The organism is Bradyrhizobium sp. 199, from assembly GCF_023073355.1.
GTDB lineage: Bacteria > Pseudomonadota > Alphaproteobacteria > Rhizobiales > Xanthobacteraceae > Bradyrhizobium.
This window is the reverse complement of sequence record NZ_JADPJI010000006.1, coordinates 1-57,671: the sequence shown is the minus strand read 5'-3', so window position 1 is coordinate 57,671 and position 57,671 is coordinate 1. Positions and strand designations below refer to the sequence as shown.

The following is a 57,671-nucleotide window of genomic DNA, read 5'->3' as shown; positions in this document are numbered from 1 at the left end:
CTGGATACCCTCGCCGCGATAGGTTTTCAGATATTCCTCGATCTGGCCGGAATCGCCGGCGTCCTCGTTAATCGGAATCCGGATCTTGCCGTCGGGGCTGGTCAACGCGCGTGAGAACAGACCGGAGGCGCGGCCCTCGATGTCGAAGAAGCGGATCTGGCGGAAGTTGAACAGCTTCTCGTAGAAGCCGGTCCAGACATCCATGCGGCCGCGATGAACGTTGTGGGTGAGGTGGTCGAGATAGAACAGGCCGGCGCCGACCGGCCGCGGATCGCGTGCGCCCAGCCATTCGAACTCGGCATCATAGGCCGACCCCTTGGCGCCGTAGCGATCGACCAGATAGAGCAGGCTGCCGCCGATGCCCTTGATCGCGGGCACGTCGAGCGTCTTCTGAGCGGATGATGCGTCCGCGGGCTCGGCGCCCAGCGAAATCGCCCGGTCATAGGCCGCCTTCGCATCGACGACGCGGAACGCCATCGACGGCGCGCAAGGGCCGTGCGCGGCGACGAAGTCGTAAGCATGGGTGCCCGGCTCCTCGTTGACGAGATAGTTGATGTCGCCCTGGCGGTAGACCGTGATCTTCCTGGTCTTGTGGCGTGCGACGGGCGCATAGCCCATCAGCTTGAACAGCGCGTGGAGCTCGCCCGGGTTGGGATGCGCATATTCGACGAACTCGAACCCGTCGGTGCCCATCGGATTGTCGGCGCTGATAGTGGCCGGCGGTGCATCGTACGGAAACGGTCCCATTGGCGGCTCTCCAAATTGCTGCTTGGGAGGAACTATCCTTCATGATGGCTGCAATGAGCGTGCAAACGGAACGGGATTTCACTATCATATGCACGATCCGTGCATAAATTGGGCAAAAGACGCATGATTTCGGTTGACGCCTTCGACCTCAGGATCCTCAGTGCGCTCCAGGACGATGGTCGCCTCACCAATCAGGAGCTGGCCGACCTCGCGGGCCTCTCGGCCTCGCAATGCTCGCGCCGGCGGATGCGGCTGGAGGAGGAGAAGGTGATCGCGGGCTATCACGCCGATCTCTCCAGCGAGGCACTCGGCTTCGGCGTGGTCGCCTTCATCCAGGTGACGCTTGCGACACACTCGCCGGATAATTCGAAGCGGTTTCGCGCGCTGGTCGGCCGCATCGACGAAATCCAGGAGGCCTATTCGCTCACCGGCGACGCCGATTACGTGCTGAAGGCGGTGCTGCGCGATCTCAAGGGCCTCTCCAACCTCGTCAACGACGTGCTGATGCCGCATCAGAGCGTGGCGCATGTGCGCTCCTCGATCGTGCTGGATAGGCTGAAGGAGAGTTCGCGGCTGCCGCTCAAGGAGATCAAGGCCGGCTGAAATCGAGGGAACTACGTCATTCGCGCTAGCTACGCGATCTGCGATCATCGGGACCAATCCGGAGATTCTGCCATGGCCCTCCAGCTTCGACCGAACTGCGAATATTGCGACCGCGACCTGCCGCCCGATGCAACGGATGCGCGGATCTGCTCCTACGAATGCACGTTCTGTGCGGAGTGCGTTGAAACGAAGCTGTTCAACGTCTGCCCGAATTGCGGCGGCGGGTTTGCGCCGCGCCCGATCAGGCCCGCGCAGGAATGGCGGCCGGGCGTGTGCACGACCAAGCAGGTCCCGTCAGACAAGCGGGTGCATTTGAAGTACAGCCCGGAGGAGGTCGCGGCGCATTGCGCGCGGATCAAGGATGTGGCGCCGGAGAGACGCTGAGCTGCCTCAGCACCGTCATTGCGAGCGTGGCGAAGCAATCCAGACTGCCTCCGCGAAAACACTCTGGATTGCTTCGTCGCTTCGCTTCTCGCAATGACGAGGTGGTGGCGGCAGCGCGCCCTACTCCGCCGCCAGAATCGTCCCCTCGACCTCGCCAAAGCCGACACGATAGCCCTCGCCCTGGCACCAGCCGCGCATGACCAGGCTGTCGCCGTCTTCCAGGAACGAGCGTTTAACCCCACCCGGCAGTTCGACCGGCTCGGTGCCGTTCCAGCTGATCTCGAGCAAGCTGCCGCGCTGGTTCTTTTCCGGGCCGGAGATGGTGCCGGACCCTAAGAGATCGCCGACATTCATGGCGCAGCCGGAGGAGGCGTGGTGCATGAGCTGCTGCACCGAGGACCAGTACATGTATTTGAAATTGGTGCGGCTGATGCCGGCGGGCGCGTTGGCGCCGGCGGCGCGCAGGGAGACGTCGAGCGCGATGTCATAGTTCTGCGGCTTGGTCTGCTTGAGATAATCCAGCGGCACCGGCTCTTGCTCAGGCCCCTTCAGGCGGAACGGCTCCAGCGCCTCGCGTGTCACCACCCACGGGCTGATCGAGGTCGCGAACGCTTTTGCCAGGAACGGGCCGAGCGGCACATATTCCCATTGCTGGATGTCGCGCGCGCTCCAGTCGTTGAGCAGCACGAAACCGAAGATCATCTCCTCGGCTTGTTGCTCCCCAAGCATGCCGCCCATCGGCGAGGGCTGGCCGATCACGACGCCCATCTCCAGCTCGAAATCAAGCCGCTTGCTGGGCGCAAAGCTCGGCAGCTCCACATTCGGCGGCTTCAATTGTCCGCGCGGGCGCTTGAGCTTGGTGCCGGAGACCACGACGGTGGAGGCGCGGCCGTTATAGGCGATCGGCATATGCAGCCAGTTCGGCTGCAGCGCGTTGTCCTTGCCGCGGAACATCACACCGACATTGGTGGCGTGTTCTTTCGACGAATAGAAGTCGGTGTACCCGGAGACCGCGAACGGCAGATGCAGTTTCGCATCGCGCATCGGCACCAGAGCCTGCTTGCGCAGCTCCTCGTTGTCGCGCAGCTCCGGATGATCGTGGCGCAGAAGCTCGCTGATCCGTGCCCGCGTCTTCGCCCAGACCTTTGGCCCCAGCGCCATGAACGGATTGATCGAGGGCCCGGAGAACACACCGAGCGGGCCGACATCGAGCCGGGAATCCTGCTCGAGTTCCCAGAGATCGAGCACGTAATTGCCGATCGCAACGCCGACCCGCGGCGTCGGATTGGCCGCGGTCGAGAACACGCCGTAGGGCAGGTTCTGGATCGGAAAGTCGGAGGCGGGATCGACGTCGATGAAGGAGCGGAGGCTGGGGTCGTTGGGGTGAGGCATTTGTTTCCCGTGGCGCAGCGGTGGGGGTGTCACCCTCCCCTGGAGGGGGAGGGTCGGCTCATATTGAGCGCAGCGAAATGTGAGACGGGGTGGGGTGATCTCTCAGCACGAGCACCGCCTCGATGGAAAGACCGTCACCCCACCCGCTCGCTAACGCGAGCGACCCTCCCCCTCCAGGGGAGGGTAAGAGGCTACGGCTTCGTTGGATCGAACCTCTTCTCCAATCCCTTCCAGCAATCCGCGTAATCGTCCTGCAGCGTGGACGCATTCGCCGCATGCGCTGTCACGCGCTGCGGGTAGCGGGTCTCGAACATGAAGGCCATGGTGCCGGTCAGCTTCACCGGCTTCAATTCGCCGTTGCTGGCATGCTCGAAGGCGTCGCGATCCGGGCCGTGCGGCAGCATGCAATTGTGCAGGCTCATGCCGCCTGGAACGAAGCCCTGCGGCTTGGCATCGTAGACGCCGTAGATCAGGCCCATGAACTCGCTCATGATGTTCATGTGATACCAGGGCGGGCGGAAAGTGTTTTCGGCGACCATCCAGCGCTCGGGGAAGATCACGAAGTCGATATTCGCGGTCCCCGCAGTCTCCGACGGCGACGTCAGCACCGTGAAGATCGAGGGATCGGGATGATCGAAGCCGATCGCACCGACCGGCGAGAAGGTCCGCAGATCGTATTTGTAGGGCGCGTAATTGCCGTGCCAGGCGACGACGTCGATCGGCGAATGCGGCAAATTGGTCTTGAACAGCGAGCCGCCCCACTTCACGTAGAGCTCTGTCGGCGTGTCCTTGTCTTCGTAATGGGCAACCGGCGTGAGGAAGTCGCGCGCATTGGCGAGGCAGTTGGCGCCGATCGGCCCGCGCTCCGGCAGCGTGAACGCGCCGCCGTAATTCTCGCAGAGATAGCCGCGCGCCGGCCCGTTCGGAATCTCGACCCGGAATTTGACGCCGCGCGGGATCACCACGATCTCGCCCGGCTCGGCGTCGATGCGGCCGAACTCGGTGACGAGGCGCAAGACGCCCTGCTGGAGCACGAACATCAGCTCGCCGTCCGCATTGTAGAAATGCTGGTCCACCATCGATTTGGTGATGAGATAGACGTGCGCGGCCATGCCGGCCTGCGTATTCACATCCCCCGCCGTCGTCATGGTCTGCATGCCCTGAACGAAGGTTACCTCCTCCTTCGGAAGCGGAGTCGGGTCCCAGCGCATCTGCGCGATCGGCAAATCGTATTCGTGGCACGGCGCCGACCGCCACAGGCCCGCATCGACCTTCTCGAAACGCCCCGAATGCTTCACCGAGGGACGGATGCGGTAGAGCCAGGAGCGTTCATTCGTGCCGCGCGGCGCGGTGAAGGGCGAACCGGACAATTGCTCGGCATAGAGCCCGTAGGCGCAGCGCTGTGGCGAGTTGCGCCCGATCGGCAACGCGCCCGGCAACGCCTCGGTCTCAAAACTGTTGCCGAAGCCGGACATGTAGCCCGGGGTGACCTGCGCCGTGCTTCGGATGATCTGATCAGGCGAGGTGTTGATGTTCATGACTATCCTCCTCCTTGCAGCGCAGCCCACATTTCCTGGTCGCGCTTGTCGGTCCAGATCACGGGATCGTCGATCCCGGACGCTTCGTCGAAGGCGCGCGATACGTTGAACGGCAGGCAGTGCTCGTAGATGGCGAAGCTCGAAAACTTCGGATCCATCACCTCGCGGGTTGCCGCCATCGTCTCCTTCAGCGTACGTCCCCTGGCGACCGAGATTTCGGCCGCGCCATAGAGCGAGGTGACGAAGTCGCGCGTCATCGCGATGGCCTCGCGCACCGTGCTAACGCCCTTCAGCGCGTCGCCGCGTCCCGGCGCGATCGCCTTGGGATTGAAGTTGCGGATTTCGTTCAGCGTCAGCGGCCATTCGCGCAAATGCGCATCGCCGCAATAGCAGGCCGAGTGATATTCGATGAGGTCGCCGGAGAACATGACTTCCGCATCCGGCACCCAGGCAACGATGTCGCCGGAGGTGTGACCGGCCCCGAGCTGCATCAGCCGCACCTCGCGTTTTCCCAGATAGATCGACATCTCGCCTTCGAAGGTCAGCGTCGGCCAGGTCAGGCCAGGAATGCTCTGCGCATCCTGAAACAGCCGCGGGAAGCGGCCATATTCGGAATCCCAATCCTGCTGGCCCCGTTCTTCGATCAGCCGGTAGGTCTCCTGCGAAGCGACGATGCCTTGCGCCTTGTAGGCGGAGGCGCCCAGCACGCGCACGGCATGATAGTGCGACAGCACGACGTACTTGATGGGCTTGTCGGTAACGGAGCGCACCCGCTCGATCACCTTGTTGGCCATCGCCGGCGTCGACTGCGCGTCGAACACCAGGCAGCCGTCGTCGCCGACGATGATTGCGGTGTTCGGATCGCCCTCGGCGGTGAAGGCATAGAGATCGGTGCCGATTTCGGAGAAGGTGATCTTCTTCTCGGAGAGGTCGCCGGTGGATGCGAAGTTCTTCGCCATCAATTCGTCCTTCAGGTCACGGGGTCACTGTTGCTGTTGCTGTTGCTGTTGCTGCTGCTGGCCGTCGATCATGCGCCGCTTGGCGAGGGTGATTGCTTCGCGCAGCACGTCGATGTCGCCGATATGGTTGGCGAGGATCAGCACCAGCGCCGCGTCGAAATCGGCGCTCTGCTCCTCGGTGAAGCCGCGATGCGCCTCGACGATGGCACGGAAGGCATCGTCAGGTCGCGTGAAATTGGAGCTGGTGGACAGCGGCATGAAAAACCTCAATTCAGGCCTTGTGTCAGGCCTTGCGCGCGGGACAGGGCCGCCGCGATCGCCGCCTGCGTCGGATGGCGGAAGCGCGCCGCGACGTAGCCGTCGGGCCGGAGCAGATAGGCGGCGCCCGGCTCGGCCTCATAGCGCTTTGCGACCAGGCCCGCGGGATCGGCAAGTCCGCCCGCGCCGCCGATGCGGATGTCCTTCACCCCATCGGGCGCAGCGATCGGCGCGCCGTTGCTGAACGACAGCAGCGTGAAGCCTGTTCCACCCGTCCGGAACGCATCCGTCAAATAGCTCTGCTCGCTCGCGCGGATCGCAACGGGGGCATCGAGCATGGAGCAGCCGGGTAACGGTCCGCCGCGCCAGGCATCTGCATCCGGCGACGACAATGGCGAATCGTAGCTGCACGGCACCGACAGGCGCCCGCCATTGACCATGCGCTTGCCGAACTCGGTCTCCTTGGCGAGCGACAGCACCGCCTTGCGCAGCCGCGCCTCCTGATGCGAGTTCGGCGCCATGAAGTCGGTCGAACGGGTGGATTCGCGAATATTCTCGTCGGCCGCCAGGCTGCGCTCGAGATGATAGCTCTCGAGCAGGCTCGAGGGCGAGGTGCCACGCAGCACGCGGTCGAGCTTCCAGGAGAGATTTTCGGCGTCCTCGAGCCCGGAGTTGGCGCCGCGCGCACCGAACGGCGAGACCTGATGGGCGGAGTCGCCCGCGAAAATCACGCGGCCATGGATGAAGCGGTCCATCCGCCGGCACTGGAATTTGTACAGTGAGATCCACTCGAACTCGAACTTGTCGTGACCGAGCATGCGCGCGATCCGCGGCTGCACGTTCTCCGGCTTCTTCTCGACGACGGGGTCGGCGTAACGATTGAGCTGGAGATCGATGCGCCAGACGTCGTCGGGCTGCCGGTGCAGCAGCGCCGAGCGTCCCGCATGGAACGGCGGATCAAACCAGAACCAGCGCTCGGTCGGGAATTCCGCGGTCATCTTGACGTCGGCGATCAGGAACTGGTCCTCGAACACTTGTCCTGCGAATTCGGCCCCGACCATTTGCCGCAGCGAAGACCGCGCGCCGTCGCAGGCGATCACATATTGCGCGTGCAGGCGATAGGCGCCCTCGGGCGTTTCGATCGTCAACAGGGCGGAATCGTTGCGCTGCTCGAGCGCCGTCACCTTGTTGCGCCAGCGCAGGTCGATCTCGGGCAGATCCTGGATGCGATCGACCAGATAGGCTTCGGCGTAGTATTGCTGCAGGTTGATGAAGGCCGGCCGCTTGTGGCCGTCCTCGGGCAGGAGGTTGAACTGGTAGAGTTGGGAGTCGCCGTGAAAGATCCGGCCGACGCTCCACACCACGCCCTTGGCGACCATGCGGTCGCCGACGCCGAGCCGGTCCCAATATTCCAGCGACCTCTTCGAGAAGCAGATCGCGCGGGAGCCCTCGCCAATGCGGTCGGCATCATCCAGAAGGACGACGCGCTGGCCGCGCTGGGCGAGATCGATCGCGAGCGACAGCCCGACCGGACCGGCGCCGACAACCACGACCGGATGCTCGGCCGGGCTTTGAGCGGCGCGGTCCTGATCGGGATGGCGGCGATAACCGAACTGGGCTTTGGCCTGATGCGTTTTGGCCTGATGTGTCTCGGCCTGCGCCATACACGAACCTCGGCTCTGGTCAGGGGAAGACTGATCTGCTAGATAGTCTCACGTGCAACTATTTTGGACCGGAGCCGGCCGGCCGTCAACTGGAATTCGGAGCGCGCTCCTTGGCAAGGACATCCAGCGACATCGCAGTGAAGGCACGCGAAGCCGATGAGGCCTCCGTAGCGCCAAAGGCACGACTCGACCTGTTCAGATTCGTACCGTTCCGTCTCAACCGGCTCGCCGCCGAAGTCAGTTCCGCGCTCTCGGTCGAATATCAGGAACGGCATGGTCTCGACATTCCCGCCTGGCGCGTGATCGCCACGCTCGGGTTCCGCGTCGATGCCTGCAGCGCGCAGTACATCGCGCAATGCACCCGCACGCACAAATCGACCATCAGTCGCGCGGTGACCACGCTGCTGAATGAGAATCTGATCGAGCGGGTCGAGAACGAAGCCGACCGCCGCGAATTTCGCCTCCAACTGACGAAGAAGGGCCGCGCGCTCTATGAAGAGCTATTCCCGCAATTGCTGCGGCGAGAAGACGAAATCCTCGCCTGCCTCTCCGCGCAGGAACGCAAGCAGCTTTCGGTGCTGCTCGGCAAGATCGAGCAGAGCCTCGATTTGATCCAGACCAGCGAAGAGGCCGATGCCAAGCAGGCGTACTAGGATACTGTCATTCCGGGGCGTCGCGACAGCGGCGAACCCGGAATCTCCCGCTACAACTTCTGGATTCCGGGTACGGTCCCTATTTCGCAAACGACCGCGACGGCGGCAGATGCAGCGCGAAGGCGTCGACCTTGTCACTGGCGCGCGGATAAATCTCGGTCACGATCGGATCATGGCCGGGGATGAATCGATCGGGGTGGCCGGCGAGGCGCTCGATCGTCTCCCAGCCCACCGCCATGTCGCCGACATTGTAGACGATCGGGAACGGGCTGCGCCGCTGCAGATTGGCGTAGTAATGCGCGGCATCGGATGCCAGCACCACCGGCCCGCGCGCGGTTTCGACCTTGACCACCTGCAAGCCGTCGGAATGACCGCCGACACCATGCACTGTGACGCCGGGCGCGACCTCACCATCGCCGGAATAAAACGTGACGCGCTCGCCATAGACGTGGCGCACCATCTGCGTGACGTGCTCGACCGAGAACGGATGGCGCAGCAGGCCGTTGCACATGCAGCGGCCGGTCGCGTAGGCCATCTCGCGTTCCTGGAGATGAAAGCGCGCATTCGCGAAGCGATCGAGATTGCCGGCATGGTCGTAATGCAGATGCGTGACGATGACGTCGCCAATGTCTAACGCCGCGACGCCGAAGCGCTCAAGCGCATCGACCGGATTGAGCGTCAGCTTGCGTGCCCGCGCGCTCGCCTCCTCGGCATTAAAGCCGGTGTCGACCAGAATGTCGCGGCCGCCCCCGCGGATCAGCCAGACGAAATAGTCGAGGTCCTGCGCCGCGCTGTCATGAGGGTCGGGCGCCAGGAAGTTCATGCTGGGGGTGCGCGGCGACATCGTCGCATAGCGCAGGGCGTAGATTTCGTAGGCGCTTCCCATGGTTTTTGCTTGCTTTTCTGAGTGGGGCTTCCGGGACGATCCGGCGCAGCAAGCCACTCTCCGCTGCAAAGGTCAAACGCCTCGCGGCGTGGCGGAGTGAGCCTTCCATGTGAGACCAATCACATTTTCGTCGCCATGAAGGTCCTAACCTTGCCGCCGGTAAGATTGAGCGGATCACGTCGAGCACAACCATGACAGCCCCTTTTATTCCTCTCGCGGCGCGCCCGGACGTTGCGGTCAATCGTCGCGATAACGCCGAATCTCCAAGTGGTTGACGCCCCCTCGCCACGGTTTGATAATGCAGGAAGCGTACGTTAAGGTCGCCGCGGCGCAAGCTGGGAACGGCGCCTTTTTGGCTGGACCGCGCTGATTATGAAAATTCGCTTCGTTTTTCTTCTGCCCTTGCTCATCTCACTCGTCCCGACTGCCCCATCGCTTGCGGCCGGGGACCGTTTTGCGTTGGTCATCGGCAATGCCAAATATCCGGACGCGGATGCCCCGCTGAAGGAACCGATCAACGATGCGCGCGACGTCGCGAACGAGCTCAAGCGCGACGGCTTTGCGGTCGAGATCGGCGAAAATCTGACCGGCGACGGCATGCGCCGGGCCTTCGACAAGCTCTACGGCAAGATCAAACCGGGTTCGGTGGCGCTGGTGTTCTTCAGCGGCTTCGGCATCCAGTCGGCGCGCCAGAGCTATTTGCTGCCGATCGATGCGCAGATCTGGACGGAATCCGACGTGCGTCGCGACGGTTTCAGCCTCGAGACCGTCCTCGGCGAGCTCAACACCCGCGGCGCCGGCGTGAAGATCGCGCTGGTCGACGCCTCCAGGCGGAATCCGTTCGAGCGCCGGTTCCGCAGCTTCTCGGCCGGCCTGACCCCCGTCATCGCGCCGAACGGCACCCTCGTCATGTATTCGGCGGCTCTGGCCTCGGTGGTCTCGGACGCCGGCGGCGATCACAGCCTGTTCGTTCAGGAGCTCCTCAAGGAAATCCGGGTCCCCGACCTGATGGCCGAGGAGACGCTGAACCGCACCAAGATGGGCGTCACCCGCGCCTCGCGCGGCGAGCAGGTGCCGTGGATATCCTCTTCATTGGCCGAAGATTTCTCGTTCAGCCCGGGAGCCGGCGGATCGCGTCCGGCACCTGCGACGCCGCCTGCACCACCCGCGCCGCCGCCGGTCGTCGCCAACAACCCGCCGCCTCCCGCGCCGCCGACATCGCCTCCGTCGCCGAAGCCGGCCGACACCGCCGCGGCGCCCCCGCCTGCTCCGCCGCCTGTACCTGCGCCGGCGCCCGCTCCGAAGCCGCAGGTCGAGGCCGCCCTGCCCCCGCCGCCACCGCCGGTAAAACCGGCTGATCCCGCAGCGGCGCCGAGCACGGACAGCGGGCCGACTGCCGCCGCCCTGGCCGACGATCCCACGATCAAGAGCCTGACCTCCAAGATTGCCGCCAATCCGGACGACGTGAATGCGCTGTACCGGCGCGGACAGGTCTATGCCAGCAAGGGCGCCTACAACCTCGCCATCAAGGATTTTGACGATACGCTAAGGATCAACACCAAGGACGTCGAGGCGCTGAACAACCGCTGCTGGACCCGCACGGTAGTGGGCGACCTGCAGGGCGCGCTGAAGGATTGCAACGAGGCGCTGCGGCTGCGGCCGAACTTCGTCGATGCGCTGGATAGCCGGGGGCTCGTCAACCTCAAGTCGGGCGCAGTCAAGAATGCGATTGCCGATTTCGACGCAGCCCTGAAGATCAATCCGCGCCTGACCTCCTCGCTCTATGGACGCGGCCTCGCCAAGCAGCGCAACGGCTCCGCCCAGGAAGGGGCACTCGATATCGCCAATGCCAAGGCGATGGATCCGAACATCGTTCAGGAGTTCGCAAGCTACGGAGTGCGCTAGTATTTTTTTGGCTTGAGGCAATCGAAAGCCTCGAACCTTGAACCGCCCTGGGAAGACTAATAGGCGGATGCCGCAACAGGTCTTTTCCGAGGCCGATTGCTGTCATTTGGATGCACGCGAGCTGACTGCGCAGGAGGGACTGGCTATGAGATTGGCTGCAAAGGGACTGACCGCGATCCTGTCCATCATCACCATCGGCGCCGCTCTGTCGCTGCCGACCTCGTCCGCCTTCGCCGGCGAAGAAAGCAACAGCAAGAACGTCACCGAGGACGAGATCGTCCGCGCACTGGCGCCGCCGGCCAAGAAGCCCCTGACCCGCGGCCTCTCGATCGCCCCGCAGGCCGATCCCGCACCGAACGCGGCGGAGACCAAGCTGATCCAGTCCGTTCGCGGCCGCTCGACGCGATCGCTGTCGTCGACCGAGCGCGAGGAAATCGCGTCGGTCGCCAAGGACAAGCCGAACATCGATCTCGAAATCACCTTCGACTACAACTCGGCCAATATCAGCGCCAAATCGATGTCCTCAGTGCAGGCGCTCGGCCGCGCGCTGACCAGCCCCGACCTCAAGGGCTCGACCTTCGTGGTCGCCGGCCACACCGACGCCGCCGGCGGCGAGACCTACAACCAGGACCTGTCGGAGCGCCGCGCGGACGCGATCAAGCGCTACCTCGTCGACAAGTACAGCATCTCCGCAACCGACCTCGTCACCGTCGGCTACGGCAAGAGCAAGCTGAAGGACCCGAGCCAGCCGATGGCGGAGGCCAACCGGCGCGTGCAGGTCGTCAATATGGAAAACAAGACCACCGCATCGAAGTGAGCACGACGCAATCCTTTGCGGTGACAAGTCGTCATGTGGTGTAAAGTCTCGCTTCCAAAGCGCGTCCCGCAGCCTTGTGGGGCGCCGCTTTGTTTCAGGGAAACGCTCTCGATGGGCCTCGCGCGGACGGCCGTGAGCCAGGCCAGGATGATCCGGCGATGAACCTCTCCGAATATCTCAAGCCTGCCGGGACCGTGCTGTTCGTCGTCGCGCTCGGCGTCGGCTATTATATGTTCGAGCATCGCAAGCGTCCCGAGCCGAAGGAGACGCAAAGCGAGGCGCTCGTCATCGTGACGAAATCGACCAATGCCTGCTTCTCCGACCTGGTGCGGGTGACCGGCTTCTTCGTGCCGCGCCGCGAGGCCGTGGTCATCGCCGATCAGGAAGGCTCAAGGGTCACCGATCTCCTGGTTACCGAGGGCGCCGTCGTCGCCGACAACCAGGAGCTGGCGCGCCTGACCGCGCCGCCGCAGATCCCCGGCCAGCCGCAGCGACCCGGCCCGCAAGGCCCGGTCTCGCTGAAGGCACCTGCGCCGGGCCTCGTCATCGAAGTGCGCACCATCGTCGGCGCGCCCGCATCCCCGCAGGCCGGCCCGATGTTCCGCATCGCCGTCAACAACGAGATCGAGCTCGATGCTCAGGTCCCGGCGGTGCACATGCCCAAGCTCAGTTCTGGCGCCACCGTGCGCATCAGCCGCGACGATGCGCCCGATTTGATCGGCCGGGTCCGGCTGGTTGCGCCGGAGATCGACCGCGCCACGCAGCTCGGCCGCGTCCGCATCAGCGTCACCAACAATCCCTCGCTGAAGGTCGGCGTGTTCGCGCGCGCCTCGATCGACGCCAAACGAAGCTGCGGCGTCTCGATCCCCAAGACAGCGATTGACCATCTCACCATTCAGGTCGTCGCCAAGGGCAACACGATCGAGACACGCAAGGTGCGGGTCGGACTGTCGTCAGACAGCGCGACGGAAATCCTGGAAGGCCTCAACGTCGGCGAAATCGTCGTGGCCGACGCCGGCTCTTCGCTCCACGATGGCGACCAGATCAAGACCATGTTCGCCGATGAACTCGATCGCACGCGGGTACGCTGATGGCTCTCAATATCTCGGCATGGTCGATCCGCAATCCGCTGCCGTCGGTCGTCTTCTCGATCATCCTGCTGATCCTCGGCTGGGTGTCTTTCACCAAGCTAGCGGTGACGCGGCTGCCTTCGGCCGACATTCCCGTGATCTCGGTCGTGGTCTCGCAGTTCGGCGCGGCGCCCGCCGAGCTCGAATCCCAGGTGACCAAGACGGTCGAAGACGCGGTCTCCGGCGTCGAGGGCGTGCGGCACATCACCTCACAGATCACTGACGGTGTGTCGGTCACCACCATCCAGTTCGCGCTGGAGACCAACACCGACCGCGCGCTCAACGACATCAAGGATGCCGTGACGCGCGTGCGGTCGAACCTGCCGCAGAACGTCACCGAGCCGCTGATCCAGCGCGTCGACGTCATCGGGCTGCCGATCGTCACCTATGCCGCGATATCGCCCGGCAAGACGCCGGAGCAGCTCTCCTACTTCGTCGACGACGTGGTCAAGCGCGCGCTGCAAGGTGTGCGCGGCGTGGCCCAGGTCGAGCGCATCGGCGGTGTCGAGCGCGAGATCCTGGTTTCGCTCGATCCCGACCGCCTGCAGGCCATGGGGCTGACCGCGGTCAATGTCAGCCAGAGCCTACGCGGCACCAATGTCGACGTCGCCGGCGGCCGCGCCGAGATCGGCAAGAATGACCAGGCGATCCGCACGCTCGCGGGCGCCAAGACGCTGAGCGACCTCGCCGGCACCATGATCCCGCTGTTCGGCGGCGGCGAGGTCCGGCTCGACGATCTCGGCACCGTCACCGACACCATCGCCGACCGCCGCACCTTCGCCCGCTTCAACGGCGAGCCGATCGTCGCGCTCGGCATCAAGCGCTCCAAGGGTGCCAGCGACGTGAAGGTCGCCGAGGCCGTGCAGAAGCGCATCGACGCGCTCAAGGCCACCTATCCCGACGTCGACCTGAAGGTGATCGACACCTCGGTCGAATATACCAACGGCAATTACCATGCGGCGATCTCGACCCTGTTCGAAGGCGCCATCCTCGCCGTCGTCATCGTGCTGTTGTTCCTGCGCGACCTGCGCGCCACCATCATCGCCGCGATCTCGCTGCCATTGTCGATCTTCCCGGCGTTCTGGGCGATGGACCTCCTCGGCTTCTCGCTGAACCTCGTCAGCTTCCTCGCCATCACGCTGTCGACAGGTATTCTGGTCGACGACGCCATCGTGGAGATCGAGAATATCGTCAGGCACATGAACATGGGCAAATCGCCCTATCGTGCCGCCCTGGAAGCTGCCGACGAGATCGGCCTCGCGGTGATCGCGATCTCGCTGACGATCATCGCGATCTTCGCACCCGCAAGCTTCATGTCGGGCATCGCCGGACAGTTCTTCAAGCAGTTCGGCATCACCGTCTCGGTGCAGGTGTTCTTCTCGCTGCTCGCGGCACGCTTCGTCACGCCGGTGCTCGCCGCCTACTTCCTCAAGCATGGCAATCACCAAGAGCCGCCGCCCGGCCGCGTGCTGCGGTCCTATCACAGGATCGTGGCCTGGTCGGTGAAGCACTATTTCATCACGGTGCTGGTCGGCTTCGGCGTGTTCGCCGCCTCGATCTGGAGCATCACGCTGCTGCCGCAGGGTTTTCTGCCGGCGCAGGACAGCTCGCGCTCACTGGTTGCCCTCGAGCTGCCGCCGGGCACCCAGCTCGCCTACACTGAAAAGGTCACCGAAGACATCGTCGCGCGCCTGCGCAAGCGGCCTGAGGTGAAGAGCATATTCGTCGATGGCGGGCGCGTTCCACCCGGCACCCAGGAAGTCCGGCGCGCCGCTTTGATCATCAACTACACGCCCAAGGACAGCCGCGACATCACCCAGCGCGAGCTTGAATTTTCGATCAGCCAGGAGCTGGAGAACATTCCAGACATCCGCTTCTGGTTCCTCGACGAGAACGGCCTGCGCGCCATCTCGCTGGTCGTGACCGGCGCGGACGCCAACATCGTCAACAACGTCGCCAGCGAGCTCGCGACGCAGATGAAGCGGATTCCGACCATCTCCAACGTGATCTCGGAAACCACGCTGGAGCGGCCCGAACTGCGCGTCGAACCGCGCGCCGATCTCGCCGCACGGCTCGGCGTCTCGACCGAAAGCCTGTCGCAGACCATCCGCGTCGCCACCATCGGCGATGTCGGACCGGCGCTCGCCAAATTCGACGTCGGCGACCGTCTGGTGCCGATCCGCGTGCAGCTCGAGGATGCCGCGCGCGGCAATCTGAAGACGCTCGAGCAGTTGCGCGTCCCGCTCGGCGAGCGCGGCGAGAAGGGCGGCGTGCCCCTCTCGGTCATCGCCGACGTCAAGCTCGACCAGGGTCCGACCAGCATCAACCGCTATGATCGTGAGCGGCAGGCGACCGTCGCCGCCGACCTCGTCGGTTCCGCCGCGCTCGGCGATGCCACCAAGAAGATCTACGACCTGCCGGTGATGAAGAGCCGGCCGAAGGGCGTGAAGGTCTCCCCCTCGGGCGATGCCGAAAGCCTGAACGAACTCTCCGAGGGCTTTGCCACCGCGATCACGGCGGGCCTGATGATGGTCTACGCGGTGCTGGTGCTGCTGTTTGGCACCTTCCTGCAGCCGATCACGATCCTGTTCTCGCTGCCGCTCTCGATCGGCGGCGCGATCGCGGCCCTGCTGGTCACCGGCAAGCAGCTCACCACACCGGTGTGGATCGGCATCCTGATGCTGATGGGCATCGTCACCAAGAACGCGATCATGCTGGTGGAATTCGCCATCGAGTCCATTCGCGCCGGCACACCGCGTGAAGAAGCCATGATCGATGCCGGCATGAAGCGCGCCCGCCCGATCGTGATGACCACGATTGCGATGGCGGCGGGCATGATGCCGAGCGCGCTCGCGGTCGGCGCCGGCGGCGAATTCCGCTCGCCGATGGCCCTCGCGGTGATCGGCGGCCTGATCTTCTCGACCATCCTGTCGCTGGTGTTCGTGCCCGCGATGTTCATGGTGATGGACGATTTAGGCGCCCTGATCTGGCGCTTCGCCAAGCGACTGATCGTCCACAGCGAGGATGCGGAGGACGTCGGTCATCATGGCGCTGCGCCCGCCGAAGCGATGCCCGCGCCGAAGAACATCGTGCACCCTGCGGCGGAGTAGACGTGACTCAGAGGCCGACCGAACGGAGTGATAGGACGAACGGCGTCAACGAACCTGACCCCGCTGAGGATTTCTTCGCCACGGTACAAAGTTGCGTCAGTTCTGACGAACTGGCTCGCCCCAACGGACGCGAGCCACGCATCTGAATCCCTACTCGTTCCGCGCGATCGCCGTCAGCTTGGTCATGTTCCGCAGCAATATCCGGCCGCGCTGGAGATCAAGGATCGCTTCCTTGCGCCAGGCCTGCAGCTGGCGGTTGACGCTTTCGCGGGCGGCGCCGACGAAGACGCCGAGTTGCTCCTGCGAGATGTGCACTTCGGAGCCGAAATCGGCGGCGAGTGCGCAGAGCCGCCGCGCCAGCCGTACCGGCAGCGGCTGCAGCATGGATTCTTCCATGCGCTCGCTCTGCCAGCGGATGCGCTGGCAGAGCAGTGCGATGATCTTGATCGCGACCTTCGGCTCGCGTTCGAGGAAGCTGAGGAAATCTTCGCGGCGCAGCACGAACAACTCGGTGGCTTCGCCTGCGGTCGCATCCGCGGTGCGATTCTGGCCGTCGAGCACCGCGACCTCGCCGAACAGGTCTCCCGGTCCCATGAAATTGAGCGTCAGCCGGCTGCCGTCAGGGGCACCGGTCTCGATGCGGACCTGACCGCGGCGCACGCCGAACAGCGCGTCCCCGGAATCGCCTTTCTGGAACAGCACCTCGCCATTCCCCAGGTGCTGGGTGTGACAGAGACTAGACAGCCGCTGGAGTTCGTCGGTACCGAGATCCGCGAACATCGGGTTCATCTTCAGAATGACCGCAAATTCGGCCTGCTTGCTCATTTCAATGTCCTTGTGAACGTCCCGGTCAGTTTTCTTGGCAAATCGCTTGAAACCATCAACATCAGGATCGCGTAAAACCGCGCCCGGGAAGTGTGTCACAAGTCACATAAGATTGCAGCACCTACTGACTATTTTTACGCGCTTGGAGCCGCTTCGCGTCCGGGGCTAAACTCAGGCGCGAAGGACGGGTGCAAAGGACGGATATCCGCGGGATTGAACGCCGATTGTCCGTCGCTGGAAAGTCGAGATGAGAGCAGTGAAATTCGCCGGCGCGGCTTTGGCCGCCGTCATTATCGTGATCGCACTCCTGCTGGTGGTCGGGATCCCCTCGGGCTTCCTGACCGCGACGATCGCCTCGCGCGTCGAGACTGCGACCGGCTATCGCCTGTCGATCGACGGCACCACCAGGATCAGCCTGTGGCCGAGGCTGAACGTCGCCCTGAACGACCTCACGCTTGCCGACCCCCGGGATCGCAGCGGCATCTCGCGCCTGACCATCGACAGCGTGCAGGCCGAGATGTCGCTCTCCAGCGTTTGGTCGGGCCGTCCTCAGATCAGCGAGCTTGTCGTCACCCGTCCCGTGCTCTACCAGCCGCTGCTGCGTGAGCGCCTGCCGAATGCGGGCTCCTCGTCGAAGCCGCTCGCTCTCGATGCCGGCGGCGCCTCCATCGACCGCGTCAGGGTCACCGACGGCGAAGTCGCATTCTCGCGCACGCGCGATCGTGTCGAGAGCCGCATCAGCGCCATCAACGCCGACGCGACCGTCGGCCGCGACCGCAAGGTCAATGTCACCGGCACCGCGCGGGTCGGCGACCATCCGACCAAGTTCGACATCAAGGCGGCCGCGCCGGTGCCGCCGGCCGACCGGCCGACGATTCCGGTGGATTTCGCCATCGACATGCCCGATGTGCTGAAGTCTCAACTCACAGGCCATGCCGAGATGCGGCTGAGCGGCGATGTCGTGATGATCAACGGCGTGAATGGCAGGCTCGGCGACGGCGCATTCAACGGCTGGGCTTCAGTCGACATTGCGAGCAAGCCCCTGGTCAAGGTCGACCTCGACTTCCAGCAACTGGCGATTCCGCTGGCAAAATCGCCGGATGGTGCAGCCGGGCAACCCTGGAGCAATGCGCCGATCGACGTGTCCGGACTCAACTATATCGATGCGCAGGTGAGGATCTCCGCGAACGAGGCCGTGATCGGCAATGCGCGCATCGCGCCGCTGGCGCTCGATGCCAAGCTTGCCGGCGGCGTGCTGAAGGCCGGCACCGCCAATCTCGGCGCCTATGGCGGCCAGGTCTCGGGCGAGGTGATCCTGGACGCGACCACCGGCGCGCCGAGCTTTGCCATGCATTCCGACCTCGTCGGGGTGCGCGCGCTGCCGCTGCTCCAGGGCCTCGCCGAATTCGACCGCATCGACGGCAAGCTGCAGGCCAAGCTCGCCTTGCGCAGTGCCGGCACCAGCCAGCGCGCGCTGATGGCGAACATGCAGGGCACGGCCTTCGTCAATTTCCAGGACGGCGCCATCCGCGGCATCAACATCGCACAGATGATCCGCTCGCTGACATCGGGCACGCTGTCCGGCTGGCAGGACAACCAGGACCAAGGCCGCGAACAGAGCACGGATCTGTCGCAGCTCTCGGCCTCCTTCCGCATCGACAAGGGCCAGGCGGTGACGACCGATCTCAATCTGATCGGGCCGCTGGTGCGCGTGACCGGCGCCGGCACCATCGCGCTCGACACCAAGATGATGGGCTTTCGCGTCGAGCCGAAGCTGGTGATGACGAGCGAAGGTCAGGGCCGCGCCAACGAGCCGGTCGGCTTCGGCATTCCCGTGATGATCCAGGGCAGCTGGTCGCAGCCGCGAATCTACCCTGACATGGCCGGCATGCTGGACAATCCGGATGCCGCCTATGCCAGGCTGCGCGAGATGGGCAAGGGCCTGTTCGGCCCTGACGGGGCCGGGCTCGGCAACATTCTGGGCAATCTGGGCAGCCTGGGCCTCGGCGGCACCACCGCGCCGGGCAGCGGCAATGCGCCCGGCAATGCCAATCCGCAAGCCCAGCAGCCGGGCCAGAACAATCTGCTCGGCGGCCCGCTGGGGGAGGCGATCGGCAATCTGATCCAGCAGGGGCTTTCCAATGGCGCGGGAAGCAGTACTGGCACCGCGCCGGGCACAGGCCGCAGCCGCAGCCTGCCGGCAACGCCCTCCACGCCGGCACCACAGGCCTTGCCCGCGGCGCCGGCCCTCGAGGACCCGCCGGTCGCGCAGCAGGACAGTCAGCCAATGAACGACGTGCTGCGGCAACTCTTTAACCGGTAATGGGTGGACTAGCGGGCAGAATTCCACGGCAATCCCCTTACATCAGCCGCCCGCCCCCCGGCTGCCTCCGAACGGATGAGGCTGCGGCAATTCACCCTCTCCACCCGCCCACAGGGAGTAACCACGCCGGCCGGTCTCCCGCCGCGCGGCGGTCCTTTGGCCCAAATTGTGATAGAACGGCCCCGAAGGGCCGACGGCCCGTAGCGCCGGCGTCGATGGCGGCGCAAGAGGATTGGGATGGCAGGAGCGAACGACAAGAGACGGTTTCTGCGCGAGGGCCTGTTCGCCAAGTACGTCGTCTCCCTCGTCGGCCTCGTCGTGTTCGTCCTCGCCGTCAACGGCGCGATGGAGACCTGGATCTCCTACCGCGCCACAAGGACACAGCTGACCGACGGCCTGGAGGACAAGGCGCAAGCCGCGGCCCGGCGGATCGAGCAGTCGATCTCGGAGCTCGATCGCCAGATCAGCTGGGTGACGCGGGCGAGCCAGGACACCCTTGAGAAGCGCCGCGCCGACTACGCATCGCTGCTGCACCAGGTCGCCGTCGTCAACCAGCTGTTCCAGCTCAACGGCGATGGCCGCGAGGTGCTGCGTGTCTCCCGCCAGTCGACCACGACCGGCAGCAATGCCGACCTCTCCCGCGACATGCGCTTTACCGAGACCGTCGCCCGCGGCGTCAGCTATGCGCCGGCCTGGTTCGCCGACCGGACGCCGTTGATGTCGATCTCGGTGGCGCATTCCGGCTTCAATGCCGGCGTCACCGTCGCGGAGATCGATCTCAGCTTCCTCTCCGAGTCTCTGTCCGACGCGCAAGTCGGCAAGGCCGCCTTTGCCTATGTGGTCGATCCGCGCGGCCGCGTGCTGGCGACGTCGTCGAAAGGGCCCGATGTCGGCAAGGATTTGTCGAAGCTGCCGCAGGTTGCGGCCGCGATCGCGCCTGGCCACGAGCCCGACAATTCGGGCACCGACTTCAGCGGTCATTCGGTGATGAGCGCCGCGAGCACCGTGCCCAAGCTCGGCTGGACCGTGCTGTTCGAGCAGCCGACCACGCAAGCCCTGATGCCGATCCGCGATCAGCTGGTCCGCATCGCGCTTCTGATCGGGATGGGCCTGATGGTCGCGATCCTTGCCGGCACGCTGCTCGCCCGCCGCATGATCATCCCGATTACCGCGCTGCGCGACGGCGCGCACAAGCTCGGCGAGGGCGATTTCAGCCACCGCATCGAAGTGCGCACCTCGGACGAGCTGGAAGATCTCGCCAGTCAATTCAACCGCATGGCCGGCCAGATCCAGGAGACCTATTCGAACCTGGAGAGCAAGGTCGAGGAGCGCACGCGCGATCTCGCGCAGTCGATCAACGAGCTGAAGGTGCTGGAGGAGGTCGGCCGCGCGCTCGCCTCCTCGCTCGATCTCGACGCCGTGCTGCCGACGATCGCCGCGCGCGCGATCGAGATCACCCATGCCGACGCTGTGCTGATCTACGGCTTCGATGCCGAGCGGCACAGCTTCAACCTGGTCGAGGCCGGCGGCATCGACAAATCCGCCGACGGCGCCCATGTCACCATCGAGGAAGGCGAGAACATCCTGAGCGATGCTGCCGCCAGCGGCGAGCCGATCGCGCTTGCCGATCTCGATCACGCGGCCGAGCAGCCGCTGCGCGAGGTCGCGATCGCTGCCGGCTTCCGTTCCGTGCTGGTGGTGCCGCTGGTCGACCAGCAGGGCACGCTGGGCTCGCTGGTGGTGCTGCGCCGCGCGGGCGGCGAGTTCGCCGGCAGCATCATCGGCCTGATGCGCACCTTCGCCAACCAGGCCGTGCTGGCGATGCGCAATGCGCGCCTGTTCACCGAGGTCGATCACAAGGGCCGCGAGCTGGAGGCGGCGAGCGAGACCGTGCGCGCCCAGGCCGACAAGCTCAAGCAGCAGACCGAGCAGCTCAAGGACTGGAACAAGTCGCTGGAGGAACGCGTCAAGACCCAGCTCGGCGAGATCGAGCGCATCCGCAAGCTCGAGCGTTTCCTGGCGCCGCAGGTGGCGCAGCTGATCGCCTCCTCCGACAGCCCCGAGGGGCTGCTCACCAGCCAGCGGCGCGAGGTGACGGTGGTGTTCTGCGACCTTCGCGGCTTCACCGCGTTCACGGAAGCGACCGAGCCGGAAGAGGCGATGAACGTGCTGCGCGAATATCACGCCGCGCTCGGCACGCTGATCTTCAAATATGAGGGCACGCTCGACAAATATGCCGGCGACGGCGTGATGATCCTGTTCAACGCACCGATCCAGTTCGAGGATCACACCAAGCGCGCCGTCAAGATGGCGGTGGAGATGCGCGAGACCATCGGCCCGCTGACCGAGCGCTGGCGCAACCGCGGGCACAGCCTCGGCTTCGGCATCGGCATCGCGGTCGGCTATGCCACGCTCGGCCAGGTCGGCTTCGAGCAGCGGCTGGAATATGCCGCGATCGGCAGCGTCACCAACCTCGCCTCGCGTCTCTGCGGCGAGGCCAAGCCCAACCAGATCGTGGTCAGCCGCCGCGTCTTCGGCATCGTCGAGCCCTTCGTCGAGGCCCGCGCTCTCGACGATCTCCAGCTCAAGGGTTTCAATCACCCGGTGCTGGCGATGGAGATCCTGAGCTGGCGCGAGGAGGTGGAGAACGTGGTGGATGCGTCCGTGGTGCGGATGCGGGGATAGGTCGCCGCCTGCCTCACGTGGTGAAGCGTTCCCGTTGCCCCCGTCGCCTTGCTGCTGTCATCGGATGCCGTCCGGTCGGACGAGCGCACCATCGCAAGACTTGACGCCGGAATGTCGGGCGTCACGACCACACGATTTTGCCGTACGCGAGCCAGCACCGTCGTACACGCGCCCGCTGATCGCTCACGGGCACTACCCCCCCTGCGACCGCACCTGGCACCAACGCCGCCCGCGTCCACCGCCCCTCACCCACGAACCCTGACGATCGCGATCCGTCCCTTACCATGGGATGAGTTGGAGGCAGCATAGGGTGTGTCGTTTTTCTGGCAAAGCGAACTTTTGATTATTTGAATACGATGCGCGCGCATCAAGCTTTCTCAGAACGTCGAAAACAACCCCATGCACAGTAGACGGGGCCAGTCGGATCAATGGGTTAGCGGACACGGGAATTCTGACAGGCCGAGGCTCATGCCGAGCGAGGAATGGACGGAAGCCACCATTCAGCGCGGCACAGCTTCGCGCGGACCGTCACCACGGTCCTTGGTCTCGGCAACGGTCGCGCTTCCACCGGTGCCAACGATTTCGATTTCATCACCTTCCTTGAGCGCGAGCCGGTCGATCAGCTCCTGGGGAAGAACCACGGCCAGATCGTCATCCCATTTGAAAACCTTCATCGCGGCCTCCGCTCAAGCCACTGCGCTATCGTTGATCTCACGAATCGTGCTGACGAGGCGAACCACCCTGGCTTCGTCGAACAAGTGCTCTGGTCCCGTCGGCGCAATCGCGGTGAAGGAGGCTCGTACAGCAGCGACGCCTCCATCATGCCTTGATCGGTCAAATGCTCGACCACCATGTTGATGAACTCGATTTGTGCCGCGGTCGCGGTGCCAGCGGCGATAAATCCGCCGAACGCCTCGCTCACGGCGGCGCGATCGAGCCCGACGAGTGAGCGTACAAGCCGCTGCGTGTTGGACAAGAAGGTGGCTGGCGGCCCACCCTGCGGCCATCCTTCGAGACGCCCGCTCGTCGCGGGCCCTCGGGATGAGGGCTGTCTTCGCGGTGATGCTTTGTGGCGAGGGGCGGCCGAACGAGCGTCCTGCCCCCTCACGCCCCGCGCTTCGGCCCGATCGCCTCGAACCCAGCCTTCTGCTCGTCGCTTAAATCAGCCTCGAAATCATCGAGCGCATCGGCAACGCTGTTCACGGCCTGCAGCATGGTCTCCAGCCGCGCTTTGACGGCGGTAAGGCGGGCTTGGGGCGTCGCGGCGGGCGGTGAGGGGCAGGCGCTGAGGGTCTGCATGGTGCGCAGGGTGGTGTCCTGGAGCACCTCGAAGCGGGCGCGGGCGGTCTCGTCGAGGCGGAGCGTCGAGGCGATGTCGCCCGCGGGCCATTGCTGCTGCACGAGTTGCTCGTACTGACGCTGCAGCTTTTCGTCATAGCGGGGATCGCTGTCGGCGTCGCAGGCGGCGGCCGCCTGCGCATCCTTGTTCGTATCCTTGTTCGTATCCTTATTCGTATCCTTGCGCTGCATCGAGGCAAGCGCGGCGCGACGATCGTTGGCGAGAGCATTGAGCCGGGCCTTCTGATCGTCATCAAGCAGACCCGTGAACTTGGAAAGCTTCGGCGCGATCGCGTCGATTGCCTTGATCATGGCTTCGAGCCGCTCGCGCATCAGGCCGAGGCGCTCCGCCGCCGTAGCAGGGGTCTGCGCGGGGCAGGCGGCACGGATGCTGTCGCGCGCGGCACTCCAGACCGATGCGAGCTCGTCGAGCGCGGTACGCTGCAAGTCGTTCGGCGCCACGGCGGTAGTGATGCGCTCGACTGGCAGGCCGCCCGTGTCGCTGGCCTCGCAAAGCGTCTCTGCGGACGGGATTCTCCGCGCGCGCCGGCCTTGCGGCACGGCATAGGCGGCGAGTTCGGTCGCCGCGTAGGGCGTGAAGATCGCGGCATAGATGTCGCCATAGCCATAGAGCGAGAGGCTGGTCGCATCGCCGAACACGACGGCATTGGTGAGATCGTCATGCGCGAACGGCCAGAACACCGGGCCGACCCAGCCATAGCTGCCATCGGGATGGCGCCACCAGCCCTGCGGACGGCGGCCGCCCTGCCAGCCCGCCAGCGCAGCTTGCGCCGTCAGCGCCGCGCGCAGCACGTAAGGGTTCGCAGCCGGGCCCCGCTCGGCGCCGCGCGGGTCCTGCGACCTCAATGCAGCAGAGCGATATCGACCACCCCGCACCGCCATGCGGGAATGGCGCAGTCGCGACATGCCGATGACGTGCCCGACGGCGAAACGCGCAACGCCAAGCGGACCGCCGCGCAATCCGAACTGCGCCTCGGCTCTGCCAGGCAGCAGCACTGCCGCGATCAGGACGGTCGCGCCGGCGAGCGCCAGTCGCACGCGTCCCGACATGACCGCTGACCTGACCAATTCGGCCTCCTCCCAGCGCAAGGCGCGCACCGCGCCGACCGACATGACTCGCGGGGGAACCAATTGTTCCGGAGAGACACAGGGCAAAGCGTCGCGGGCGACAGCTGACCTCGCCGGTAGGAAACGGCGAGGAAGGCCGCGCCCTCACTCCGCCTTTTGCGGCATCACAAAGGTCTGGCCGGGATAGATCAAATTGGGGTTGTGGATCTTGCCGCGGTTGGCGTTGAAGATCACGGCGTAGCGGCCGCCGTCGCCATAGGCGAGCCGGCTGAGCGCCCACAGGCTGTCGCCGCGGGAGATCACCCGGCTGCCGCCTGCCTCCGGCGCGACCTGGAGCACATCCGCCGGGGAGGCCGATGCCACCGTCGTCGCCGCGGGCGCCCGCGCCATCACCTTGGGTTTCGGCGCGCCAATCAATTTCGGCCGGGCCGCGGACCTGTCGTGGGCCGAGGCGAGATGCGGCGCGCCCGACGGCAAGGACGCCACGACATCCGCTTTGTCATCGGCCTTCTCGGCCTGCTTTGCCTCTTGCCTGGCGGCCGCTGCCGGGCGCGCGGGCGGCGGCGCCGCCTCGGCGATGGTCACCGGCATGGTACGGCCGGACTGCGTGACCGTGCCATCCGGCGCCTTGGCCCGGAGCGTCAATTCATAGGAACCGGAGGGAAGCTGCGGCGGCATCATCACGAACTGGCCCGAGGCGTCGGCGACCACCGTATCCAGCGGCTTGCCGTCGCGCAGCAGTTCGACCTTCGCGCCCGCCGCGGCCTGGCCGGCAATCACCGCCGCCTCGCCATGATCGTCGACCCGGGCGACGTCGAAGCGGGGACCGGTCTCGGCACTCATCGGCGGCTTGACCGGCGCAAGGTCAGGCAGCGCCGCGACCTGCTTCTGAATCTCGGCCAGCGCGCCGGTCTTCGGCTCCAGGCCCGGGACCGCCACTGGTGCAGAGGCAGGCGGCGTTGCCGCGGCAAGCTTTGACTGTTCCGGTCTCGGCTCGGGCTTGAGGTCGACCTTGGCCTCGACGTTGGGTTCGGCCTTGGTCTCCGGCTTGGCGGCGACTGCGCTCTTGATCCCATCAGGCAGCAGACGGCGCAACTCGGTCGGGCCGATCAACAGCACCGTGCCGACCAGCGCAAGCAGGCAGAAAGCAATGAAGGCCTTGGATGCGGTCGTCATGGGGAAAGAACCTTGGGTGGCAAATCAGCCGAGGGCGGCAAGGTGCGCCGATTTGGCTCCGGCAGCAAGCCGGTCGATGGGATGAGGCCGCCGTCCCGGCGATGTTCGCCAACGGCAATGCGGAAGGTTGAGATGGGAGATCAAGCGGTAGGCCCGACTTGGCAGGGTGGGCAAAGCGGACCGTGCCCACCAGCTCTGTCCATCACAAGCAGATCGTGGCACGGCGCTAGGAGCGCACCTTTTGCCCGCCCTACGAGGTCCCGCGCATGAGCGGAACCAACTTCCTGATTCCGCTCCGATTCATAGTTCCCTAACCCTCGATGGTAACCGGGTCTTTTCGGTTTTGCTGCATCTTGCGTCCCGTGGGAGGGCCGCATGGGCACATCGATCCGATGGACCGCGCGCATGCGCGCGCGGCTCCGTCGCTGGCGGGGAGCGCCACTGACATGGCTGATCGTCGGCGGCTTCGTGCTGATGGCCGCGATGGCCGTCGGCACCGCGCTGACCGTCGACCGCTTCCGGCAGAACGCGATCGAGACCGGCCGCGACAGCCTTGAAAACTCCGTGCGCCTGCTGGCCCGGCATTTCGACCGCCAGTTCGAGGATTTCGCGGTGCTCCAGAAGAGCATCATCGCCGAACTCGAGAGCCGCGGCATCGAATCCGCCGACCAATTCCGCAGCGAGATGGGCACGCTGGCCATGCACGAGGTGCTGCGTGCAAAAGCCAGCGGCTGGTCCGACGTTGCCGGCGCCAATCTGTTCGATTCCAAGGGCATGCTGATCAACTCGTCGCGGCGCTGGCCGGTCGCCGACATCTCGGTCGCCGACCGCGACTATTTCAAACGCCTCAGGAACGATCCGGCCGCGCAGGAAGAGATCGAGGTCGTACCGGGCCGGCTCGGCAACGGGCCGGCGATCGTGTTCGCACGGCGCGTGTCCGGCTCACACGGCGAATTCCTCGGGCTGGTCTCGCGCGCGATCGCGCCCGAGCAGCTCGAATCCTTCTTCGCCTCGACCGGGCTCGGCGAGGACTCCTCGATCGCGATGCACCACCAGAACGGCCAATTGCTCGCGCGCGTTCCGCGTGTGGACGCGATGATCGGGCAGAATTTTCGCAAGGGCTCGCCGGAGCAAATGGCGGTGTTCGAGCGCACCTTCGTCTCCATGCAAATCGCAAGCCCGATCGACGGCAAGGACCGCATCGTCGCCTCGCGTCTCCTCGCCGGCGAGCCGCTGGTCGTCATCGCGACCAAGTCGCTGGACGCGACGCTTGCGACCTGGCACACGCAAACGAAATTCTTCGTCACCGTCGCCGTGTTGTCGATCGGCCTGCTGGTGCTTACGCTCTATCTGATCTTTCGTCAGGTGACGCACCGGCTCTCGCTTGAGAAGCAGCGGCTCGACACGGCGATGAACACGATGACGCAAGGGCTCCTGATGTTCGATCAGGACGAGCGGCTGGTCGTCTGCAACCGGCGCTACATCGAGATGTACGGCTTGTCCAGCGACGTGGTGAAGCCCGGCGCCTATTTCCGCGACGTGATCCAGCATCGCCATGATGCTGGCTCGTTCCATGGCGACGTCTCCTCCTATTGCGACGACATCCTGAGCAATGTCGGGCACACCCGAAACAATGTCGTCGAGACCGCCGACGGCCGCCTGATCGAGATCAAGAACCAGCCCGGCGCGGCCGGCGGCTGGCTCGCGACCCATGAGGACGTTACCGCCCGGGTTCGCGCCGACGAGCGCATCGCCCATATGGCGCATTACGACGCGCTCACCGACTTGCCCAACCGCGTGCTGATGCGCCGGCATCTGGAGCGGCGCGTTGCCGAGCTCCGCGAGGGCAAGCCGTTCGCCATTCTCTATATCGACGTCGACGAGTTCAAGGGCGTCAACGATACACTGGGGCACGAAGTCGGCGACGAGCTGCTGCGCCAGGTGGCGATGCGCCTGCGCGCCTGCGTCAGCGGCAACGACCTTGTCGCGCGGTTAGGGGGCGATGAATTCGCCATCGTCAAGGCCGGCACAAGCGACAAGGTTGAGCTGACGGCGCTGGCGGAGAACATCCTTGCGGCGCTGCGCGCGCCGGTGGATTGCAAGGGCCAGGACATCCAGACCGATGCCAGCATCGGGATCGCGATCGCGCCCGACCATGGTGACAATCTCGACGACCTGCTCAAGCGCGCCGATCTTGCGATGTACGCGGCGAAGTCGGAAGGGCGCCGCACCTACCGGGTCTTCGCGCCGGAATATGACGCCAAGACGAAGCTCCGCCGTCAGCTCGAATTCGATCTGCGTCAGGCGCTCGTTCGCGGCGAATTCGAGGTGCACTACCAGCCGCTGGTCGATCTCGCGGCCAATGTCGTGACCGGCTGCGAGGCACTGCTGCGCTGGCGCCATCCCGAGCGCGGCATGGTCTCGCCCGCGGACTTCATTCCGGTGGCGGAAGACACCGGGCTGATCGGCGAGATCGGCGAATGGGTCTTGAGGCAGGCCTGCCTCGAGGCTGCCTCCTGGCCCGGCCAGATTCACATCGCGGTCAACGTCTCGCCGGTGCAGTTCCGCTCGCGGACACTGGCGCTCAAGGTCGCCGCCGCGCTTGCGGAGTCAGGGCTTGCGCCCGGACGGCTCGAGCTCGAGATCACCGAGACCGTGCTCATCCGCGACGACGAGGAGGCGCTGACCGTCCTGCAGCAGCTGCGCGAGCTCGGCGTGCGCATCGCGCTCGACGATTTCGGCACCGGCTATTCGTCGTTGAGCTATCTGCACCGCTTCCCGTTCGACAAGATCAAGATCGACCGCAGCTTCATCAGCGACATCGGTCAGTCCGAAGATTCCTCCCCGATCGTGCAGGCGGTGGTGCACATGGCCGCTGCCCGCCACATGGCGACGACCGCCGAAGGCGTCGAGACCGAAGCCCAGCGCGAGGTGCTGCGTCAGCTCGGATGCAGCCAGATGCAGGGCTGGCTGTTCAGCCCGGCCGTGCCCGCGGCGAAATTGAAGCAGCTCTTGTCGGCGCAGGCGGCGGCTTAGCGGTGCACTCGCCGGGCGCCGCGAGCTGATAGATAGCTCTGCGAGATCGGAAAGCTCACATCAACGTTTCGCGGCACGCACTTCGGCAATCTCGGAGTCGGGGTGGCTGACGATGGTGGCAAACATGATGCCGCTGATGATAAGCGACCAGGCGGTGTTCCAATAAATCCAAAACACGTGCCGGCCTCCGTTCGATTCGTCCGCCCGCGGGACCAGGATAACGGCAAGCCGAGGCCGCCGTTTCCGGTGCGAATACAGCGCTATTTTTGTTTGGTCGGCGGCGACGCTGGATCGGTTTGACCGCTGTGGCGCTTTGCCACGACGTCGGCGTCGTGCTCGCCCTCGTGCGGGCGTGGCGGCAGCTTGGGCTGGCCCTTCTGGCCGCCATGCTTGCCGCCCATGTCGGGCTTACCTTCGAGATCGTTTTCCTGGGGCATGCCGGTTCAATGCGCTGGCGCGGCATTGGTTCGCATTGCGCCGGCGTTTTCGCCTGTGAACGAGTTCATAGGATTGCCGCGGTTTGCAGTGCACGATCTCGCATGCCCGGGACCTCAATGACACCGACGGATTCGGCCTGATGCGGAAGCAGCTCATCGCCTGGACCATCCTGACCTCCGCCCTGGTTGCGGTTGCCGTCTGGGCCGTGCTCGGACCACCCGCTCCTCCGTCCGGCCCGCATCTGCCCTCCCGGACAGCCTCCGTGCGGTAGCTCTCTCCCCGCGACCGATACAATTTCGGCATCGATTGATCCCAATTGGAATTTGGTGCGGGCGCGCGCCGCCCGCTATCCTTGCCGGCAACGACAATGAAGCGACCCGGCCTTCAGGAGGAGCCCATGCCGAGACCGACCCGAGGCAGCGCGTCCAAAGCGCCACGCCCTGCGATCGCGACGACCCTGTTCGCAGCCCTCACCCTCATTTCTGGAGTCCACGCCGGCATGGCCGAGACCTTCGCCTATGTCGGCAACGCCGACAGCAACGACATCAGCGTGTTCAAGATGACCGCGAGCGGCGAGATGACGCCGATACAGACGGCTGCCTTCACCGGCGTCGACAAGCCCGGCTCCTCGACCCCGCTCGCGATCACGCCCGACCACCGCGTGCTGATTGCCGGAATCCGCTCGCAGCCGTACCTCGCCGTAAGTTTTGCGATCGATCCGAAGGCCGGGCAGCTCAGCCATATCGGCAACGGACCGCTCGCCGACAGCATGGCCTATATCGCCGTCGACCACAGCGGCAAGTTCATGTTCAGCGCCTCCTATGGCGGCAACAAGGTCGCGCTGAATCCGCTGCTGCCAAACGGCGTCGCCGGCGAGCCGAAGCAGGTGATCCCGACCGGGCTGAATGCCCATGCCTTCCTGCCCTCGCCCGACAACCGCTTCGCGTTCGCGACCAATCTCGGCTCCGACCAAGTGCTGAGCTTCGCGTTCGATGCCACGGCCGGCACGCTGACGCCGAGCGATCCGCCGACCCACAAGGTGCCGGAAAAATCGGGGCCCCGGCACTTCGTGTTTCACCCGGGCGGCAAGTTCGTCTATCTCCTCCACGAGCTGAACGGCGACGTCGCCGCGTTCACCTATGAGGCCAAGAGCGGCGCCTGGGACGAGATCCAGCGCACCACCGTGCTGCCGGAAGGGTTTTCGGGAAAACCTTGGGCCGCCGACGTCCACATTACTCCGGACGGCCGCTTCCTCTATGCCTCCGAGCGTACCACCAGCACCCTCACCGCCTACAAGGTGGACGCGACCAGTGGCAGGCTGACCACGATCGGCAGCGTGCCAACCGAGAAGCAGCCGCGCGGCTTCAACGTCGATCCTTCAGGGCGCTACCTCGCCGCGGTCGGCGAGCTCTCCGACAGCATGACGGTCTATGCGATCGACCCCAGCAGCGGCGCGCTGGCCAAGCTGAAATCCTATGCCACCGGCAAGAAGCCGAACTGGGTGGAGTTTTTGAGCCTGCCGTGAGGGGCGCTGATCTCTCCTCGCCGTCATGGCCGGCGAACCTCTTTGCTTATGCGGCGACTAATTCAACGGGCGGCATCGCGCCGCCCGTGTGCTGGGCATTCCTGTCCGGCCGGTCCTTACGTGCTCTTGGCCCAACGCGGTCGCTTCTGCTAACGATGAGGCCGTTAAGACCCCAACCGGAATGACCCATGCGTTCATTGCCTGCGCGTTCTGTTTCCAGACATCTCGCTGCGCTCACCGGACTGCTGTTGCTGTGCGCCCAGCCCGCGCTTGCTGCCGATGACGACGCGCCCAAGGGGCCGGCCGTCACGGTGCTGAAAGTCGCAAAATCGTGCTTCTCCGACATCGTCGAGGCCACCGGCACGATCATCGCGCGGGAGGAAACCTCGGTGCGGCCCGAGCGCCCGGGTCTGAAGGTCACGGACGTGCTGGCGGAAGCCGGCGACACTACCACCGCCGGCCAGGTGCTGGCGCGGCTGGCGCTTCCGGAGGGCGGCACACTGCAGATCACCGCACCCATGGCGGGCGTGATCGCGACGTCGACGGCCCAGATCGGCAATCTCGCCTCGGCCAAGGGCGAGGCCCTGTTCACGATCGTGGCGCGTAGCGAGTACGATCTCGTCGGCCTGGTGGCGACCGCCGATATGCGCAAGCTCGCGGTCAATCAACCGGCGACGGTGCGGATCGCCGGCGCCGGCGACATCGAGGGCAAAGTGCGCCGCATCGGCCCCACCGTCGAGCCGAACATCCAGCAGGGCATGGTCTATATCGGCATCTCCTCACAGAAGCGGCTGCTGCTGAAGGCGAGCGGGCGTGCGCTGATCAAGACCGGGCAGAGCTGCAACGTCGCGGTGCCGCTGACCGCCGTGCAGTATTCATCCGCGGGCACCGTGGTGCAGGTGATCCGCCGCAACCGCGTCGAGACCAAGCGCGTCGAGGTCGGCTTGATGTCGGGCGGCAATATCGAGGTCCGCGACGGCCTCAACGAGGGCGATGTCGTCGTCGCCCGCGCCGGCGCGCTCTTGCGTGAAGGCGATCCGGTGCGCCCGGTGATGGCCGCGGAAGCGGCGAAGTAGGCAAGGTCGCGCTTGTCCCGGACGCGCTGCAGCGTGCAAAAAGCGCGTTTACGCGCGTCTGCGACACGCTATGGCTGCTGTGCAGAGCCGGGACCCACCTCGCCTAAATGTGCAGTTAAAAAATAGGCCCCGGCTCAGCGTCGCATCATTGCATGATGCGCCGCGTCCGGGGCACGAGACTTCGCAGAACCTGAGAAAATTAAAGCATGATCCGGAAAAGTGCGCAGCGGTTTTCCGAAAAGATCATGCTTGAACAACAACCTAAAGCGCGTGGCGATTCATCCTGATCGCATCGTGCTTTAGCCGCCGGCTTCGCCGAAATGGACGTCTTCGAGCAGCGAGGAGGAGACCGTCGGGACCTGGTCACCTTCGCTGGCGCGGGAGATGGCGAGGCGTGTCTTGTTGAAGACGCTTTCGGCGCTGCCCCGTGCGTTGAGGTTGTTGAGGAACTCGCTGACAAGCACGCTGTGCTCGCCCTTGCCGTCGTCGACGACCTTGCCGGGCGAGGCCGAGGTGAGGATCAGGGCGTTGTCGGACGCGCTGATCGGCGCGAGGCCGTGGCTGTAGGAGCGGAAGCGACGCTCATAGGGATTGCGGCGGGATGCATCGACGACGACGAGCTTGGCCTTGGCGCCCTGCTCCTTCATCATGTCGAGCACGCCGTCGATCGAGACACCCTGGCGGCGGACGTCGCTTTCCTTCCAGATCACGGCATCGACCGGCAGCATGTAGCTCTGGCGGCCGGCCTGCACGCCGTAGCCGCCGAAGAACAGCATGACGACGGTATCTGGCTTGATCCGCGACTTCAGGCGGTTGACGGCGCGAACCATGTCGTCCCTGGTCGCGTCTTCCACCATGTCGACGTCAAAGCCGTCCTTGCGCAGTGACGAGGACAGCGCGCGGGCGTCGTTGATCGACTGCGTCAGCGGCGCGCTGGCGTCGGGATAATGTCCATTTCCAATGACGAGGGCGAGACGGGAGGTCTGGGCGATCGAACCGGTGACCTGGTCGGTCGAGACGGCCTTGGCGGCATCGATCGCACGCATGTTGAGAGCAGCATGGGCACCGATCACCAGCGAGACCGTGCCGATGAGGGCCGCGGCCAGCGCGATCGTGCGTCTGGAAAGGTCGAGCCGCTTTACATTCATCTCGGTTCGTTTCCTGTGCCAAAGACCAGCCAAGCACGCGCACACCGTTTGAGTAGCGCGATAGCGTCTTTAGGTTTGAGGGGTTGGCCGGGGATGTGCCCCCGAATTGCGCGCAATTTGCGGCGCCGCACCAAACAAACCTTTAACCGGATATAGGAGCCCCGGCAATAGGTTGCCCAAAATTCGAGCTAAGTAACTGAAGTTGTTGTTGAATTACACGCCTTAATTTCTGCATTTTTGGCTTTCCCCGTATCCTTCCGAGCCTCCAATCTTGCAGCCTTCGTGCCGACTTTTTCCGTGACTTTCGTCACATTTGTATTTCCTGCAAATCCGGGTAGCCTTTTCAACGACTTGCAGGGGGTTGGCGTGGTTGGGAGCGCTGGCCGGCCCCGGCCAAACCCCGCCAAAGTTCCCGCGACCAGGTTATTTCATGAGCTTTCATTACTTCGCCGGCGCCGCCTGCCGGGCGCTGCTGGCGCCGAAGGACGGCCCCTCGCTTTACGACGTCTGCGATCCCGTATTGTCTGCTACGGCCGGCGGCGATCCGCATCTGGCCAAATTCTACAAGACCGCGCTCGGCAATCCCGCGCTGCGGGTGCTGCTGCGGCGGGCCGGGCTGCCCGAGCTGCGCGACGAGGCCCGGCTGACGGCGCTGCGCGAGGCGCTGGTTCGCGCCCGCGACGAGGCCGAGCCCGATTGGGCGGCAGTCGGCCAGCCCGTCGCCGATCTCGTCGACAGCATCGCTGCCGACCATCCCAAGCCTCCGCCGGCGATATTCACCGGCTCCGCACCGCCGCAAGCGCAGATCGACGGCGTGATCCGAGATTGCGCCCAGCATCTGCTCGGCTCGTACCGCCGCAACGGTTTCCTGCCGACCTATGCCGCCTTCAACCTGATCGGCGATCCTGATTTCCGCGGCCGCGAGCTGATCATGGCGCTCACGGGCCTGAACGCCCGCGGCTACAAGAATTCCTCGCTGTTGTTCAACCTCGCCCGTGTCTTCATCGCACGCTCGCCGGCACGGGCCGTCGTCAATCCGCCCTGGCGAGGGGTCGCCGAGCCGATGTGGGAGCCGGTGCAGATCCGGCACCGATCGGCCTATTACGACGCGTTCTTCATCGAGGCGCTGCTGAGCTATGGCGAGACCGGGCTCGCCTCATCGGCCGACAAGGTCGCGGCAGAGCGCGCCATCGCCGACATGGTGGATTTCTGCGTCAACATCAGCCGCGAGGAGGTCGAGGGCATCGACGGCGTGCGTTTCAACGTCATCACCGCGCTGGCGCCGGCACCGCATCCGCGGTTCTCCCGCTACTTCGCGCAGATCAAGCAGGACCTCGGCTTCGGCATTTACGTGCCTGACTGTGACACCACGGCGTGCTCGATCTCGGCAGCGACGCAGGCCGGCTGCCTTGATGCGATCATCGACCAGCCGCTGCTCGACTTCTATTCCGGCTACCAGGTGCGCGCCGGCATCAACGCGCCGCGCGTGACCGTGCCGCTCAACGACAATATCGACCATGAGGGCGGCGTCGCGACCTGGATCGACAACCTCAAGGGCGAGCGTCCCTACGGCAACGATCTCGATCCGACGCTCAATCTCGACATTCTCGAGGTCAGCTTTCGCAACCTCGCGCGCTGGAAGGTTTTGGAGACGCCGTCGCGGCTCGCCACGGTGCATCGCATCATCGGCTTCCAGAAGCGGCTGGCCGCGAGCGGTGCCTTCGCCAATCCGCGCTCGCACATCTATTACCTGCCGGAGCTCTACAGCGCCTATTTCGGCCGCTGCTATGCGGCCTTCCTGGCGCTGCCGCTGGCGGCGCAGGCTTTGATCGATCCGGACGGCGATTTCGACTTCATCCGCCATCGCGTGCTGTCCTACGTCAAGGGCGAGCTGATGGCCGCCGAGATGAACGTGTTCGACGCGGCGCTGGCACTGATCGCGCTCGGCCATCTCGGCGCCGACCCGCGCGCCTTCGCACCGGCGCTGAACGTGATCGTCGCCAACCTCGGCGAAGGCGGCCGCCGCGGCCCGTTCCGCGCCTATGAGTGGAACAAGATGAAGACGCCGACGCGGATCCTGGTTGGCGGCCCGGAGGTGACGTCGGCGTTCGTGCTCATGGGGCTCGCGGTGGCGCGGCGGGTGATGGCGCGGGGGTGAGCTCGTGCGCCGAGCGCAGATCTTGTGGCGCAGGTCTTGTAGCGCAGGTCTTGTAGCGCAGGTCTTGTAGGGTGGCAAAGGCGCGGAGCGCCGTGCCCACGCAAGACATCGTGGGCACGCTTCGCTTTGCCCACCGTACGGGACCGTCAACTGATGACGGGAAGTTGAAAGCCCTTCTGTTGAGCATGCGCTGGCCGGGCGGACAAAAGCCGACCACAATTGCGCGGTCTATCGAGATTTTCATCACACCGGACCGGCATGTTGCGAAAATTCCTGATTGCGCTGTCTCTGCTTGCCCTGCCGTCGCTGGCCGCGGGCGCCGACATCACCGGCACGGCAAAAGTCCGCGCCGGCGATGCCGTCGTGATCGGCAACATGCGCATCCGGCTCGGCGGCATCGACGCGCCCGCGATCGACCAGCTCTGCCTCAATACCAAGAGCGAGCGCTGGACCTGCGGCCTTGCGGCGCGCGACGAACTCGCCAAATACGCCGACGGCAAGAGCTGGGCCTGCCACACGAGGTCGATCGACCGGCGCGGCCGCACCGTGGCGCGCTGCGAGGTCGGCGGCGAGGACATCCAGAAATGGCTGGTGCGCAGCGGCTGGGCGCTGGCCTATACCCGCATCTCCAAGGACTACGAGCCCGACGAGGCCGCCGCGCGTGAGGCAAAAGCCGGGATGTGGCAGGGCGCCTTCATCGCGCCCTGGGACTGGCGCGAGCGCAACAAGAAAACCACTATCCTCGGCGCGACCAAGCCGCCGGACGGGGCGCATGCGGTGCTGCTCGCCTCGGCCTCGGGGCCGGTCGCGCCCTCCCCGGATTGCACCATCAAAGGCAACGTCAACAGCGCCGGCGAGTGCATCTTTCACCAACCGAGCAGCCGCTGGTACACCCAGATCAAGATGAAGATCAGCAAGGGCACCCGCTGGTTCTGCTCGGTCGAGGAGGCGGAAGCGGCCGGCTGCCGTGAGACCAAACGATGACCCAGACCTGCGTTTTGGGCGCTTTTCCGAGGCGTCAGCGCCACGTAAAAGCATGAATCAGCGACCCACCATCCTGTTCTCAAGCAACAAGGACTGACAGCAATGACCGTTCGCGCGGGCCGGGAGTTTCTGGCCATCCCCGGGCCCACCAACATGCCCGACGAGGTGCTGCGGGCGATGCACCGTCCGGCGATCGACATCTATTCCAAGCAGATGCTCGATCTGACCGAGAGCCTGCTCAGTGACATCACCAAGCTGTTTGCGACCAGGGGCAAGTCCTACATCTACATCGCCAACGGTCACGGCGCCTGGGAAGCGGCGCTCAGCAACGTGCTGTCGCGCGGCGACAAGGTGCTGGTGCTGGAGAGCGGCCGGTTCGCGATCGGCTGGGGCAACGCGGCAGCCCTGATGGGCGCCGAGGTCGAAGTGCTCAAGGGCGACTGGCGCCGCGCGGTACGGCCGCACGAGGTCGAGGAGCGCCTGCGCCGCGACACAGAGCACACCATCAAGGCCGTCGTCGTCGTCCAGGTCGACACCGCATCGGGCGTGCAGAACGACATCGAGGCGATCGGCAAAGCGATCAAGGCGAGCGGCCATCCGGCGCTGTACATGGTCGACACCGTGGCCTCGCTCGGCTGCATGCCGTTCGAGATGGACAAATGGGGCATCGATGTTGCGATGTCCGGCTCGCAGAAGGGCCTGATGACGCCGCCTGGCCTCGGCTTCGTCGCCGCCAATGCGCGTGCGCTCGAGGTGCACAAGAAGGCCAATATGTCGACGCCGTATTGGAGCTGGAGCGAACGCGAGGGCACCGAGAATTATCGCAAATATGCCGGCACCGCGCCGGTCCATCTGTTGTTCGCGCTGCGTCAGGCGATCGACATGCTGCACGAGGAAGGGCTGGAGAACGCGTTCCGCCGCCACAGCCTGCTCGGCGAAGCTACGCGCCGCGCCGTTGCCGCCTGGTCCGAAGGCCAGGTGCTCGGCTTCAACGTCGCGGAGGCCAGCGAGCGCTCCAACACCGTGACCACGGTGACCATGAGCAACGGCCACGACCCCGCGGTGCTGCAACGCTATTGCAAGGACAAGTGCGGCGTCGTGCTCGGCACCGGCATCGGCGACCTCTCCGGCCAGGCCTTCCGCATCGCCCATATGGGCCACGTCAACGCGCCGATGCTGCTCGGCACGCTGGGCGTGATCGAGATCGGGCTCAACGCGCTGAAGATCCCGCACGGCAAGGGCGGACTGGAAGCGGCGGTGGCGTATCTCGGCGACGAGGTGGCGGCGTAGCGCAGCTTCGTATCTCTTCCTTCTCCCCTTGTGGGAGAAGGTGGCGTGAAGCGCCGGATGAGGGGTTGTTTCCGCACTCGCAACTTCCAGCGTCGCGGAGAGAGACCCTCACCCGTCTCGCCGCTACGCGGCGAGCCCCCCTCTCCCACAAGGGGAGAGGGAAAGATCAGCGCTCCACCCGATACGCCGCGACCTGCGCCTTCAACTCAACCAGTAACACAAGCGGTGCCGTCGGATCGACCCGATACTCTCCACGCGCCAGCCACGACAGCACCTTCGCGTCAACCACCGGCGAATGGTGGATGACGTCGGCGTAATTGTCGAGGTCGTGCGTGACTTCTTTGATCGCCCGGAAATCGTGCAGGCGCACATTGGGAAGCTGCGTCAGCCGTTGCGCGATGACAGAGGTGAGGTCGGTGACGATCTTCAGCGTCGCAGGTGAGGCATCGCGCATCGCGACGAATTGCAGGATCGAATAGGGCGGGAAGTAGATGTCGAAGGTCACGTCCGGATGGCGCGTGATCAGGCCGACGGCGTCGCGCTCGAAATGACTGACCATGGCGTCGTAACCATAGCCTTCACCCAGAAAACGGCGGCGCGCGGGAGCGGTGATGTAGGTAAAGGCAGCGAGTGTCCGCTTCGCATTGTAGCCGTTGGCGACATCGAAATCCCTGGGCAGCGCATAGATGTCGTCGACGTCGGACAGCGCAAACTTGACCGGGAGATACGGCGCCGCCCGGGTCAGCGACTGCCGCAGCGGGGGAACCGAGCGCAGCAGGGCGAACAGCGATTCCTTCGCCATTGCGGCGCTGAACAGATAGGACGCGATCCCCTTCGTTGTCCCCCGATAGAGATCGACGGACAGATAGGGATCGGCCTCGATGTCGGCGGCATCGACGAAGATGAAATCGTCCATCGCCCAGATCACCCGCCTGGCGCCGCGGTCCATGGCCTGGTCCAGCACGAAAGCCTGCTGGCGCGAGTTGGAGCCGGTCATGGCCAACTTCAACGAGCGGACGCCGAGCGCGCGGTCGATGTCGCTCTGGCGGAAATGGATCGCGAGCGAGGTGCCCATGAAGGCAGTGTCGAACGGCTGGCTGCGGATCAGGCCGGCATTCTGCACGCGCGTGTCATCGGAATAGAAGGCGGAGCGCGAGGGGCGGAACAGTTGCAAGGGATCGACGACATAGGTGAGCAAGGCCGCGCCGAGCACGCAAACGATGCTGGCGAGCAGAAAACGTCGCAACTGTGTAAACGCGCCCTGCATCAGAAGCGGAAGTAGATGAATTCGCTGTGGGCCTGGATGCCCAGGAGCCCGAATGCGAGCACCAGCGACGCCGCGTAGAGAACCAGCGGCCGCATCCGTCCTGCCCGCAAGCTCTCGCCGACGCTGCGATTGGCATGATCGTAGCCCATGAGCGCTTGCGTGTTCGGCGCCAACCACACCAGCGCAGCGTAGATGGAGACCAGCACCAGCGCCGCGATTTCCTCGCGGCCGAACACGATATTCGAAGGATCTGCCATGGCGTGGAGAACCCGCAGCGCCCAGGCGACGCTCTCGGCGCGGAAGAACACCCAGGCCACGACGACGGCCACGAAAGTGAGCGCTGCTCCGGCAATGCGGGCCGGACGCACGAGAACCATTGGAATGGCCGGAACGAACGCAATGAAGGCGTGATTGACGCAGAGATAGGCGCCATGTAGCGCGCCCCAGATGACAAAAGTCCAGGCCGCGCCGTGCCAAAGCCCACCGAGCAGCATCGTGATCGTCAAATTGACGTAGCGCAGCACGCGACCGTGCCTGTTACCCCCGAGCGGGATATAGAGATAGTCGCGCAGGAATTGCGACAGCGTCATGTGCCAGCGCCGCCAGAATTCGACGATGCTGGTGGCCTTGTAGGGCGAGTTGAAGTTGACGGGCAGGAAGATGCCGAACATCAGCGAGATCCCGATCGCCATGTCGGAATAGCCGGAGAAGTCGAAATAAAGCTGGAACGTGTAGGCGAGCGCACCCAGCCAGGCCTGATCGAAGCTAGGCGAACGCGCCTCGAAGGCAAGCGCGACCAGCGGTTGGATGCCGTCGGCAAGGCAGGTCTTCTTGAACAGGCCGATGGCGAAGATGATGGCGCCGCACAGGATGAGATGCGGGTCCGGGCGCTTGGTCTCCTCCCGCTCGAATTGCGGGATCATGTCCTTGTGGTGGAGGATGGGTCCTGCGATCAGATGCGGAAAATAAGTCACGAACAGCGTGTAGTGCGGCAGCGCGTAAGCCGCGACCTGGCCGCGATATGCATCCACCAGAAATGCGATCTGGGTGAAGGTGTAGAAGGAGATGCCGACCGGCAGCAGGATGTGGACCGCGGCATGCGTGCCGAACAGCGCATTGATGTTCTCGGTGACGAAGCCGGCATATTTGAAGATGCCGAGCACGAGCAGATCGCCCGCGACGCCAAGCGCGAGTGCCGTCTTTCGTTGCGACGGGCCGAGCTTCGCCACGATCAGGAGATGACCGATGCCGTAGTTGAACGCGATCGAGATCAGCAACAGGGCCACGAACTGCCAGCTGCCGATCGCGTAGAAGCCGAGCGAGGCCAGCGCCAGCCAGATCACCGGCTTCAGATTGCTGCGCCGCCCGAGCCAGAAATAGCCGGCCAGCACGAGGGGCAGGAACAGCAGGATGAACGGGTAGGAATTGAACAGCATCAGGCTGGACCGGCGGCGGGGATAGGGTCCGTAAAGCATACACGGGGCCGGTCAACAACCCGGCGACTTGGCGCGGCGGCGCTGGCAATCGGCGGAATCGGGACGATATAAGACGGTGGCTCCTCTCCCTCTCCCCGTTCTTACGGGGTCGGGACCAGCTACGCTCGCCCTGAGAGGGTTGGGGTGGAGGGCTTCTCTCCGCAGGAGAGATGGTCGAGGGACCTGTACCCCTCACCCGCCGCTTCGCGGCGACCTCTCCCCGCAAGCGGGGCGAGGTTAAGAAGAGACGCCGCGCTGATTAATGAGGATCGAGTGACACAAGCCAAAACGCCTTCCCAGCCTCCCGTCGCCCCGCGCCGGCCGCATTCCTTCACGCGGCACGGGATCACCGTGACCGACGATTATGCCTGGTTGAAGGACGCGAAATGGCAGGAGGTGCTGCGCGATCCCAAGGTGCTCGATCCCGACATCCGCAAATATCTCGACGAGGAGAACGTCTACACCGACAGCCTGCTCGGCCATACCGCGAGCCTGCAGAAGACGCTGGTTCGCGAAATGCGCGGACGCATCAAGGAGGACGATTCCAGCGTACCCTCGCCTGACGGTCCCTTCGCCTATTTTCGCAGATTTCGCGAGGGCGGGCAGCACGAGCTGTTCGGCCGCATGCCGCGCGAGGGCGGCGACGGCGATATCGTGCTCGATGGCGACGCGCTCGCCAAGGACCACAAATATTTCAAGTTCGGCGGCAGCCGGCACTCGCACGACCACAAGCTGCAGGCCTGGAGCGCCGACACCAACGGCTCGGAATATTTTTCGATCCGCGTGCGCGACTGGGCGAGCGGCAAGGACTTCGACGATCTCGTCGAGGAGACCGACGGCGGCATGGTCTGGGCCGCGGACTGCAAGAGCTTCTTCTATGTGAAGCTCGACGACAATCACCGGCCGATGCAGGTGTGGCGGCACAGGCTCGGCACCAGGCAGGCCGACGACACGCTGGTCTATGAGGAGCAGGATTCCGGCTGGTTCACCCATCTGCACGAGAGCACCAGCGGCCGCTTCTGCGTGATCGCCGGCGGCGACCACGAAACCTCGGAGCAGCGGCTGATCGATCTCGCCCATCCAGAGGCGCCGCCGCGACTGGTCGCGGCGCGCGAGGAAGGCGTGCAATATTCGCTTGCCGACCGCGGCGACGAGCTCTTCATCCTCACCAATGCCGACGACGCCATCGACTTCAAGATCGTCACGGCGCCGCTCCTCTCGCCCGACCGCAAGAACTGGCGCGATCTGATCCCGTATCGTCCCGGCATCTACATCATCGATCTCGATCTCTATGCCGGCCATCTGGTGCGGCTGGAGCGCGCCAATGCGCTGCCGTCGATCGTGATCCGCGATCTCGCCTCGAACGAGGAGCATGCCATCGCCTTCGACGAGGCCGCCTATTCGCTGGATACAATGGGCTCGTACGAATTCGATACGACCAATTTGCGCTTCGCTTATTCGTCGATGACGACGCCGTCGGAGGTCTATGATTACGACATGGTCGAGCGCACGCGCACCCTGCGCAAGCGCCAGGAGATTCCATCCGGCCACGTTGCTGCCGACTACGTCACCACCCGCATCACGGCGAAATCGCACGACGGCGCCGAGGTGCCGGTCTCGATCCTTTATCGCCGCGGGCTCAGGCTCGACGGCTCGGCGCCACTCTTGCTTTACGGCTACGGCTCCTACGGCATGGCGATGCCGGCCTCGTTCAGTGCCAACCGCCTGTCGCTGGTCGACCGCGGCTTCGTCTACGCCATTGCCCATATCCGCGGCGGCGCCGACAAGGGTTGGGGCTGGTATCTCGACGGCAAGCGCGAGAAGAAGACGAATTCGTTCGACGATTTCTCAGCCAGCGCGCAGGCATTGATCGACGCGAAATACACCAGCGCCAAGCGCATCGTCGGTCATGGCGGCTCGGCCGGCGGCATGCTGATGGGCGCGGTCGCCAACCGTGCCGGCGAATTGTTCGCCGGCATCGTCGCCGAAGTGCCGTTCGTCGACGTGCTCAATACCATGCTCGACGACACGCTGCCGCTGACGCCGCCGGAATGGCCGGAATGGGGCAACCCGATCGAGAGCGAAAAGGATTTTCGAACGATCCTGTCCTACTCGCCCTACGACAAGGTCGCCGCGAAGGAGTACCCGGCGATCCTGGCGATGGGCGGGCTTACTGATCCACGCGTCACTTACTGGGAGCCCGCCAAATGGATCGCGCGCCTGCGCGCAACCATGAGCGGCGGCGGCCCGGTTCTCCTGCGCACCAACATGGGCGCCGGCCATGGCGGCGCCTCGGGGCGGTTCGACCGGCTGGATGAAGTCGCGATCGTGTATGCGTTTGCGCTGTGGGCGGCGGGGATGACGGAGGCCAGGGTGTAGCCGCAAACGTGTAGGGCGGGCAAAGCGAAGCGTGCCCACTAGTTCGTGCCGTTTCGAACAGAAGGTGGGCACGGCGCAAATGCGCCTTTGCCCACCCTACGGCAGCTTGGCTCGCCGCTACTACTTCACACCGCGCCGTGCGCCTCGACGTACAGTGCATAAACCGAGTGGCTGCTCGCCATATACAGCCGGTTGTTCTTGGGGCCGCCGAAGCAGAGATTGGCGCAGCGCTCGGGCAGTCTGATGAAGGCGAGCGGCTTGCCGTCCGCGTTGAACACCATCACGCCGTCGAGATCCTCCGGCTTGGCCTTGAGCTGAAACACCTTGCGGCCGCCGACCTCAGTGGGCTCGGATTGCAGCGCGCCATTGGAGCCCCAGCCGCACCAGAGATTGCCGTCGCGATCGACGCGAAAACCGTCGAGCGAACCCTGGTCGGCAGCGTCGATCAGCTTGGTCTTGCCGCTCAAGGCGCCGTCGTCGCCGACATTGTAGCTCCAGATGCTACGGTTGGGCGTACCCTTCCATTCGACGATGTAGAGCTTCTTCTCGTCCGGCGAGAAGGCCAGGCCGTTCGGATTGACGAGGTCGGTGAGCACGGCAGTGATGTTGCCGTCCTTGGCGATGCGATAGACGTTGGTGGTGGCCTGCTCGGCCTTTTCCTTCTTGCCCTCCCACTCGCCGTTGATTCCGAACAGCGGATCGGTGAACCAAATGCTGTCGTCGGACTTGACCACGACGTCGTTCGGCGCGTTCAGCCGCTTGCCCTCGAACTTGTCTGCGAGCACGGTGATCTTGCCGTCCTTCTCGGTGCGGGTGACGCGGCGCGTGACGGAATGCTCGCAGGTGACGAGACGCCCCTGGCGATCCCTCGCATTGCCGTTGGCGTAATTGGCATTGGCGCGGAACACGCTGGTCTGCCCGGTGTTCTCGTCGAACTTCATGATCCGGTTGTTGGGAATGTCCGAGAACAGGAGATAGCCGCCCTCGGGGAAATAAGCGGGACCTTCGGCCCAGCGCATGCCTGAAGCGACCTGCTCGACCGTCGAGGAATAGAGCCGGTATTTTGTGAAACCGGGATCGAGGATCTGGACGGCGGGATCGGGGTAGCGCTGGTTCGGTGTGAAAGGGAACGATTGTGCGCCCGCGGCGCGGGCGAGCAGCGTGGATGCCACGGCCCCGCCAGCGCCGGCCATGAGATTGCGTCGCGTGAAATTCATGAAAGTCCTCCCTGCTCGATAATAGGCCGGCGCTTGATGTGGCCGGCCTGTGTCTTGACGTGAGTCTCGGCCTAGCGGCCGTTCTTCTTCCGCCATTGCGCGAAGTCGGTCAGCGTCTGCGGATCGGTTGCGGGATAGAGACCAAAGATGCCCCGACCCTTGCCGACTTCCTCGGTGACAAAGTCCTCGAACGCCGTCATCTCAGAGGTTTCGTTGGCGATCTCGTCGGCCAGATGCGCGGGGATCACAATGACGCCGTCGGCATCGCCGAGGATGACGTCGCCCGGGAACACCGGCGCGTCGCCGCAGCCGATCGGAACGTTGATCTCGATCGCCTGATGCAGCGTGAGATTGGTCGGCGCCGAAGGACGGTGATGGTAGGCGGGAATGCCGAGCTTGGCGATCTCGGCGGAATCGCGAAAGCCGCCGTCGGTGACGACGCCGGCGACACCGCGCTTCATCAAGCGCGTGACCAGGATCGCACCGGCGGAAGCGGCGCGCGCGTCCTTGCGGCTGTCCATCACCAGCACGGCACCCGCCGGACAATCCTCAATCGCTTTGCGCTGCGGATGCGCCCGGTCTTTGAACACGTCGATGGTGTTGAGATCCTCGCGCGCCGGCATGTAGCGCAGCGTGAAGGCCTCGCCGACCATGGTCGGCTGGTCGGGGCCGACGGGATGCACATCCTGGATCATCTGAACGCGCAGACCGCGCTTGAACAGCGCGGTGGCGACGGTGGCGGTGGAGACGGATTTGAGCTTGTTGCGGGTGGCTTCGGTAAGTTTTGTCATGTCGCGCTCTCTTATTTCGTCATTCCGGGGCGGCGAAACCGAACTACGGTGCGCAATTGCGCACCTGAGAATCTCGAAGTTCCGGGTTCGATGCTCCACATCGCCCCGGAACGACGGCGGTTGGGCTAGTAAATCGACGGTTCGCCGATCGGCGCGCCGAAATCGGTCTCGAGGAAGTCGAAGTCGCAGCCGTCATTGGCCTGCTTGATGTGCTTGGTGAACATCCAGCCGTAGCCGCGCTCGAAGCGGCGCTCGGGCTGCTTCCAGGCGGCACGGCGCTCGTCGAGCTCGGCTTCGCTCACGTCGAGATTGATGGTGCGGGCGGCGACGTCGAGGGTGATGCGGTCGCCGTTCTGCACCAGCGCCAGCGGACCACCGATATAGGATTCGGGCGAAACGTGCAGGATGCAGGCCCCATAGCTGGTGCCGCTCATGCGCGCATCCGAGAGGCGCACCATGTCGCGCACGCCCTGCTTCACGAGCTTGGTCGGAATCGGCAGCATGCCCCATTCCGGCATGCCCGGCCCGCCTTGCGGTCCTGCATTGCGCAAGATGAGGATGTGATCCTCGGTGACGTCGAGGTTGGGATCGTCGACGGCCTTCTTCATCGAGGGATAATCGTCGAACACCAGCGCGGGGCCGGTGTGCTTGAGAAAGCGCGGCGCGCAGGCGGAGGGCTTGATGACGCAGCCGTCGGGCGCGATATTGCCCTTGAGCACGGCGAGCGCGCCTTCCTTGTAGATGGGATTGTCGACCGAGCGAATCACGTCGGAATTGTGCACCTCAGCGCCCTCGATGTTCTCGCCAAGCGTCTTGCCGGTCACCGTGATGCAGTCCAGATGCAGATGCGGCTTGATCTGGGCCATCAGCGCCGGCAGGCCGCCGGCGTAGAAGAAATCCTCCATCAGATAGGCATCGCCGCTCGGGCGGACGTTCGCGATCACGGGCACCTTGCGGCTCGCGATCTCGAAATCGTCGAGCCCGATGTCCTGGCCGGCGCGGCGCGCCTGCGCGATCAGATGGATGATCGCGTTGGTCGAGCAGCCCATCGCCATCGCCACCGCAATCGCATTCTCGAAGGCTTTCCGGGTCTGGATCGTCGTCGGGGTCAAATCGTCCCAGACCATCTCGACGATGCGGCGGCCGCATTCGGAGGCCATGCGGATGTGGTTGGCGTCCGCGGCCGGAATCGAGGAGGCGCCGGGCAGCGTCATGCCGATCGCTTCCGCAATCGCGGTCATGGTCGAAGCCGTGCCCATGGTCATGCAGGTGCCGTAGCTGCGGGCGATGCCGGCTTCGATATCGAGCCAGTCCTTGTCGGAGATCTTTCCGGCGCGGCGCTCGTCCCAGTACTTCCAGCCGTCCGAACCGGAGCCGAGGGTCTTGCCCTTCCAATTGCCGCGCAGCATCGGGCCTGCCGGCAGATAGATCGCCGGGATGTTCATCGAGGTCGCACCCAGCAGCAGCGCCGGCGTGGTCTTGTCGCAGCCGCCCATCAGCACCACTCCGTCGACGGGATGGCTGCGCAGCAATTCCTCGGCGTCCATCGCCAGCAGATTGCGGTAGAGCATGGTGGTCGGCTTGAGGAGCGATTCCGAGAGCGACAACGCCGGCAGTTCGATCGGAAAGCCGCCGGCCATCAGAATGCCGCGTTTGACGTCGTCGACGCGCGACTTGAAATGCATGTGGCAGGGCTGTGCGTCCGACCAGGTGTTGAGAATCGCGATGATCGGGCGATCCTTCCACTCCTCCGGCGCGTAGCCCATCTGCATGGTGCGGGAGCGGTGGCCGAACGAGCGGAGATCGTCGGGCGCGAACCAGCGCGCGCTGCGGAGCTGGTCGGGCGTCATTTTCTTCTTGGTCATGATTGGGTGCCCCATTTCTGGACGGTGTTCCGCTCGATGGCGCGGAAGATCAGGTTCTCGACAAAGAGGCCGATGATGATCACCGTCAAGAGGCCTGCGAAGACCGCAGGTATGTCGAGCAGGTTGCGGTTCTCGAAGATGAACCAGCCAAGCCCCCCTTGCCCCGATGACACGCCGAACACCAGCTCGGCCGCGATCAGCGTACGCCAGGCAAAGGCCCAGCCGATCTTCAGGCCGGTGAGGATCGAGCCGAAGGCTGCGGGGATGAGTATCCTGGCGACGTAGGGCAAGCCGCGCAGGCCGTAATTGCGACCGACCATGCGCAGCGTGTTCGACACGCTCTTGAAGCCGGAATGGGTGTTCAGCGCGACCGGCCACAGCACCGAATGGATCAGCACGAAGACGAGGCTGCCATTGCCGAGGCCGAACCAGATCAACGCGAGCGGCAGCAGCGCGATCGCCGGCAACGGGTTGAACATCGCCGTCACGGTCTCGAGGAAATCGGTGCCGATGCGGGTCGAGATGGCGAGAATGGTGAAGATTGCAGCCAGCGCGATGCCGGCCGAATAGCCCATGAACAGCACTTTCAGCGACGCCCACGCGCGCATCGGAATGGTACCGTCCTTGACGCGATCGAATAGCGTGACCGCGGTATCGTGCAGCGTCGGGAACAACAGCGGATTGTCGAGGGCGAGGCCGTAGGCTTCCCAGATCGCCGCCAGGAACAGAATGATGACGGACTTGCGGACGAAGCCGTCGTTCCAGAGCAGCTCGGCAACGCCCAGCTTGCGCTCGACCTCACCCGCACCTGAAGCGGCGGCCGGTTCGGCCCGCGGCAATATCCTGGCTTGGCCCATCAGAGGCTCCTCAATGCGCGGTCGCTTCTTGCGCGAACAGGAGATCGTGGATCTCCTTCTCGAGCCGGCCGGCGCTACCGTCTTCGTTCGAGACCTTGTCGACGTCGACCACCTCGGCCTTGACGCGGCCGGGATGCGGCGACAGCAGCAGGATGCGGTTGCCGATGCGGATCGCTTCCGCGATCGAATGGGTCACGAACAACACCGTGAATTTGGTCTCGCTCCAGAGCTGGAGCAGCTCGTCCTGGCAGGTCCGGCGCGTCAATGCATCGAGCGCGGCGAACGGCTCGTCCATCAGCAGGATGTCGGGCTCCATCGCCATGCCGCGCGCGATCGCGACGCGCTGCTTCATGCCGCCGGAGAGCGTGTGCGGATAGGCATCGACGACGCGGGTCAGGCCGACCTTCTCGATATAGGCCCGCGCCTTCGCCTCGGCGTCCTTGCGCGACAGCTTTCGCGCGGTCAGCAGCGGAAACATCACGTTGGCGAGTACGCTCTTCCAGGGCAAGAGCTGGTCGAACTCCTGGAAGATCATCATGCGATCGGCGCCGGGACCGTGGATCTCGCGATCGCCGATCGTCATGCGGCCTTCGCTCGGGCTCATGTAGCCGCCGACGGCCTTGAGCAGGGTCGACTTGCCGCAACCGGACGGACCGAGCAGCACGAAGCGGTCGGACTTGTCGACGCTAAAGCTCACCCTCTCCGTGGCGGTGACGACGGCGCTGGAGGTCTTGTAGCGCAGCGTCACGCCACTGACGTCGAGCAGCGCCATCAGTTGCCCTTCAGATCGTGCGCGACGGGCAGATAATAATCGGTCCACGCCTTGGGCTGGTTCTTCAGCGTGCCGGTCTTGAACAGATGGGCGGCGAACTTCATCGTGCCTTGCGGCTCGAGATTCCACTCCATCATGCCGGGCTCCTTGAGGAGATCGAGCAGCTCCTCGACCGAGGTCTTGTCGCCGGTGATCTCCTTGTAGATCTCGACCGCCTGCCTGGTGTCGCTGCGGATCACATCCTGCGCTTCCTTGGTCGCGTCGCGCACGGCCTGGATGATCTTTGGATTGGCGTCGGCAAACTTCGTCGTGGTGAAGAACTGGGCCTGGCTGAGCGGCCCGCCCATCACGTCCGGCGATGACAGCACGATGTGCGCGCCCGGCACGTTCTTCAGCTCCAGGAAGGTGAAGGGCGGGATCGAGAAGTGGGTGTGCACCTCGTGCTTGGAGTTGGACAGCGCGGCATAGGCATCGGGATGGCCGAGCTGCACCGTGTTGGAATCCAGCTTCGACCATTGGTCGGCACCGAAAGCCTCGGCGGCGGCGATCTGAAGCACGATCGCCTGGGTCGAGACCTTGACTGTCGGCACCGCGATCTTGTCGCTGGGGCCGAAATCCCTGATCGACTTGATGTTGGCGTCGCGGCTGATCAGCGTCATTGGCTGCGCCGACGTCGCGACGATGCCCTTGACGCCGCCGCGGGTGCGATCCCACAGCAGCAGAAGGTTGCCGGTGCCGGTGTTGAGGATGTCGACGCCGCCCGCGAGCAGGGCATCGGTCTGCGCGCCACCGCCGGAGAAGGTGATCCATTTGGTGGTGACGCCCGAGACGCCGAGAGAAGCCGCGTGCTTCTCGATCAGCTTCTGCTTCTCCATGATGTGGCTGGGCATGTAGAAAATGCCAGGCTGGCGCGACAGCGCGACCTCGGACTTCTGCTGGGCGTGCGCGGCGTTTGCGGTCAGGACGGCTGCGGCGATCAGGACGCCGGCCGCAAGCTTGCTGCGAAGATGCGTGATCATTGTTGTGTGTTTCCTCCGGTCACCGTCGAGCTGCGTTGACCCCGGTGATGTACTAATATATTAGTGCATCATCGGCAAGCCCGCGGGACCCGCCATGGAATCACCCGACCCCGCGCCGCGCGCGGCGCCCCGACCCGCCGCCCGGCTCGATCGCGGCCGTCAAGCCGCGCCGCAGGTGTTCGAGCGGCTGCGCAACGCAATCATCGCCCTCGAACTGCCGCCGGGCGCCCCGCTGTCACGCGCCGAGCTTGCCGGCCAGTTCGGCGTCAGCTCGACCCCGGTGCGCGACGCGCTGATGCGGCTCGAGGAAGAAGGCCTGGTCGACGTGTTTCCGCAGCATGCGACCGTGGTCAGCCGGATCGACGTCGATCGCGCGCAACAGGCGCATTTCCTGCGCCAGGCGCTGGAACTGGAGATCGTCCGCCTGATCGCAACCAGTGCCGACGCCGCCCTGATCGTTCGCCTGGATCACACCATCGCGTTGCAACAGCAATCCGCCAGGGCCGGCGACTTCGAGGCCTTCATGGCCGGCGACAACGATTTTCACGCCCAGCTCTACACGGCCGCAGGCAAGCACGATCTGTGGACACTGGTGCGCAGCCGCAGTGGACACAGCGACCGGCTGCGCCGGCTGCACCTGCCCTCGCCCGGCAAGGCCCAGAACATCGTGCGTCACCACAAGCTGATCACGCGCGCGATCGAGGCCGGCGACGCCGAGGCCGCGCAGCAGCATCTGCGCAAGCATCTGTCGGGTACCCTAAGTGAGCTCGACAGGATCCGGAGCGACTATCCCGAGTACCTGACCGACTAAGAGGGAACCCGAGCCCGCCCGCCTTTATGCACGAGAGAATACATATGACGCTGGCGACGATCGGTTAGCTCAAACGGAATGTGGCGCTCGCGAAGTGCTTGCAGGCTGCACGGAATCCGCGCAACAATTTCATCTTTAAGGGATTTGATTTGCGGCCGGTGGGATCTCCACCCGGCCCGGAGGAATTCAGACGTGGCCAACATCCTGATCGTGGATGACGACCCGGCCGTTCAAATCACGATCCGGCTGCTCCTGGAGAGGGCCGGTCATCACGTCACCGTCGCCGGCGATGGCCGCAAGGGACTTGCGCTGTTCGAGGCGGACCAGTTCGATCTGCTGTTTCTGGACATCTTCATGCCCGGCATGGACGGGCTGGAGACGATGCGTCACATCCGGGCGCTGGTCCCGGCCATTCCGATCATCGTCATTTCCGGCCGCTCGATCACGCCGGACGCCTATGCAGAGCCGGACTTCCTGAAGATGGCGACCAGGCTCGGCGCCGTGGCAAGCCTGCAAAAGCCATTCAGAGCCGGGGCACTGCTCGCCGCGGTCGACGGCTGCCTGAACGCAGGCGAGCCGGAGGGGTCCGATGTCAGCACCGGCAGCCCATGAGAACGAGGTTCGTTCCGTCCCGGGCCAGAATAGGCGCGGCCATCCGGCAAACGGCGTGAATATTCCCATGAAGCTCGCAACGCGGCTTGCCATCGCCATGATCCTGCTGGTGGCGGTGACCGTGGCCGCAGTCGGCTGGCTGGGCTATCGCAACACCACGCAGGCGGTCATTCCGCGCGTGCTGGAGCGGATCGAGGCTCAGTCACGCCTGCTGGCAACCAACCTCGAAACTTACGTCGCCGGCGTGCGCGGCGATCTGATCGGCTATCGCGCCGCCGCGGCCATCAACGGCCTGATCCGCGCTCACGCAGGCGGAGGAATTGACCCTTCTGACGGTGTTTCGGAGCAAACCTGGCGCGAGCGTATCGCCACGCGGCTCGCGGCCGAGATCGAGGCTAAGCCAATCTACGGGCAGTTCCGGATCATCGGTATTGATAATGACCAGCGTGAGCTGGTCCGCGTCGATCGCTCCGGACCGAACGGAGCAGCACGGATCGCCCCAGACGGCGAATTGGAGCGCAAAAGCGACCGGTCCTACTTTCAGGACACCATCCGGCTCGGGCCCGGCGATATTTATGTGTCGCCCGTCGATCTCGCGACCCGCCAAGGGGGCACCACGGCCTCGCACGGTCCGACGCTGCGGGTCGCGACGCCACTGTTCACGCCGGATGGCAAGCCGTTCGGTATCATCGTCGCCAATATCGATATGCGTCCGGCTCTCGACCACGTCCGCGCGACCGCGAACTCAGGTGGCGAGATTTACGTCGTGAATTCGCGCGGCGACTATCTCGTTCATCCCGATCGCGGGCGCGAATTCGGTTCATTGCGGGGCCACCCGACCAACTGGCGCGACGATTTTCCATTCTTCTCAGCCTTCACCGGCACCTCGGACGTATCCACGCGGCTCATGACCGACCAGTCGGGCCGACCGAGTGGCGCGGCGATCGCGCCGGCACTGCTGGCAGACAAGGAATGGACCGCAATCATCGTGACCGTGCCCCCGTCCGTCTTCGGCCGGGTGCCGGCCGCCATTCAAAAGACGTCCTTGCTGGTCGGCGTGCTTGCCGTCCTTGCCGCGGCTTCACTCGCGGTGCTGCTCGCGCGCTCATTGACGCGCCCGATCGGCCGCCTGACTGCGGCCGTGGAGGCGATCGGCCGCGGGAAGCCGGCGGACATTCCCGTCGATGCCAGCGGCGAGACGGGCGTGCTGGCGCGGGCTTTCGCCCGGATGGTCGACGAGACCCGTACGAAAACCGCCGCGCTCGAACGCGAGATCGAGGAACATCGCCGCACCGAAGCCGCGCGAAGCCATCATGAAGCGCGCGAGCGCTTGTTCAGCGCCGCGGTGGAATCCTCCGACGATGCGATCGTGATGCAGACGCTCGATACCGTCATCACGGGCTGGAATCCGGCTGCCGAGCGCCTGTACGGATATTCGGCGGACGAGGCGATCGGAAAGTCGACCGCGATCATCGTACCCGCCGACCGCCGCGAGCAGGGCAAGGACATTTTGCATCGGATCGCCCGGGGCGAGCCGATCGAACGCTTCGAGACGGTGCGCCTGCGCAAGGACGGCACGCAAGTCGAGATCTCACTCAGCCTCTCACCGATCAGAGGACCGTCGGGTGACATCATCGGTGTCTCCGGATCTGCGCGCAGCCTTACCGAGGCGCGGCGGGCCGAGCGGGCACTGCAGCAGCAGCTCGAGGAGCGACGGCAGATATTCGAGACGTCGCAGGACCTGATCATGATCATGGACGCGCGCGGCCATATCGTGCAGATCAGCCCGAGCAGCGAGGCCATTCTCGGCTATGGGCCGCAGGAGATGGTCGGCCGCAGCGGCACCGAGTTTATTCATCCCGACCATCTGGAGCAGTCCCGCGAGGACATGCGCGCGATGCGGCGCGGCGAACATCCCAAGCTCCCCGATACCCGCTGCTTCCACAAGAACGGGCATGAGGTCTGGCTGTCCTGGCTCTGCAGATGGTCCGAGGGAGCTCAACGCTTCTTCTTTGTCGGGCGGGACATGACCGAGGCCCGCCTAGTGCAGGAATCGCTGCGCCAGAGCGAGCGGCTCGCCCGCAACATCGTCGAGACCTCACTCGACGCCTTCGTCCAGACCGACGAGACCGGCAGCATCCTGAACTGGAACTCGCAGGCCGAGCAGCTGTTCGGCTGGCGCCGCGACGAGGTGATCGGCAAGCGCACGATCGACCTCATCGTTGCCGAGAGCGAACGCGAGAGGGCCAGGGCGGGCCTGAAGCAGTTTCTGGAGAACGAGGACGACAGAACGCTGAACCGCCGCCGCGAGCTCATGTGCCGCCGCCGCGACGGCAAGGAATTCAAGGCCGAGCTCAGCGTCACCGCGCTGAAGCGCCGCGAAGGCCTGCTGTTTAACGTCTTTTACCGCGACCTCACCGACAAGATCGCCGCCGAGGAGCGCATCCGCCATGCCGAGAAGATGGAGGCGGTCGGCCAGCTCACCGGCGGCGTGGCGCACGATTTCAACAACATCCTCACCGTCATCACCGGGACGATCGAGATCCTCGCCGAGGCGGTCGAGAAGGAGCCGCAGCTTGCGGCCATCACCAAGATGATCGACGAGGCCGCCGCGCGCGGCGCCGATCTGACCCAGCACCTGCTCGCCTTCGCGCGCAAGCAGCCGCTCCAGCCGCGCGAGATCGACATCAACTCGCTGGTCGTCGACACCGCGAAATTATTGCGGCCGACGCTGGGCGAGCAGATCCTGATCGAATCGGTGTTCGAGGACGAGATTTGCGTCGCGATCGTCGATCCCAACCAGCTCACCACCGCGATCCTCAACCTCGCGCTCAACGCCCGCGACGCCATGCCCGGTGGCGGCAAGCTGATCATGGAGACCGGCGCCGCCTATCTCGACGAGGTCTATGCCAGCGTCAACGATGTCCGCCCCGGCCATTACGTGCTGATTGCCGTCAGCGACACCGGCACCGGGATCCCTGCGAACATGCTGCCCAGGGTGTTCGACCCCTTCTTCACCTCGAAGGGACCGGGCAAGGGCACCGGGCTCGGGCTTTCGATGGTGTACGGCTTCATCAAGCAGTCCGCCGGACACATCAAGATCTACAGCGAGGAAGGCCACGGCACCACGATCAAGATGTACCTGCCGCCCGGCAAGACGCCGACAACGGTCGGTGAGGGCGTGACGCCGGCGACCATCGAGGGCGGACACGAGACGATCCTGGTGGTCGAGGACGACAGGCTGGTGCGCGACTACGTGCTGGCACAGCTGCATTCGCTGGGTTACGTCACCCTGCAGGCCGCGAACGCCGCGGAGGCGCTCGCGATCGTCGCCGCCGGAAAGCCGTTCGACCTTCTGTTCACCGACGTCATCATGCCCGGCAAGATGAACGGACGGCAGCTCGCCGACGAGCTCCAGAAGGCGCGCCCCGATCTCAGAGTGGTCTACACATCAGGCTATACCGAGAATGCGATCATCCATCACGGCCGGCTGGATTCCGGCGTTCTGCTGCTGGCGAAACCTTATCGCAAGGCGGATCTCGCGCGGATCATCCGGAAAGCCCTGCAGGCGTAACGCGCGGTTTCGTGTCCGGAGACGGCGCAAGGCGGAACGCTGCGGCGCAGAGCCGGGACCCGGAACTGTCTGCAGTAAAATTGGAGAAATAGGCCCCGGCTCAGCGGCGCATCATTTCATGATGCGCCGCGTCCGGGGCACGAGACCATTTTACGATGCGCGCTGGGCCGCGGTCATCACGATGCGGATCAGGTCGGCGGCGTTGCGCGCGCCGAGCTTCTTCATGATGTTGGCGCGGTGATCCTCGATGGTGCGCGGGCTGATGCCGAGCGTGCGGCCGGCTTCCTTGTTGGACGCACCGGAGGCGAACTGCTCGAGCACCTCGCGCTCCCTGCGCGTCAGCGGCTCGCGTCCGGGGAAATGCAGCGAGCCGAATTTCGGCGAGGCATTCTCCGCCTGCCTGCGCGCATAGGCGCCGATCGCCTCGTCGAGCCGTCCGACAATTTCGCTGCCCCGGAACGGCTTCTCGATGAAGTCGAGCGCGCCGCTCTTGATCGCGCCCACCGCCATCGCGATGTCGCCCTGTCCGGAGATCATGAAGATCGGCGCCGGATAATCCTCGCCGTGCAGCTCGTTCAGGATGTCGAGGCCCGACTTTCCGGGAATGTTCACGTCGAGCAGGATTGCAGCCGGCGTGCGGTGTCGTGCGACGGAGAGCAGCGCTGCGCCGTCCGCAAAACAGATCACCTCATAGCCCGCCGCCTTCAACACCATCGACAGAGTGTCGCGAACGGCAGGATCGTCGTCGACTACGAAGATTTCACCGCGAGAGCTTTGTTCGGCCATGTGCCACATCCGGTTGGCATGAAGGACTCGCGTGCGCGCCAACCGTTTATGGCGTTCGGCGCGGATTCGGCCCACCCGTATTTGTACGGGACATGGACTTAACGCACAAGTAGCCGCAGGGTGCCTAATTGCGGGGTACGGAGAATATCCATGCTAAATTTCGCTGGCACACTCCCGCTCGGCGCGATGCCCGAAACCGACAGACATCAGTTGATCGCAGCCGATCTTCGCGCTCTGATCACACGCATCGAGAGCAGCATGCGCCTGATCGACGCAGCCATGATGGAAACCGGCTCGTTGGAAACAGGCGATCCGGCGGGTTCCGCCGACATTTTCGTGCTCGACGACGTCACGCCGCGCTATGCTACGGCGAGCGCCGCCCTCAATGCCTGCCGGGCGGGCCTTGGCCACGCCCTGCAATGTCTGTCGGAATCCGGCAGCCCGGCATAGACCGCGATCAACGCGGCCCCGCAGCCGCATCCGATCGCATGGCAGCTCGGCAGCTCAGGCGCGGTGCCGCTCCACAGTCGCCTCGCTGGCGACACCGCCCCAGGTGTGGATCGCCGGAAGGCCCATCGCGGTCTTGCCGAGATTGGCGAGGCTGATGCGCAAGGCCGCGAGGTCGAGCGGCTTCGGCAGGCTCTGGAGTTCGATCCCGACGGCGCGGGCGAAGCTGCGGGCAGCGCTGCGGCGCTTGCCGTCCATGCCGCTGATGACAATCACGGCGCCGCCGAACTTCGCCGCCGCCATCTCGCGCAGCACGTCGATGCCGTCGCCATCCTCCAGCACGAGGTCGAGCGTCACGCAATCGAAGCGGGCGGCACGAAGCTTCTCGATCGCGTCCGCCACCGACGGCGCCGCGGTGACTTCGTGGCCGGCCTGCTTGGCGGCGACCGTGATCAGGCTGCGCTGGGTGGCGTCGTCATCGACCACCAGGAGCTGAAGCGCACGCCGTTCGGCGCCGCCGGGCAGGTTTGACGGAATGGGGGAAAGAGAACTTCTGGGCATTGTCGTATCCTGAGATCGAGACCATCGATGGATACACGGACCGTGCTTAAGCGAGGTAAAGCGGCCAACGCAAATTCACTCGAATGTTTCGGCAAATATAAAGCAACCTCGCGGATAGCGTAGCGGCTGCCCCGCCGATCAGGCCGCTTCGTCACGGCCGCCGGCCGCGCCGCGCTTCTTCCTGTTCTTGCCGCGCAGGAACTGGATGTCCATTTCGGCGCCATTGACGCGGACCAGCTCGCAGCGGCGGTAGGCGAGGCCCGTGGACGACAACAGCAGGAAGAACTCCTTCAGATTCAAGCCCTGGATCGAGCCTTCCACCGTGAGGATGGCGTCGGTGTCGGAGATCGCGTTGAGCTTGCAGTCGCGGCGCCAGGTGCCGTCGATGGCCATGATGCAGACGTCATAGCCGCGACTGAAAGTTACGCGTTCCGTGCCCTTGCCATCCTCGGCCATGTCTAGCGTCCTGCCATGATCGCCATGCGCGGTGCTGCGCCGGCGAGAGCCGGCTTGGCGGCCGCGGCACGCGGATCGTTCGGCTTGTAGAGGCCGCGCCGCTCCGGAATCGGGCGGAACGTATCGGTCAGACCGACCACGGTCTCGGCCGCGCCCAGCACCAGGAAGCCGTCGGGCTCGATCTGGCGCGCCAGCCGGTTGAAGATGTTGATCTTGGTGTCCTGGTCGAAATAGATTAGCACGTTGCGGCAGAAGATGACGTCGAAGGTGCCGAGCTGGGCGAAATCGTGCAGCAGGTTGAGCTGCCGGTGCTGGATCATCGCCCGCAGCTCGGGATTGATCTGCCACGTCTCGCCGTTCTGCTTGAAATATTTCATCAGCATCTGGATCGGCAGGCCGCGCTGCACCTCGAACTGGCTGTAGATGCCCGCCCTGGCCTTCTCCAGCACCTCCTGCGACAAATCGGTGGCGATGATCTCGATGCGCCAGCCGGTCAGGGCCGCGCCCATCTCCTTCAGGCTCATCGCCAGCGAATAGGGCTCCTGCCCGGTCGAGCCGGCGGCGCACCAGATGCGCACGCTCCGACGCGCGGCGCGCGCCTTGATGACCTCGGGCATGATGGTGTCGCGGAAATGATCGAACGGGACCTTGTCGCGGAAGAAGAAGGTCTCGTTTGTGGTCATGGCTTCGACCACGTCGGTGATCAGCGTGCGCGAGCCGCCGTGCAGCTTCTGCACCAGCTCGGGGATGCCGGAGAGCCCGGCCTTGCGGGCGAGCGGCAGCAGGCGGCTTTCGATCAGATATTGCTTGTCTGCGGACAGGTCGAGCCCGGAATTGTCCTTCAGGAACTTGCGCAGATACTCATACTCGGTCGGCGTCACGGATGGCCTCTTCGAATCTGTACTGGAACACTTCTGGCCAAAGCACTTCGGCCAGACACACTCAGACCATTGCTTGTCCGACCGGGATCAAACCAACCTCTGCGAATTTGTCGGCGATGATGTCCTTGTCGAAGGGCTTCATGATGTACTCGTTGGCGCCGCCGCTGAGCGCCTGAGCGATATGAGCCACGTTGTTCTCGGTGGTGCAGAACACCACCTTGGGCTGGTCGCCTCCGGGCAGGCGGCGCATGTGGCCCATGAATTCGAAGCCGTCCATCACGGGCATGTTCCAGTCGAGCAGCACCGCATCGGGCAGCTGCCGCTGGCAGATCTCGAGCGCCTTCGAGCCGTCCTCGGCCTCGGTGACTTGGAATTCCAGGCCTTCCAGGATCCGGCGCGCGATCTTGCGCACGACGCTGGAATCATCGACCACCAAACACGTCTTCATTTCAGTTCTCCGGCTTCGATGCTTTTCGTTGGCTCACGCAGCCATTTGCACTTTGGTTTCGAGTTCGAGGACACGATCGACGTCGAGGACGACCATGAGCTGTCCGTCGAGGCGGTGGACGCCGCCGGCGAGCTTGGCCATGCGGGGATCCAGATTGACGGGGTTCTCTTCCATGCCGGCGTCGGGCAGGCGCAGCACCTCGCCGATCTGGTCGATGAGCAGGCCGTAGGATTCACCGCGCAGGTCGACGCCGACCGCCATCGGCACCTTGCCGTCCTCGGGCTGCGGCAGGCCGAGACGGGCGCGCATGTCGACC

Annotated in this window: 49 protein-coding genes (1 of these 49 running past the window's edge); 21 read left to right on the top strand and 28 right to left on the bottom strand. The window is 64.8% G+C overall.

The window, feature by feature from the left end; all coding sequences use genetic code 11:
• On the bottom strand, positions 1-747 hold the 5' portion of the coding sequence (gene hppD, locus IVB28_RS20750; protein ID WP_247528675.1) for a 4-hydroxyphenylpyruvate dioxygenase. Its footprint begins 369 nt before the window's first position; 747 of the gene's 1,116 nt are visible here — the first part of the coding sequence; its start codon is at positions 745-747; its stop codon lies off the left edge, out of view.
• A gap of 123 nt (positions 748-870) precedes the next feature.
• On the opposite strand from hppD, the gene IVB28_RS20745 reads away from it, so the two are divergent.
• Both IVB28_RS20745 and IVB28_RS20740 read left to right on the top strand, forming a co-directional pair.
• Entirely contained in the window at positions 871-1,350 is a 480-nt protein-coding gene (locus tag IVB28_RS20745; RefSeq protein WP_247528674.1) for an Lrp/AsnC family transcriptional regulator, read from the top strand.
• Between the two features lie 72 nt (positions 1,351-1,422).
• On the top strand, positions 1,423-1,734 hold the full coding sequence (locus IVB28_RS20740) for a DUF1272 domain-containing protein (RefSeq protein ID WP_247495999.1): 312 nt from the start codon (positions 1,423-1,425) through the stop codon (positions 1,732-1,734).
• 120 nt (positions 1,735-1,854) lie between these two features.
• Here the strand turns inward: IVB28_RS20740 and fahA are convergent, their stop codons facing one another.
• The 5 genes from fahA to IVB28_RS20715 form a co-directional block, all read right to left on the bottom strand.
• Positions 1,855-3,126, bottom strand: a complete 1,272-nt coding sequence (fahA, locus tag IVB28_RS20735; protein ID WP_247528673.1) for a fumarylacetoacetase — start codon at positions 3,124-3,126, stop codon at positions 1,855-1,857.
• 191 nt (positions 3,127-3,317) lie between these two features.
• Positions 3,318-4,664 (bottom strand): homogentisate 1,2-dioxygenase, encoded by a 1,347-nt coding sequence (gene hmgA / locus IVB28_RS20730; RefSeq protein WP_247528672.1) that lies wholly within the window; start codon positions 4,662-4,664, stop codon positions 3,318-3,320.
• A gap of 2 nt (positions 4,665-4,666) precedes the next feature.
• A complete protein-coding gene (locus IVB28_RS20725) occupies positions 4,667-5,623 on the bottom strand; it encodes an MBL fold metallo-hydrolase (RefSeq protein WP_247528671.1) in 957 nt (318 codons plus the stop codon).
• Positions 5,624-5,647: 24 nt separating this feature from the next.
• Positions 5,648-5,881, bottom strand: coding sequence for a DUF2783 domain-containing protein (locus IVB28_RS20720; RefSeq protein ID WP_247528670.1), 234 nt, complete (start codon positions 5,879-5,881; stop codon positions 5,648-5,650).
• A gap of 8 nt (positions 5,882-5,889) precedes the next feature.
• Entirely contained in the window at positions 5,890-7,545 is a 1,656-nt protein-coding gene (locus tag IVB28_RS20715; protein ID WP_247528669.1) for an FAD-dependent oxidoreductase, read from the bottom strand.
• Positions 7,546-7,655: 110 nt separating this feature from the next.
• Here IVB28_RS20715 and IVB28_RS20710 point away from each other — a divergent pair, with 110 nt between their 5' ends.
• Positions 7,656-8,198, top strand: a complete 543-nt coding sequence (locus IVB28_RS20710) for a MarR family transcriptional regulator (RefSeq protein ID WP_247528667.1) — start codon at positions 7,656-7,658, stop codon at positions 8,196-8,198.
• Between the two features lie 79 nt (positions 8,199-8,277).
• On the opposite strand, the gene IVB28_RS20705 is transcribed toward IVB28_RS20710, so the two are convergent.
• The gene (locus tag IVB28_RS20705) at positions 8,278-9,084 is read right to left on the bottom strand and encodes an N-acyl homoserine lactonase family protein (protein ID WP_247528666.1); all 807 of its coding nucleotides are present in this window, start codon (positions 9,082-9,084) and stop codon (positions 8,278-8,280) included.
• Positions 9,085-9,456: 372 nt separating this feature from the next.
• Between IVB28_RS20705 and IVB28_RS20700 the strand changes: the two genes are divergently transcribed.
• The 4 genes from IVB28_RS20700 (at position 9,457) to IVB28_RS20685 (ending at position 16,046) form a co-directional block, all read left to right on the top strand.
• Positions 9,457-10,989, top strand: coding sequence for a caspase family protein (locus IVB28_RS20700; protein WP_247528665.1), 1,533 nt, complete (start codon positions 9,457-9,459; stop codon positions 10,987-10,989).
• A 145-nt stretch (positions 10,990-11,134) separates the two neighbouring features.
• The gene (locus IVB28_RS20695; RefSeq protein ID WP_247528664.1) at positions 11,135-11,806 is read left to right on the top strand and encodes an OmpA family protein; all 672 of its coding nucleotides are present in this window, start codon (positions 11,135-11,137) and stop codon (positions 11,804-11,806) included.
• A gap of 158 nt (positions 11,807-11,964) precedes the next feature.
• Positions 11,965-12,897, top strand: coding sequence for an efflux RND transporter periplasmic adaptor subunit (locus IVB28_RS20690; RefSeq protein ID WP_247528663.1), 933 nt, complete (start codon positions 11,965-11,967; stop codon positions 12,895-12,897).
• Entirely contained in the window at positions 12,897-16,046 is a 3,150-nt protein-coding gene (locus IVB28_RS20685) for an efflux RND transporter permease subunit (protein WP_247528662.1), read from the top strand. The genes IVB28_RS20690 and IVB28_RS20685 overlap by 1 nt, the downstream gene beginning before the upstream one ends.
• A gap of 150 nt (positions 16,047-16,196) precedes the next feature.
• On the opposite strand, the gene IVB28_RS20680 is transcribed toward IVB28_RS20685, so the two are convergent.
• Positions 16,197-16,871 (bottom strand): Crp/Fnr family transcriptional regulator, encoded by a 675-nt coding sequence (locus IVB28_RS20680; RefSeq protein ID WP_247528661.1) that lies wholly within the window; start codon positions 16,869-16,871, stop codon positions 16,197-16,199.
• Positions 16,872-17,118: 247 nt separating this feature from the next.
• On the opposite strand from IVB28_RS20680, the gene IVB28_RS20675 reads away from it, so the two are divergent.
• Positions 17,119-19,194: an AsmA family protein gene (locus tag IVB28_RS20675; RefSeq protein ID WP_247528660.1), complete on the top strand. Its 2,076-nt coding sequence runs from the start codon at positions 17,119-17,121 to the stop codon at positions 19,192-19,194.
• A 237-nt stretch (positions 19,195-19,431) separates the two neighbouring features.
• Positions 19,432-21,879, top strand: coding sequence for an adenylate/guanylate cyclase domain-containing protein (locus IVB28_RS20670; RefSeq protein WP_247528659.1), 2,448 nt, complete (start codon positions 19,432-19,434; stop codon positions 21,877-21,879).
• A 500-nt stretch (positions 21,880-22,379) separates the two neighbouring features.
• On the opposite strand, the gene IVB28_RS20665 is transcribed toward IVB28_RS20670, so the two are convergent.
• From IVB28_RS20665 to IVB28_RS20650, 4 genes are all read right to left on the bottom strand, one after another.
• Entirely contained in the window at positions 22,380-22,553 is a 174-nt protein-coding gene (locus IVB28_RS20665; RefSeq protein WP_247528658.1) for an AbrB/MazE/SpoVT family DNA-binding domain-containing protein, read from the bottom strand.
• A complete protein-coding gene (locus IVB28_RS20660) occupies positions 22,550-22,801 on the bottom strand; it encodes a type I restriction-modification enzyme R subunit C-terminal domain-containing protein (protein WP_247529110.1) in 252 nt (83 codons plus the stop codon). Before IVB28_RS20660 ends, IVB28_RS20665 begins: the two co-directional genes overlap by 4 nt.
• 182 nt (positions 22,802-22,983) lie before the next feature.
• Positions 22,984-24,288 (bottom strand): Spy/CpxP family protein refolding chaperone, encoded by a 1,305-nt coding sequence (locus tag IVB28_RS20655; RefSeq protein WP_247529109.1) that lies wholly within the window; start codon positions 24,286-24,288, stop codon positions 22,984-22,986.
• 162 nt (positions 24,289-24,450) lie between these two features.
• Positions 24,451-25,482 carry a LysM peptidoglycan-binding domain-containing protein gene (locus tag IVB28_RS20650; protein ID WP_247528657.1) on the bottom strand — a complete coding sequence of 344 codons (1,032 nt, stop codon included), beginning with the start codon at positions 25,480-25,482 and terminating at the stop codon, positions 24,451-24,453.
• 375 nt (positions 25,483-25,857) lie between these two features.
• Between IVB28_RS20650 and IVB28_RS20645 the strand changes: the two genes are divergently transcribed.
• Positions 25,858-28,518 (top strand): EAL domain-containing protein, encoded by a 2,661-nt coding sequence (locus tag IVB28_RS20645; protein ID WP_247528655.1) that lies wholly within the window; start codon positions 25,858-25,860, stop codon positions 28,516-28,518.
• A 260-nt stretch (positions 28,519-28,778) separates the two neighbouring features.
• Here the strand turns inward: IVB28_RS20645 and IVB28_RS20640 are convergent, their stop codons facing one another.
• Positions 28,779-28,955 carry a hypothetical protein gene (locus IVB28_RS20640; RefSeq protein ID WP_247528653.1) on the bottom strand — a complete coding sequence of 59 codons (177 nt, stop codon included), beginning with the start codon at positions 28,953-28,955 and terminating at the stop codon, positions 28,779-28,781.
• Positions 28,956-29,095: 140 nt separating this feature from the next.
• Between IVB28_RS20640 and IVB28_RS29430 the strand changes: the two genes are divergently transcribed.
• From IVB28_RS29430 to IVB28_RS20630, 3 genes are all read left to right on the top strand, one after another.
• The gene (locus IVB28_RS29430) at positions 29,096-29,227 is read left to right on the top strand and encodes a hypothetical protein (protein ID WP_256467009.1); all 132 of its coding nucleotides are present in this window, start codon (positions 29,096-29,098) and stop codon (positions 29,225-29,227) included.
• Between the two features lie 126 nt (positions 29,228-29,353).
• Complete coding sequence (locus IVB28_RS20635; RefSeq protein ID WP_247528652.1) at positions 29,354-30,481, top strand: beta-propeller fold lactonase family protein; 1,128 nt, start codon at positions 29,354-29,356, stop codon at positions 30,479-30,481.
• A gap of 188 nt (positions 30,482-30,669) precedes the next feature.
• The gene (locus tag IVB28_RS20630) at positions 30,670-31,557 is read left to right on the top strand and encodes an HlyD family efflux transporter periplasmic adaptor subunit (RefSeq protein WP_247528650.1); all 888 of its coding nucleotides are present in this window, start codon (positions 30,670-30,672) and stop codon (positions 31,555-31,557) included.
• Between the two features lie 299 nt (positions 31,558-31,856).
• Here the strand turns inward: IVB28_RS20630 and IVB28_RS20625 are convergent, their stop codons facing one another.
• A complete protein-coding gene (locus tag IVB28_RS20625; protein ID WP_247528648.1) occupies positions 31,857-32,705 on the bottom strand; it encodes a caspase family protein in 849 nt (282 codons plus the stop codon).
• Between the two features lie 430 nt (positions 32,706-33,135).
• Here IVB28_RS20625 and IVB28_RS20620 point away from each other — a divergent pair, with 430 nt between their 5' ends.
• The 3 genes from IVB28_RS20620 (at position 33,136) to IVB28_RS20610 (ending at position 37,137) form a co-directional block, all read left to right on the top strand.
• Positions 33,136-34,863: a hypothetical protein gene (locus IVB28_RS20620; protein ID WP_247528647.1), complete on the top strand. Its 1,728-nt coding sequence runs from the start codon at positions 33,136-33,138 to the stop codon at positions 34,861-34,863.
• Positions 34,864-35,121: 258 nt separating this feature from the next.
• Complete coding sequence (locus tag IVB28_RS20615) at positions 35,122-35,847, top strand: thermonuclease family protein (protein WP_247528646.1); 726 nt, start codon at positions 35,122-35,124, stop codon at positions 35,845-35,847.
• 102 nt (positions 35,848-35,949) lie between these two features.
• Positions 35,950-37,137: an aminotransferase class V-fold PLP-dependent enzyme gene (locus IVB28_RS20610; protein ID WP_247528645.1), complete on the top strand. Its 1,188-nt coding sequence runs from the start codon at positions 35,950-35,952 to the stop codon at positions 37,135-37,137.
• A gap of 166 nt (positions 37,138-37,303) precedes the next feature.
• On the opposite strand, the gene IVB28_RS20605 is transcribed toward IVB28_RS20610, so the two are convergent.
• On the bottom strand, positions 37,304-38,404 hold the full coding sequence (locus tag IVB28_RS20605) for a hypothetical protein (protein WP_247528644.1): 1,101 nt from the start codon (positions 38,402-38,404) through the stop codon (positions 37,304-37,306).
• The gene (locus tag IVB28_RS20600; protein ID WP_346730757.1) at positions 38,404-39,840 is read right to left on the bottom strand and encodes an MBOAT family protein; all 1,437 of its coding nucleotides are present in this window, start codon (positions 39,838-39,840) and stop codon (positions 38,404-38,406) included. Before IVB28_RS20600 ends, IVB28_RS20605 begins: the two co-directional genes overlap by 1 nt.
• A 312-nt stretch (positions 39,841-40,152) precedes the next feature.
• Between IVB28_RS20600 and IVB28_RS20595 the strand changes: the two genes are divergently transcribed.
• Positions 40,153-42,258 (top strand): S9 family peptidase, encoded by a 2,106-nt coding sequence (locus IVB28_RS20595; protein ID WP_247528642.1) that lies wholly within the window; start codon positions 40,153-40,155, stop codon positions 42,256-42,258.
• A gap of 125 nt (positions 42,259-42,383) precedes the next feature.
• Here the strand turns inward: IVB28_RS20595 and IVB28_RS20590 are convergent, their stop codons facing one another.
• The 6 genes from IVB28_RS20590 to IVB28_RS20565 all read right to left on the bottom strand — a co-directional run bounded on the left by IVB28_RS20590 (position 42,384) and on the right by IVB28_RS20565 (position 48,779).
• Positions 42,384-43,475, bottom strand: a complete 1,092-nt coding sequence (locus tag IVB28_RS20590; RefSeq protein WP_247528641.1) for an SMP-30/gluconolactonase/LRE family protein — start codon at positions 43,473-43,475, stop codon at positions 42,384-42,386.
• Between the two features lie 71 nt (positions 43,476-43,546).
• Complete coding sequence (locus IVB28_RS20585; protein ID WP_247528640.1) at positions 43,547-44,266, bottom strand: ribonuclease activity regulator RraA; 720 nt, start codon at positions 44,264-44,266, stop codon at positions 43,547-43,549.
• A 125-nt stretch (positions 44,267-44,391) separates the two neighbouring features.
• Positions 44,392-46,131 (bottom strand): L-arabinonate dehydratase, encoded by a 1,740-nt coding sequence (araD, locus tag IVB28_RS20580; protein ID WP_247528639.1) that lies wholly within the window; start codon positions 46,129-46,131, stop codon positions 44,392-44,394.
• The gene (locus IVB28_RS20575) at positions 46,128-46,988 is read right to left on the bottom strand and encodes an ABC transporter permease (protein WP_247528638.1); all 861 of its coding nucleotides are present in this window, start codon (positions 46,986-46,988) and stop codon (positions 46,128-46,130) included. Before IVB28_RS20575 ends, araD begins: the two co-directional genes overlap by 4 nt.
• A gap of 10 nt (positions 46,989-46,998) precedes the next feature.
• Positions 46,999-47,760, bottom strand: coding sequence for an ABC transporter ATP-binding protein (locus IVB28_RS20570; protein ID WP_247528637.1), 762 nt, complete (start codon positions 47,758-47,760; stop codon positions 46,999-47,001).
• Entirely contained in the window at positions 47,760-48,779 is a 1,020-nt protein-coding gene (locus tag IVB28_RS20565) for an ABC transporter substrate-binding protein (RefSeq protein ID WP_247528635.1), read from the bottom strand. The genes IVB28_RS20570 and IVB28_RS20565 overlap by 1 nt, the downstream gene beginning before the upstream one ends.
• Before the next feature lie 94 nt (positions 48,780-48,873).
• Here IVB28_RS20565 and IVB28_RS20560 point away from each other — a divergent pair, with 94 nt between their 5' ends.
• The 3 genes from IVB28_RS20560 (at position 48,874) to IVB28_RS20550 (ending at position 53,776) form a co-directional block, all read left to right on the top strand.
• Positions 48,874-49,590, top strand: coding sequence for a GntR family transcriptional regulator (locus tag IVB28_RS20560; protein WP_247528633.1), 717 nt, complete (start codon positions 48,874-48,876; stop codon positions 49,588-49,590).
• Between the two features lie 192 nt (positions 49,591-49,782).
• Positions 49,783-50,202, top strand: coding sequence for a response regulator (locus IVB28_RS20555; RefSeq protein ID WP_247528631.1), 420 nt, complete (start codon positions 49,783-49,785; stop codon positions 50,200-50,202).
• Positions 50,180-53,776 carry a PAS domain S-box protein gene (locus tag IVB28_RS20550; protein WP_247528630.1) on the top strand — a complete coding sequence of 1,199 codons (3,597 nt, stop codon included), beginning with the start codon at positions 50,180-50,182 and terminating at the stop codon, positions 53,774-53,776. Before IVB28_RS20555 ends, IVB28_RS20550 begins: the two co-directional genes overlap by 23 nt.
• Before the next feature lie 150 nt (positions 53,777-53,926).
• On the opposite strand, the gene IVB28_RS20545 is transcribed toward IVB28_RS20550, so the two are convergent.
• Complete coding sequence (locus tag IVB28_RS20545; protein ID WP_247528629.1) at positions 53,927-54,562, bottom strand: response regulator; 636 nt, start codon at positions 54,560-54,562, stop codon at positions 53,927-53,929.
• A 150-nt stretch (positions 54,563-54,712) separates the two neighbouring features.
• On the opposite strand from IVB28_RS20545, the gene IVB28_RS20540 reads away from it, so the two are divergent.
• Positions 54,713-55,012: a hypothetical protein gene (locus IVB28_RS20540; protein WP_247528628.1), complete on the top strand. Its 300-nt coding sequence runs from the start codon at positions 54,713-54,715 to the stop codon at positions 55,010-55,012.
• Positions 55,013-55,066: 54 nt separating this feature from the next.
• Here IVB28_RS20540 and IVB28_RS20535 read toward each other — a convergent pair whose 3' ends face one another.
• The 5 genes from IVB28_RS20535 to IVB28_RS20515 form a co-directional block, all read right to left on the bottom strand.
• Positions 55,067-55,570: a response regulator gene (locus tag IVB28_RS20535; protein WP_247528627.1), complete on the bottom strand. Its 504-nt coding sequence runs from the start codon at positions 55,568-55,570 to the stop codon at positions 55,067-55,069.
• A gap of 138 nt (positions 55,571-55,708) precedes the next feature.
• Complete coding sequence (locus IVB28_RS20530; protein ID WP_018321617.1) at positions 55,709-56,026, bottom strand: hypothetical protein; 318 nt, start codon at positions 56,024-56,026, stop codon at positions 55,709-55,711.
• Positions 56,027-56,028: 2 nt separating this feature from the next.
• Positions 56,029-56,907, bottom strand: a complete 879-nt coding sequence (locus IVB28_RS20525; RefSeq protein WP_247528626.1) for a protein-glutamate O-methyltransferase CheR — start codon at positions 56,905-56,907, stop codon at positions 56,029-56,031.
• A gap of 61 nt (positions 56,908-56,968) precedes the next feature.
• A complete protein-coding gene (locus IVB28_RS20520) occupies positions 56,969-57,355 on the bottom strand; it encodes a response regulator (RefSeq protein WP_028143851.1) in 387 nt (128 codons plus the stop codon).
• A 33-nt stretch (positions 57,356-57,388) separates the two neighbouring features.
• A partial coding sequence (locus IVB28_RS20515) for a chemotaxis protein CheW (protein WP_247528625.1) occupies positions 57,389-57,671 on the bottom strand: 283 nt, incomplete at its 5' end.

Bases quoted from the DNA above. Each gene is read 5' to 3' on its own strand.
- IVB28_RS20565 (WP_247528635.1), bottom strand. From the start codon at position 48,779: ATGATCACGCATCTTCGCAGCAAGCTTGCGGCCGGCGTCCTGATCGCC.
- IVB28_RS20520 (WP_028143851.1), bottom strand. From the start codon at position 57,355: ATGAAGACGTGTTTGGTGGTCGATGATTCCAGCGTCGTGCGCAAGATC.
- IVB28_RS20675 (WP_247528660.1), top strand. From the start codon at position 17,119: ATGAGAGCAGTGAAATTCGCCGGCGCGGCTTTGGCCGCCGTCATTATC.
- IVB28_RS20685 (WP_247528662.1), top strand. From the start codon at position 12,897: ATGGCTCTCAATATCTCGGCATGGTCGATCCGCAATCCGCTGCCGTCG.
- IVB28_RS20560 (WP_247528633.1), top strand. From the start codon at position 48,874: ATGGAATCACCCGACCCCGCGCCGCGCGCGGCGCCCCGACCCGCCGCC.
- IVB28_RS20655 (WP_247529109.1), bottom strand. From the start codon at position 24,288: ATGTCGGGACGCGTGCGACTGGCGCTCGCCGGCGCGACCGTCCTGATC.
- IVB28_RS20670 (WP_247528659.1), top strand. From the start codon at position 19,432: ATGGCAGGAGCGAACGACAAGAGACGGTTTCTGCGCGAGGGCCTGTTC.
- IVB28_RS20695 (WP_247528664.1), top strand. From the start codon at position 11,135: ATGAGATTGGCTGCAAAGGGACTGACCGCGATCCTGTCCATCATCACC.
- IVB28_RS20640 (WP_247528653.1), bottom strand. From the start codon at position 28,955: ATGCCCCAGGAAAACGATCTCGAAGGTAAGCCCGACATGGGCGGCAAG.
- IVB28_RS20550 (WP_247528630.1), top strand. From the start codon at position 50,180: ATGTCAGCACCGGCAGCCCATGAGAACGAGGTTCGTTCCGTCCCGGGC.
- IVB28_RS20545 (WP_247528629.1), bottom strand. From the start codon at position 54,562: ATGGCCGAACAAAGCTCTCGCGGTGAAATCTTCGTAGTCGACGACGAT.
- fahA (WP_247528673.1), bottom strand. From the start codon at position 3,126: ATGCCTCACCCCAACGACCCCAGCCTCCGCTCCTTCATCGACGTCGAT.
- IVB28_RS20530 (WP_018321617.1), bottom strand. From the start codon at position 56,026: ATGGCCGAGGATGGCAAGGGCACGGAACGCGTAACTTTCAGTCGCGGC.
- IVB28_RS20705 (WP_247528666.1), bottom strand. From the start codon at position 9,084: ATGGGAAGCGCCTACGAAATCTACGCCCTGCGCTATGCGACGATGTCG.
- IVB28_RS20740 (WP_247495999.1), top strand. From the start codon at position 1,423: ATGGCCCTCCAGCTTCGACCGAACTGCGAATATTGCGACCGCGACCTG.
- IVB28_RS20680 (WP_247528661.1), bottom strand. From the start codon at position 16,871: ATGAGCAAGCAGGCCGAATTTGCGGTCATTCTGAAGATGAACCCGATG.
- IVB28_RS20620 (WP_247528647.1), top strand. From the start codon at position 33,136: ATGAGCTTTCATTACTTCGCCGGCGCCGCCTGCCGGGCGCTGCTGGCG.
- IVB28_RS20605 (WP_247528644.1), bottom strand. From the start codon at position 38,404: ATGCAGGGCGCGTTTACACAGTTGCGACGTTTTCTGCTCGCCAGCATC.
- IVB28_RS20700 (WP_247528665.1), top strand. From the start codon at position 9,457: ATGAAAATTCGCTTCGTTTTTCTTCTGCCCTTGCTCATCTCACTCGTC.
- IVB28_RS20745 (WP_247528674.1), top strand. From the start codon at position 871: ATGATTTCGGTTGACGCCTTCGACCTCAGGATCCTCAGTGCGCTCCAG.
- IVB28_RS20645 (WP_247528655.1), top strand. From the start codon at position 25,858: ATGGGCACATCGATCCGATGGACCGCGCGCATGCGCGCGCGGCTCCGT.
- IVB28_RS20600 (WP_346730757.1), bottom strand. From the start codon at position 39,840: ATGCTGTTCAATTCCTACCCGTTCATCCTGCTGTTCCTGCCCCTCGTG.
- IVB28_RS20635 (WP_247528652.1), top strand. From the start codon at position 29,354: ATGCCGAGACCGACCCGAGGCAGCGCGTCCAAAGCGCCACGCCCTGCG.
- araD (WP_247528639.1), bottom strand. From the start codon at position 46,131: ATGACCAAGAAGAAAATGACGCCCGACCAGCTCCGCAGCGCGCGCTGG.
- IVB28_RS20585 (WP_247528640.1), bottom strand. From the start codon at position 44,266: ATGACAAAACTTACCGAAGCCACCCGCAACAAGCTCAAATCCGTCTCC.
- IVB28_RS20720 (WP_247528670.1), bottom strand. From the start codon at position 5,881: ATGCCGCTGTCCACCAGCTCCAATTTCACGCGACCTGACGATGCCTTC.
- IVB28_RS20725 (WP_247528671.1), bottom strand. From the start codon at position 5,623: ATGGCGAAGAACTTCGCATCCACCGGCGACCTCTCCGAGAAGAAGATC.
- IVB28_RS20665 (WP_247528658.1), bottom strand. From the start codon at position 22,553: ATGAAGGTTTTCAAATGGGATGACGATCTGGCCGTGGTTCTTCCCCAG.
- IVB28_RS29430 (WP_256467009.1), top strand. From the start codon at position 29,096: ATGCGGAAGCAGCTCATCGCCTGGACCATCCTGACCTCCGCCCTGGTT.
- IVB28_RS20715 (WP_247528669.1), bottom strand. From the start codon at position 7,545: ATGGCGCAGGCCGAGACACATCAGGCCAAAACGCATCAGGCCAAAGCC.
- IVB28_RS20650 (WP_247528657.1), bottom strand. From the start codon at position 25,482: ATGACGACCGCATCCAAGGCCTTCATTGCTTTCTGCCTGCTTGCGCTG.
- IVB28_RS20570 (WP_247528637.1), bottom strand. From the start codon at position 47,760: ATGGCGCTGCTCGACGTCAGTGGCGTGACGCTGCGCTACAAGACCTCC.
- hmgA (WP_247528672.1), bottom strand. From the start codon at position 4,664: ATGAACATCAACACCTCGCCTGATCAGATCATCCGAAGCACGGCGCAG.
- IVB28_RS20590 (WP_247528641.1), bottom strand. From the start codon at position 43,475: ATGAATTTCACGCGACGCAATCTCATGGCCGGCGCTGGCGGGGCCGTG.
- IVB28_RS20610 (WP_247528645.1), top strand. From the start codon at position 35,950: ATGACCGTTCGCGCGGGCCGGGAGTTTCTGGCCATCCCCGGGCCCACC.
- IVB28_RS20630 (WP_247528650.1), top strand. From the start codon at position 30,670: ATGCGTTCATTGCCTGCGCGTTCTGTTTCCAGACATCTCGCTGCGCTC.
- IVB28_RS20540 (WP_247528628.1), top strand. From the start codon at position 54,713: ATGCTAAATTTCGCTGGCACACTCCCGCTCGGCGCGATGCCCGAAACC.
- IVB28_RS20625 (WP_247528648.1), bottom strand. From the start codon at position 32,705: ATGAATGTAAAGCGGCTCGACCTTTCCAGACGCACGATCGCGCTGGCC.
- IVB28_RS20535 (WP_247528627.1), bottom strand. From the start codon at position 55,570: ATGCCCAGAAGTTCTCTTTCCCCCATTCCGTCAAACCTGCCCGGCGGC.
- IVB28_RS20615 (WP_247528646.1), top strand. From the start codon at position 35,122: ATGTTGCGAAAATTCCTGATTGCGCTGTCTCTGCTTGCCCTGCCGTCG.
- IVB28_RS20690 (WP_247528663.1), top strand. From the start codon at position 11,965: ATGAACCTCTCCGAATATCTCAAGCCTGCCGGGACCGTGCTGTTCGTC.
- IVB28_RS20575 (WP_247528638.1), bottom strand. From the start codon at position 46,988: ATGGGCCAAGCCAGGATATTGCCGCGGGCCGAACCGGCCGCCGCTTCA.